A 57671-nucleotide genomic window follows, 5' to 3' on the forward strand; every position below is an offset into this window, starting at 1 on the left:
CCGAGGGCGGGCTCGAGGGGGCGCTCGTCTCCATCGACGCCATCGCCACCAACGCCACCATCGCCAGTGCCATCCGCGCCGAGGGCGCCGATTACCTCTTGGCCGTGAAGGCCAACCAGCCGACGCTGCGGGCCGAGGTCGAAGCCTGCTTCGAAGAAGCGCCCGCCGGCACGATCGACACCGACATCCAATGCGACAAGGGCCATGGCCGCATCGAGGAGCGGACTGTCCACGTGCTCCGCGAGGTCGATTGGCTCGTCGGCCAGCGCCGCTTTCCCGGCGAACTGCGCCTGCCCGACGCGGCCTGCATCGTCAAGGTGCAGAGCCGCACCCAACTGGCCGACCGCAGGCGCTTCGACACCCGCTACTTCATCTCCTCCGCCGCCCTCTCCGCCCCCAAGGCGGCCGAGGCCGTGCGCGGCCACTGGGCCATCGAGAACCGGCTTCACTGGGTGCTCGACGTCACCTTCGCCGACGATCAATCCCGCCTCAGAAAGGGCCACGGCGCCAAGAATATGGCCGTCGTCCGCCACTTCGCCCTCAACCTCATCCGCAACGCAACCGACAAGAACTCCCTGAAAACCCGCCGTAAACTCGCAGGATGGTCGACAGACTACCTCGCCGAACTCCTCACATCAGCCCTTCAGTAATTTGGATTCGGAGCCCTGTCGTTACCACCGGACGACGACAGCGCCCCAGGTAAAGCCGCCGCCCATCGCCTCCAGGAGCACCAGGTCGCCACGCTGGATACGCCCGTCCTTGGCCGCCGCATCGAGCGCCAGCGGAATCGAGGCCGCCGAGGTGTTGCCGTGGACATCGACCGTCACCACGACCTTATCCGGCGCGATGCCGAGCTTCTTGGCCGAGGCGTCGATGATGCGCCGATTGGCCTGGTGCGGCACGAACCAGTCGACGTCCTCCGCCCCGATCTTCAGCGCGGCGAACGACTCCTCAATGACGTCGGTAATCATCCCGACCGCATGCTTGAAGACCTCGCGACCTTCCATGCGCAGCTTGCCGACGCTGCCCGTCGAGGACGGCCCGCCGTCGACGAAAAGCTTCTTTTCGTGGGCGCCGTCCGCACGCAGCCGCGACACCAGAACGCCGCGGTCGGCCTTGGTGCCGAGCCCGTCGCCGGCCTCCAGCACGACCGCACCGGCACCGTCGCCGAAGAGGACGCACGTTGTTCGGTCTTCCCAATCGAGGATGCGCGAGAACGTCTCCGCCCCGATCACCAGGGCGCGACGCGCCATGCCGCCCTTGATGTAGAGGTCGGCGGTCGTCAGCGCGTAGACGAATCCGCTGCACACCGCCTGTACGTCGAAGGCGAAGCCGTGATGGATGCCGAGACGATGCTGAACCTGAACGCTGGAGGCGGGAAAGGTGTTGTCGGGCGTGGCCGTGGCCAGCACGATGAGATCGATGTCGGAGGGCTCCAGACTGGCATCGGCCAGAGCCGCGCGCGCCGCCTTCTCGGCCAGCGAAACGGTGGTCTCGCCCTCTCCCGCTATCCGACGGCTGACGATGCCGGTGCGCTGCTGAATCCACTCGTCCGATGTTTCGACGATCTTCTCGAAATCCAGATTGGTCAGGACGCGCTCCGGCAGAGCCGACCCGGTACCCGCGACAATCGATCGCGTTACGCTCATGCGTTTCTCTCCGCCTCGTCCGTCGCGGTATCGTCGGAAGTCCTCAAATGGAAGCCGTTGAGATCGCGCTCGATCTTGTCGTGCAAGTCGTTCTTGGTCATCGCATAGGCGAGATCGATGGCCGCGGCGATCCCCTCGGCATCGGTGCCGCCATGGCTTTTGATGACCACGCCGTTGAGGCCGAGAAAGACGCCGCCGTTGACCTTGCGCGGATCCATCTTGTCGCTCAGCCGGTCGAAAGCGCTCTTCGCCAGAACATAGCCGAGCTTGGCAAGCCACGTCCGCTCCATGGCGGAGCGCAGATAGCCGGCGATCTGCTTGGCCGTGCCTTCCGCGGTCTTCAGGGCGACATTGCCGGTAAAGCCCTCGGTGACCACGACATCGACGGTGCCCTTGCCGAGATCGTCGCCCTCGACGAAGCCGCGATAGTCCAGATGCGGAGCCTCGGCCACCCGCAACAGGCGGCCGGCCTCCCGGATCTCGTCCTGCCCCTTGACCTCCTCGACGCCGATATTGAGCAGGCCAACGGTCGGCCGTTCGATGCCGAACATGGCGCGCGCCATCGCCGCGCCCATGACCGAAAAGTCGATCAGCTGCTGGGCATCGGCACCGATCGTCGCGCCGACATCGAGGACGATGCTCTCGCCCCGCAACGTCGGCCAGATCGCCGCGATCGCCGGGCGTTCGATGTTGGCCATGGTGCGCAGGCAGAATTTCGCCATCGCCATCAGGGCGCCGGTGTTGCCCGCCGAGACCGCGACGTTGGCCTCGCCTGTCTTCACCGCCTCCAGCGTCTTCCACATGGACGAGCGATAGCGCCCCTGGCGCAGCGCCTGGGAGGGCTTGTCCTCCATGCGCACCGACAGCTCGCAATGATGGAAGGTGGATCGCTCCTTGAGAAGCGGACGCTGGTCCAGCAGCGGAGCCACCGCCGCTTCCTCGCCGAACAGGACGAACTGCAGATCAGGATGGCGCTGGAGTGCGATCTCGGCCCCCGGGATGACGACGGGAGGGCCATGGTCCCCTCCCATCAGGTCCAGGGCAACGGTGATACCGGGGGCTCGATTCAAAACTTGCTCGCTTTCATCACTCTCCGCTGCGGTGGATACCACCGCAGCGCGGCGCAAAATAGCCATTCCGCCGACGCTGACAACAGCAGGTTTGTTCGCTCACCCACGATCGTCCGGCCCGGCGGGCTTCAGCACCTTCAAGGACGCGAACGGCGAATCGTCGGCTTGCTCGTCGGTGTCGACGACCTCCTCGAAGGCCGCTCTGGGCGCACGCGGATAGGGATCGAGGCCAAGCGAAAGCACCTCGGTCAAAAGGTTGCCGAGGTCGATGGTCTCGCCCGAAAAAACCTCCACGCCATCGTCGCCCTCGGGATCGAGTTCGAGATCTTCCTTGTCGCGCTCGATCCGACGCGCCAACCGGGAATCAGCCGGCACGTAGAATGCTTCGATCGGTTCGTCGATCGTCTGATGAACCGGCTCCAGCGTCACGACGCACGTCTGGACCACGTTCGCGGCGAGTCGGCCTTGCACGCGAACGCCGTCCGCCCGCCACGGAGCGGCGATCAGCTCCGCCTCGAGTCGTTCGACAGCCGGGATGCCGAGATGGTTGGCCAGCGCGGCGCGTTCGCTCTCGTCCGGAACGCATCGCACAGTCGTGCCCTGCGAAGGAAGCCGGGCCACGGAAACCGGACAGTGCAACGGCGCGGGACCACCATTGTTCGATGAAGACATGGGATTGACCTAGTCGGACAGCCGCCCGCCACGAAGCGCGTCGCTCGGCACGGCATCATATTCTGATTTTCTGCTCAGCATATAGGCGGCCAGGCGGCGGGCTGCATCCTCACCGGCTTCCGGCGGCAGGGCGCGGGTGGCAAGCGCGGCTTCCAGCGCCTGCGAATCGCCCGCCTCGATCGCCGCGTCATAGGCCCCCACCCGAGCATAGAACATCCCGGCCAGCTTACGCATCCGCTTAGGCACAGAAAGATCGCCCACGCCCAGCTCGCGAATCGAATGGTCGAGATCGAGCATGAAACGATCGACGAGCTCCTGCGACAGAGGCCGCAAACTCGGCTCCCCGCGACACCGTGCCAGGATCAGATAGACATGGATGGCCAGCGCCTCGAAGCGTCCCATCACCGTGTCGGGGATGCCGGCATCACCGAAAAGCTCTGGCGTTCGCGCGTGGCTTACGATCTCGCCGTACAGGTCGTCGATGATCTGCCGGTTCCGCTTCCTCGCCTTCAGACGTTCAAACATCGACCCTGCCATCGCTTTGTCGGCAAGGCCGTGGCACAGCAGGCGGTCGATTGCAACGCTCGCCGAGGTGCTTTATCGAAGCTGCCATTGGCAAGCATCGCCAACCGAGCGTGCTGCACCGTCGAACCGCCACATTTTCGCGGCACGGCCCGAAACTCGGCGGCATGCAGATAAGGAGTTGTCGCGTGATCCCTTCAGCCCGTTTCCTCCGGCCCGCCGCAGTATCCGCCTGCCTCGGGGCCGCGGTGCTTGTCAGCGGCTGCCAGACAGGCGAGGTCTTGAACCAAGGCTATATCATCGACGAGCAGACGCTGGACCTGGTGCCGGTGGGGTCCAGCCGCGAACAGGTGCTCCTGTCGCTCGGGTCCCCATCGACCACGGCGACCTTCGACAACGAGGTGTTCTACTACTTCTCGCAGAAGCGGGTCCGCCCGGTGGCCTTCATGCGGCCGAAGATCGTCGACCAGCGCATCCTGGCGATCTATTTCAACGCCGAGGGACGCGTCGAGCGGATCGCCAATTACGGCATACAGGACGGCAAGATTTTCGACTTCATCTCGCGGACCACGCCGACCGGCGGCAAGGACGTGAGCTTCCTCGGCCAGATCCTGACCGACACCGGCAGTGGCGCCGGCGCCGCGCAAAGCGCTCGCGGCATCTTCGGCGGCTAATCGGGCGGCCCCACCGTCGGATCGAAACCAACAAAAAGGCCTCCGCGACGCAGCCGTCGCGGAGGCCTTTTTCGTTCGGGTATCGCTGTCGGGCGAACTTGACCAACGCCCATCAATGCAAATTTTCAAACGAGCCCCGGATCGCTCCATACGGCCGCCCGGGGCCTTTGTTCCTAGAGGTGTGCGAGCACCGCCAGCAGCAGCAGCGCCACGATGTTGGTGATCTTGATCGCCGGGTTCACGGCCGGGCCGGCGGTGTCCTTGTAGGGGTCACCCACCGTATCGCCGGTCACCGACGCCTTGTGCGCGTCCGAGCCCTTCAGATGCCTGACACCCGCCGCGTCGACGAAGCCGTCCTCGAACGACTTCTTGGCGTTGTCCCACGCGCCGCCGCCCGAAGTCATCGAGATCGCCACGAAGATGCCCGTGACGATCACGCCCAGGAGCATTGCGCCGACAGCCGAGAAGGCCTGGCTCTTGTCGGCGATGGCATAGACCAGGAAGTAGACGACGATCGGCGCCAGCACAGGCAGCAGCGACGGGATGACCATCTCGCGGATGGCCGCACGCGTCAGCATGTCGACGGCCCGGGCATAGTCCGGCCGCTCGGTGCCGGCCATGATGCCGGGCTTCTCCTTGAACTGCCGCCGCACCTCGATGACGACGGCGCTCGCCGCGCGCCCGACGGCGGTCATCGCGATGCCGCCGAAGAGGAACGGAATGAGGCCGCCCAGGAACAGGCCGATCACCACGTAGGGGTTGGTCAGCGAGAAGTCCGGGGCGACGCCCTGGAAGTAGGAGAACTCGCTGCTGCCCTCGACCGAGGCCTGCTGCACGAAATAGGCCAGATCGGAGTTGTAGGCCGCAAACAACACCAGCGCACCGAGACCGGCCGAGCCGATGGCATAGCCCTTGGTCACCGCCTTGGTGGTGTTGCCCACCGCATCAAGCGCATCGGTCGACTTGCGCACGTCGCTCGGCAGCCCCGACATCTCGGCGATGCCGCCGGCGTTGTCGGTCACCGGACCGAAGGCGTCGAGCGCGACGATCATGCCCGCCAGGCCGAGCATCGTGGTGACCGCAATGGCAATGCCGTAAAGGCCGGCCAACTGGTAGGTCGCGATGATGCCGGCGACGATGACGATGGTCGGCAGCGCGGTGGCTTCGAGCGACACGGCCAGACCCTGGATCACGTTGGTGCCGTGGCCGGAGACCGACGCCTGGCTGATCGAGCGCACCGGGCGGTAGTTGATGCCCGTGTAGTATTCGGTGATCCACACGATGAGGCCGGTGACGACGAGACCGACGATGCCACACAGGAACAGGCTGAAGCCGCTGATCGTCAGACCGCCAGTGGTCTCGCCGAGCGAGCCGAAGCCGATCGTGCCCCAGGTGGCGATGGCCAGGCCCACGATCGACAGGAGCGTCGATGCCCACAGGCCCTTGTAGAGGGCGCCCATGATGGTGCCGTTGGCGCCGAGCTTGACGAAGAAGGTACCGGCGATCGAGGTGATGATGCAGGCGCCGCAGATCGCCAGCGGAAACAGCATGACGCTCTCGGTCACGGCCGTTCCGGCGAAGGTGATGGCACCAAGGATCATGGTCGCGACCACGGTTACCGCGTAGGTCTCGAACAGGTCGGCGGCCATGCCGGCGCAGTCGCCGACATTGTCGCCGACATTGTCGGCGATCGTCGCCGGGTTGCGCGGATCGTCCTCCGGGATGCCGGCTTCGACCTTGCCGACCAGGTCGCCGCCGACATCCGCACCCTTGGTGAAGATGCCGCCGCCTAGGCGGGCGAAGATCGAGATCAGCGATGCACCGAAGCCGAGCGCGACCAGCGCGTCGACCACCGTGCGGTCCGAGACCGACATGCCGAGAGGCCCGGTCAGCACGTAGAAATAGACGGAGACGCCGAGGAGCGCCAGGCCGGCCACCAGCAGCCCGGTGATCGCACCGGACTTGAAGGCCACCGAGAGCCCAGCGGCCAGCGAGCGCGACGCCGCTTGGGCGGTGCGCACATTGGCCCGGACCGAAACGTTCATGCCGATGAAGCCCGCGACGCCGGAAAGCACGGCGCCGATGGCGAAGCCGATGGCCGCGTAGAGCGACAGGAGCCACCAGCTCAGGAGGAAGACGACCACGCCCACGATGGCGATGGTCATGTACTGGCGCGCCAGATAGGCCTGCGCGCCTTCACGGATCGCACCGGCGATCTCCTGCATGCGGGCCGTGCCCTGGTCGGATGCGAGCACCGACTGGGTCGCCCAGACCGCATAGGCGATCGACAGAACGCCACACAAAATCACTAAGAGCAGAACTGTGGTCATGCCGTCTCCTCGAATTTTGGCCGTCACGGCGGCCTTATCACACGCACATGAGACGACGCGGCTTGAAGCGCGACCGATCATGGCATCGCGCACGCTCTTTATATCAGGTCAGCGGTCCGTCAAGCGCGCCGATCAAGCCGAGCGGCTTCTATCCACGCAGCAAGCCGCGACCTTTGGTCCGACTCAGCCCGACGAGCGCCAGCAGACCGATGCCGACCACCGGAAAGACGACGTAATTCATCGCTTCCCAGCCGGAGGCCGCCAGTATTCGCCCCGACATGAACGAGCTGAACGCGACGACGGCGAACAGAATCAGATCATGCGCGCCTTGCGCCTTGTTCTTTTCGGCCGGGCGATAGCAGTCGGTGACCATGGCCGTCGAGCCGATGAAGGCGAAGTTCCATCCCATCCCGAGCAGGATGAGGCTGAGCCAGAAGTTCCAGATCTCAAGACCGGAGAGCGCCACGACGGCACTCGCCGCGATCAGCCCAAGGCCGGTGGCGACCATCCGCTCCTTGCCGTAGCGGGCGATCAGATCGCCAGTGAAGAAGCTCGGCGCGAACATCGCCATGACGTGCCACTGGATGCCGAGCGTGCTGATGTCGGTCGAATAACCACAGCCGACAATCGCCAGCGGCGCGCCCGTCATCACGAAGCTCATCATCGAATAGCTGCCCACGCCGCAGATCAGCGCCGCGACGAAGCGGGGCTGGCGCATGACCTGCAGGAGCGGACGGGCCGGCAATTCGTCCACACGGTGCGCCTGCCGCTCCGCCTCGGGGGGGCGCAGCAAAGCCAGCACCAGCACCCCCAGCAGGCCGAGCACGGCCGTTCCGAGAAACGCGCCGACAAACTGAGTCGGCAGGAAGCGGTCGGCGGTCAGGCGAACGACCTGCGGTCCGATGACAGCCGCAAACACCCCGCCCGCCAGTACCCACGAGATCGCCTTGGGCCGGAAGCTCGGCGACGCGCCGTCGATCGCGGCGAAGCGATATTGCTGCACGAAGGCGCCGCCGGCCCCGATGATCACCATGCCCAGAGCGAGCAGCCAGAAATTGTGGGTGAACAGCGCCATGGCCGAGACGAAGCCACCGACGGCGGTGATCAGGGCGCCGCCCATGAAGCCGGCACGACGGCCAATGGCCCGCATCAGGGCGGCGGCCGGAAGCGCCGCCAGCGCCACGCCGACATTGAAGCCGGTCACTGGCAGTGTGGCCAGCGACTTGTCCTCCGACAGCAGCCACGATCCGGCCAATGCCGCCACGGCGAATGCGGCAGGGGCGGCGCTGCCGACGGTGGCTTGCGCCGCAGCGAGCACCAAGGCGTTGTGCCGCGAGGTGCGGGCCGACAACGTCTTTGGCGCGGCCAAGGTCATGCCGGCGGCTGCCCCTGCTCGCGCTGCTGTCTCGCGATGCGATCGAGCACCGCATTGACCAGGCGAGGCTCGTCCTCTTCGTAGAAAGCCCGGGCAATATCGATATATTCGGTGACGACGACGGCGACCGGCACGTCCTTGCGATGCAGCACCTCGTAGGTGCCGGCCCGCAGGATCGCCCGCAGCGTCGCGTCAAGCCGCGACAGCGGCCAGTCCGGGGTCAGCGAACCGTGGATCAGCGGATCGATCTCCTTCTGGCCGCGCACGACCCCCGAGACGATGTCGCGGAACCAGGCGGCATCCGCGTCGCGATAGGTGTCGCCGTCGAGTTCCTTGCCGAGACGGAACTCCTCGTATTCGGCGACCGTCTCCAACAGGCCGGTGCCACCGACATCCATCTGGTACAGGGCCTGAACCGCGGCCAATCGGGCGGCGCCGCGCTTGTTGGCCGTTCGCGGGGGGCGGGCATCGCTCATGATCAGGCTCCGAGCTTGGTCCGCAGTGCGATCATGGTCAGCGCCGCTTCGGCCGCGGCGCCACCTTTGTCCTTGCGGTCCTTGCGCGCGCGATCGAGCGCCTGTTCCTCGTTTTCGACCGTCAGGATGCCGTTGCCGATCGCCAGCCCCTCATGCACCGACAGGTCCATGAGGGCGCGCGCGGATTCATTGGCGACGATCTCGAAATGGTAGGTTTCGCCGCGAACGATGGTGCCCAGCGCGACAAAGCCGTCATACTCGACGCCCTCGCCGTCGCTGCCGGTCAGGGCGAAGCCGATCGCCGCCGGCACTTCCAGGGCGCCGGGGACCGTCACCACGTCGTAGCTGGCGCCGGCTGCTTCCAGGCGCGCCTTGGCACCTTCGAGCAGAAAGTCGGCGAGATGATCGTAGAATCGCGCTTCGACGATCAGAAGATGGGGCGCGGATGCCATAGAGCGACCTTATTTCCTTAAAGCTTCGACAGAAGAAAGCTCTCTAAGGCTTTCATCTTCCGAGAAAGATAGCTCGTCCGCATCCTCGAAATGCAACCGCGGCAGCAGGGATGCGACGCGAACGCCGTCAATCCCCGCGCTCGCGCGAGCCGAACAGGCGTTCCGCATAGCGCGCAATCTGATCCACCTCAAGATTGACCTCGTCGCCGACCTCCCGCTCGCCCCAGGTCGTGACCTCCAGCGTGTGGCGGATCAAGAGCACGTCGAAGACATCGTCATCGACCTCGTTGACAGTGAGCGATGTCCCGTCGAGACCGACCGAGCCTTTTCGCGCGATGTAGCGCTTCAGGTCCTGGGGCACCCGGAAACGCAGGCGAACCGCCTCGCCCTCGTTCTCACGGCCGACGATCACCGCCTTGCCATCCACGTGACCCGAGACCAGATGGCCGCCGATTTCGTCGCCCATCTTGAGAGACCGTTCGAGGTTGACCCGGTCGCCCTCGGCGATCTGGCCCAGCGTGGTCAGCCGCAGCGCCTCCTCCCAGGCCTCGACCTCGAACCAGCGCTGGTTCGAACCGGTATCTGGGAGACCGGTGACGGTCAGGCAGACGCCGGCATGGGCGATCGAGGCGCCGATTTCGATCGTCGCTGGATCGTAGCTCGTTTCGATGCGCAACCGTTTGCCTTCATCCAGCGGCATCACGGCTTCCACGCGGCCCACATCCGTCACGATCCCGCTGAACATCAGCCCGCTCTCCTTTCGAACTCGAACATCGCGTCGGCACCATAGCGCGCCTGGCGAACCAGCCGAAAACGCCGGGTCGCCCCTTCGACGGTGATCGGCGCGGCCAATCCGTCCTCGCCGATCACCCGCTCTCCGACCATCAGAACCACGCGATCAACCAGGTCCTCATCGAGAAATGCCGCACCGGTCTTGGCGCCGCCTTCGACCAGAACACTCGCCATGCCGCACGCACCGAGATCCTCCATGAGTTCGGGCAGCGCGATCCGGCCGTGATCGGCATCGGTCTCGCAGGCGATGAAGTCGCAACCGGCGGTCTGAAAGGGTCCACGCCGCGTCGTATCGATGTCGCCGGCGACCGCCAGCAAAGTCGGGGTTTCCGCCGCGCTGCACACCAGCGCCGCCGTCTGCGGCGTCTTCAGAGCGGGGTCGAGCACGATGCGCACCGGCGAGCGATCGGCGAGCCCCGGCAGCCGGCACGTCAGCTGCGGATCGTCCTCCAGGACGGTGCCGACGCCGACCAGGATCGCATCGGACCGCGCTCGGGCAAGATGAGTCTGCGCATTGGCGACCGCACCGGTGATCGCGACCTGCCCCTTCCCTCGGATGCCGATGTAGCCATCTGCCGACAGAGCCATCTTGAGCGTGACCTCCGGCCGGCTCCGGCGGTGGCGCGACAGGTATCCCGAAAGAGCGCGTGCGGCCTCGCCGGCCATCAGCCCCGCCGACACCGCGATGCCGGCCTCGGCGAGGATGGCATGGCCTTTTCCGTTGACGCGCGGATCGGGATCGGCGGCGGCGAAGACCACCCGCGCCACACCGGCCTGCACCAAGGCTTCTGCGCAAGGCGGCGTCCGGCCATGATGGGCGCAAGGCTCCAGCGTGACATAGGCGGTAGCGCCACGTGCACGCTCACCAGCTTCGGCAAGAGCGGCCGTTTCGGCATGCGGCCGGCCCCCCAGCGCGGTGATCCCGCGCCCCACGACGACCGGCCCACCCGGATCGTCGGCGACGATGAGAGTGGCGACCGACGGATTGGTCCCCGTCAGTCCGGCATGACGCTCGCCCAGCCGTATGGCGGCAGCCATCATGCGGCGGTCCAGCGCCCCGTCCTCACGCAGCTTGCTCATGGCTCCATCGGTCCTGACGGCGGTGCGCCTCAGCGTGCCTTTCCCTGATCGACCCGGTCTGCCGTTACTCCGGTCAATTCACCGACCACGGTGGTGAAATCCTTGGCCTCGCGAAAATCGCGGTAGACCGAGGCGAAACGCACATAGGCCACGTCATCGACGCCGCGCAGGGCTTCCATCACCAGCAGCCCGATCTGGTCGGACGGAATTTCCGCCTCGCCCCCAGATTCGAGCTGCCGCACGATACCTGAGATCATGCGCTCGATCCGCTCCGGCTCGACCGGACGTTTGCGCAAGGCAACCTGGACGGACCGGGCCAGCTTGTCGCGATCGAACGGCACGCGGCGCCCGGATTTCTTGACGACCACGAGTTCGCGCAGCTGAACCCGCTCGAACGTCGTGAAACGCCCCCCACAATCCGGACAGACACGACGACGCCGGATCGCCCCGCCTTCCTCGGCGGGGCGAGAGTCCTTCACCTGCGTATCCTGCGAACCGCAATACGGGCAGCGCATGCCTGTGCTCACCCGAGGTCCGGATAGATCGGGAACCGGCTCGTCAGATCGATCACCTTCTGCCGGACCGCCTGCTCCACGGCGGCATTGCCCTCGTCGGAATTGGCCGCCTTGAGCCCGTCGAGCACCTCGGAAATCAGATTGCCGATCTCGCGGAACTCAGCCTCGCCGAAGCCGCGCGTGGTGCCGGCCGGGGTGCCGAGACGCACGCCGGAGGTGACGAACGGCTTTTCCGGATCGAAGGGAATGCCGTTCTTGTTGCAGGTGATGTTGGCGCGGCCGAGCGCGGCTTCCGCACGCTTACCGGTGGCATTCTTCGGCCTGAGATCCACCAGCATCAGATGGTTGTCGGTCCCGCCGGACACGATGTCGAGACCATCGTCCTTGAGCGCCTGGGCCAGAGCCTTGGCGTTGGCCGCGACGTTGGCCGCGTAGGTCTTGAACGAGGGCTGCAGCGCCTCGCCGAGCGCCACCGCCTTGGCGGCGATGACGTGCATCAGCGGTCCGCCCTGCAAGCCTGGGAAGACGGCCGAATTGATCTTCTTGGCGATCGCTTCGTCGTTGGTGAGCACCATGCCGCCGCGCGGTCCGCGCAGCGACTTGTGCGTCGTGGTCGTCACGACATGCGCATGCGGCACCGGCGACGGGTGGACGCCGCCCGCGACCAAGCCCGCGATATGGGCCATGTCGACCATCAGATAGGCGCCGACCGAATCGGCGATTTCGCGGAATCGCTTCCAGTCCCAGAAGCGCGAATAGGCGGTGCCGCCGGCAATGATGAGCTTCGGCTTGTGCTCTTCCGCCCGGCGGGCGACCTCGTCCATGTCGAGCAGATGGTCGTCCTCGCGCACGCCGTACGAGACGACGTTGAACCACTTTCCCGACATGTTGACGGGCGAGCCGTGGGTCAGATGACCGCCGGAATTGAGGTCGAGGCCCATGAAGGTGTCGCCCGGCTGCAGCAGGGCCAGAAACACGGCCTGGTTCATCTGCGAGCCGGAATTCGGCTGGACGTTGGCGAACTCGCAGCCGAACAGCGTCTTGGCGCGCTCGATGGCGAGCGTCTCGGCCACGTCGACGAACTGGCAGCCGCCATAGTAGCGCTTGCCCGGATAGCCCTCGGCATACTTGTTCGTCATGATCGAGCCTTGCGCCTCGAGCACGGCGCGCGAGACAATGTTCTCCGACGCGATCAGCTCGATCTCATGGCGCTGGCGGCCGAGTTCGTCGGAGATGGCACCGAAGATTTCCGGATCGATCTGCTCGAGGCTCGCCGTAAAGAAGCTTTCGGTCGAAATTCCCCGTTCGGAACGGATGGCCTGCGACATGGCGTTCACTCCAATCGTTCGGACGACGGCGGCTGTCGCCCGCTCAAAATGGGCCGATAGCACAGCCCGAACCCTCCCGTCATCAGTCGCGATACCCTTCCGATCCTCCGCCAAAAAGAAAAGGCCGGAAGCGCGAACTTCCGGCCTGAGGTTTCCAGCGGATGCCGTTCGGTCAGAACGGCAGGTCGGATTGTTCCACGGGACTGCCGGTATAGGCGGTCGTGGTCAGTTCGCTCATGGCCAACTGCTCTGCCCCGTCGCGGTGGTAGATATCGTCGCGGAACTGGATCACCTCGGGATCGGTCGCCCACGCGGTGATGTATGTGAAATAGACCGGCACCGGATTGGTGATGTCGATGTCCAGGCGCTTGCGCGACGCGATGACTCCCTCGATGGCCTGGCGATCCCAGCCCGGCTCGTCACGCGCCAGCCAGACGACCAAGTCACGCACGTTCTGGACGCGCACGCATCCCGACGACTCGAATCGCAACAGCTCGGAGAACAGGCTCTGCTGCGGCGTGTCGTGCATGTAGACGGAATACGGGTTCGGGAAGTTGATCTTCACCGACGCCATCGCGTTGTTCTTGCCCGGTTCCTGGCGGAAGAGATACTTCACCGCCTCGTCGGTGTTCCAGTTGATCGTCTCCGGCGGTATCTCGTTTCCGGCCGAATCGAAGATGTGAATGTCACTCTTCTCCAGATAGGTCGGATCCTTCTGCATCAGAGGGATGATATCTTTTCGAACGATCGACGCCGGCGCGTGCCAGTACGGATTGAGATTGAGGTTGGTGATCTTCGAATTGAGGATCGGCGTCTGGCGGTCGATCTTGCCGACGATCGCGGTGTGGCGCTGAACCACGCGGCCATTCTCGACCGCCTCGATCGACGCGGCCGGAATGTTCACCATCACGAAGCGGTCGCCGAGGAAACCCGACATCTCCTGCAAACGGCCCAGATTGGTCTGCAACTGCCCGAGCCGGATGTTGGCCGGAACGTTGAGCGCCTTGTAGGTGTAGGTCGCGACCACGCCGTCGGCCGGCAGGCCGTGGCGGGCCTGGAAGCGCTTGACGGCGGCGGCGACGAAGCTGTCGAACGACTGCGAGACACCGGCCGCTCGCGGCAGATCACCGGACACGATCAGCCGCTGGCGGAGCGCCGAAACGTCCGGGTGCTGCATTCCGAGCTTGAGCGCTACGTTCTCGGGGACCATGGGCCAACCGCCGGCGGCGGCGATCTGCTGATAGGTGTAGATCGCCTGCTGCGTGGCCGAGAGCGTGCCAGGAGAAAAGACCGGCTGGTTCGTGGTGACGGTCCGGGCTCCCGTGGAACGCGTATCGAACTGGTCGTCCCAGTTTCCGCGCGTCGGTGCGCTCAACAGATCGTTCAGCGCGGTTTGCGCAAAGGACGCCCCCGGCAAAAGCGTAGCACCCAGGGCCGCCGCACCCATCAAGATGGCGCGTCGCGACATCAAACCGTCCCCGGTTCGCCGACTGGCGTCTTTCATGATCACCTCTTTAGACATGTGCGCCGGCAGGTCCCCCGGGCGTTGATGGAGCAGGAATATAGGTTGGTCACGATGTTCGCCCAACGGAAGCCTGATCCACGATATTCGTCATACTTGCCAATATGGCTAAAGCATGAAGGTTGTCAGGAGCTTGCGATCACGTTGCCGTCACGAGGAGGATTCTGCGCGTCCTTCGAAAGCGCCCTCTCCTGCTTCTCTACCGGTTCATGGCCGCTTTACGACAGCGGCAATCGCCCGGAGCGCGGCTGAGACGCTCCGGGCGACGATGGCTTAATCGGGGCGCTGGAGGTCGCCGTGATCAAAGCCGATAGAGGATCTGGTCGTTCCAGAAGCGGTCGAGCCGCTGCAGCGCCTTGTTCATCTTCTGAAATTCCTGCTCGTCGAGACCGCCGACCTTGTCGATCGAGCCGATGTGGCGCTCGTAGAGCTCGCCGACGATCGTCGCCACTTCCTTGCCGGCGCCCGTGAGCTGCACCCGCACCGCGCGCCGGTCGACACGCGAGCGCTGATGGTCGATGAAGCCGAGGTCGACGAGCTTCTTCAGATTGTAGGAGACGTTCGAGCCGAGATAGAAGCCGCGGGAACGCAGCTCGCCGGCGGTGAGCACCGCATCACCGATGTTGAACAGCAGCAGGGCCTGGACGGCGTTGATGTCGGTGCGGCCGTTGCGGTCGAACTCGTCCTTGATGACGTCGAGCAGGCGACGGTGGAGGCGTTCGACCAGCTGCAGGGTCTCAAGATAAAGCGACTTGAGCTCGGTCTTTTCTTCTTCCGGTTGCGCAAATTCGGTCTTCGCCTGCACGTACTTCATAGTATTGGCTCCGCTGTTGAGGTGACGGGATTATTTTTTCGTTCCCATCTTGCCAACAACCCTACGCGGCGCGTCTAAAATTCGACTTAAACTCCAAGCTTAACAGGCTATTACGCTCAAGCCATCATCGCTTTTGCTTAATGCGCGGTATACTGGACCGGAGGCGTTTTAGGCGAGTGGCCGCCTCGATCCGGTCCACCAGCCTGAGCACCACCAGCATCGCCAGGCCGAAGCAGTGAAGCCCGAGCCAGAGAAGGTCGGGGCCGAACAGCTTCGGAAAGCCGACATGCATGACGGCTTCGGCGAGGGCGACGCCGAACCAGACCACCGGCCCCCAGGACATCATCGTCCACAATCCGATTCCAGCGACCGGATAAAATACGGCGAGCGCCGGCGCCGCGACCTTCCACCAGAACGGCATCAGATCGAATCGCCACAGGTCGCCATCGTAGATCCCGACGAGCCGGGTCCAGTAATGAACCCCACCGGCAAACAGCAGCAACCCGAAGATCCTCTTCAGGCCGCTGATCAGAGAGCGATTGAGGGCGTCAGCCTTGTCGCGGGTTCGCAGGTCGATCGTCATCGGGCCACCTCTAGCGCCTTTTGCGACGTCGCGGGAGACAAATCGCGACCTCGAAAAAGCGTTGTCCCCATCGGCCGGGGACGTTGTCGATGCCGATCACGAGGCTTATACCGGAGCCGCGAGACCAGACCCGTCCGTCAAAACCGGAGCCGGCGCCCCCGAGCTTAGGCACCCTGGCCTCTTGCGTGCCACGCAAGCCAACAGGACCTCAACAGACCATGAACCGCAGCGATACCCATTCCGCCGTCACGTCCCAGATTGATGCGGCCACCGGCGGTCGCCGTATGCGCCGGTTGCGGCAGGCGGACTGGACACGGCGCCTGGTCCGCGAGACGACGCTCGCGGCCAGCGACCTCATCTGGCCGATCTTCCTGCGCGACGGCGACGACATCGCCGAGCCGGTCGCATCCATGCCGGGGGTGTTCCGCTACACGGTGGATCGCGCCGTCGTCGCCGCGCGCGAAGCGGCAGACCTTGCGATTCCCGTGATCGCCCTGTTTCCCAACACCGACGCACGACTGCGGGACGAAACCGGCAGCGAAGCGCTCAATCCCGACAATCTGGTGTGTCGCGCCACGCGCGCGATCAAGGACGCGGTGCCGGAGATCGGCATTCTGTGCGACGTGGCGCTCGATCCCTACACCAGTCATGGTCACGACGGGCTGATGACCGGCGAGACGATCATCAATGACCGCTCGGTCGAGGTCCTGTGCGGGCAGGCGCTGGTTCAGGCCCAGGCCGGCTGCGACATCATCGGACCGTCCGATATGATGGACGGCCGCGTCGCCTGCATTCGCCGGACGCTCGATCAGAACGGGTTCCAGGACACGCTGATCATGTCCTATGCGGCGAAATATGCCTCGGCCTTCTACGCGCCCTTCCGCGACGCCGTCGGGTCGGGCGGCATGCTGAAGGGCGACAAGCGCACCTACCAGATGGACTATGGCAACACCGACGAGGCGTTGCGCGAGGCCGCGCAGGACATCGCGGAAGGCGCCGATATGATCATGGTCAAGCCCGGCCTGCCATATCTCGACGTGCTCGGCCGACTGTCGCGCGAATTCGGCGTTCCCACCTTCGCCTATCAGACATCCGGCGAGTACGCGATGATGATGGCGGCGGTCCAGAACGGCTGGCTCGACGAGGAGCGTGGCATGATGGAAGTGCTGACCGCCTATAAGCGCGCCGGCGCGGCGGGCATCCTGAGCTACTTTTCGCCCAAGGTCGCCGCATTGCTGCGCGCGGGATAGGTCCGCGACTTTCGATTGAAAGGCCGCCCCGGACTTACCATCTTTCCGACATGGCCCTTGACGGGCGCCGAGGAGAGACGACGATGAGCCAGCAGGCAGCCGCAACCTTCACGCAGGGCGACCTCGACCGGCCACGCCTCTATGATGGTGTGCGCACCCGGCGGATCATGGCCTTCGTCTTCGACTACGTCCTCATCGCGCTTCTGACGATCCCGGCGGCTCTGGTCGTCTTTCTTCTCGGGATCGTGACGCTCGGCCTGGGCTGGCTGCTGTTTGCCGTCCTGATCCCGGTGCTGGCGGCTCTCTATGTCGGCTTCACCATGGGCGGCCCGCGTCATGCGACGCCCGGCATGCGCCTCGCCGGCATCCGGCTGGAGCGTCTCGACGGCGGCACCGTCGATCCGGTCTTCGCCGTGCTTCACGGCGTGCTGTTCTGGGCGGGCAACGCCGTGCTTTCGCCGGCGATCATCCTGGTGGGGCTTTTCACCAGCCGCAAACAGCTCGTGCACGACCTTCTGCTCAACACCGTGATGATCCGCGACGACCGGTGGGACGCTCGTTGAGCCAAGCTCAAGCCGTACGACGGCTCCCCTTTGCTCCATGACGCCCGCAAGAGAATGGGGATGAGCGGTTTCGATGGCGCGTAATGCGCTCGAAAGACTTGCGCCTGTTACCCTCTTCGGGAGATGAAGGCAGGGACCAGCAGGAGCATCCGCCCCGATTGATGGACAGCATTCACCTTTGGCTCACCTATGTGATCCTGGCCGTCAGCGTGGTCGGCTACAGCATCGAGCGCTGGCCGATCGAGGCGGTCGCCGCGGGTTCTCTCGCCGCCTTCCTGCTCTTGTTCGGCGTCTTCCCCATGGCCGACCAGCACGGCCAGATCATCGAAACGTCCGACCTTCTGGCGGGGTTCGCCAATCCTGCCCTGATCACCGTCATGGCGCTGCTGGTTATCGGCCAGGGCCTGTTCGCCACCGATGCGATGGCGATGCCGGCGCAGTCGCTGGCGAGGATCGGCGGCGTCATCGGCACCGGCGCCATCGCCTTCGTATTGCTGGGCGCGGCGACCTTGAGCGCGGTGCTCAACAACACGCCCGTGGTGGTGATCTTCATCCCGATCCTGACCATGCTGGCCGCACAACGAAGCATATCGCCCACTCACGTCTTCATGCCGCTGTCGTTTCTGTCCATCCTCGGCGGCCTCACCACCATCATCGGCTCGTCGACCAACCTGCTGGTGGCCGGCGTGGCGGCGCGCTCGGGCATCGCCGTCGGCTTTTTCGACATCACCGGCCCCGGAATTTGCATCGCGGTTGTCGGCGGGTTCTATGTCATCAAGGTGATGCCGCGCATTCTGCGGCCCCGGGCCGATGCCGAGTCGCAGCCGGTTTCGCTGTCCGGCAAGCAGTTCATGGGAGAGATCGCGCTCGGTGAGGACCATCCCTTTCTCGGGCTGTCGTCGCGCGCCGGCTTGTTTCCGGGCCTTGGTGATCTCACGCCGCGCATGATCATCCGCGGCGAGCAGCCGATCCTGCCGCCCTTCGACGAAGTGACGCTGCGGATCGGCGATCGCATGATCGTCACGGCGACCCGCAAGGCCCTGTCTCGCGCGCTGTCTCGCGGCAACCTGACGATCCGCACCATCGGCCCGTCGGGAGACGTGGAGAATGGCGGGGCGAGCGACAAGATCGGCCCCGATACGGTCATGGCCGAGGCCATCGTCGCGCCCGGTTCGCGCTACGCCGGCCGCACCATGCAGTTTTCCGGCCTCCGAACGCAGTTCGGTATCACTCTGTTCGGCCTGCAGCGCAAGAGCCGGATGGCACGGGCGGCTTTCTCCGAGATCCGGCTGGAGCCCGGCGATACGCTGCTGCTCTATGGCAAGAAGGACAACATCGCGCGGCTGCGCGGCAACCACGACCTGCTGCTGCTGGAGTGGTCGACTCAGGCCGTGCCGCAGACGACCAAGGCGAAGCTCGCCGTCGCCATCTTCTTGTCGGTGGTGCTGCTGTCGGCGCTGCGCGTGATGCCGATCGAGGTCGCGGCCGTCGCCGGCGCCGTGGCCATGCTGGCGACCAGTTGCCTGACGATCGGCGAGGCGGCGCGCGCCGTCGACCGGCAGATCCTGATGCTGGTCGGCGCCTCGATCGCCGCGGCAACCGCGCTGGAACGCACCGGTGGAGCGGCGCTGATCGCCGAAGGCGCAGTCCAGGCGCTGAGCGGGCTGCCGCTGATCTTCCTGCTGTCGGGACTGTTCCTGGTCATCGCCGTCCTGACCAATTTTCTGTCCAACAACGCCACCGCCGTCCTGTTCACGCCGATCGCTCTCGACATCGCGGCACGAGTCGGCGCGCCGCCGCAAGCTTTCATCGCCTGCGTGATCTTCGCCGCCAACGCCTCCTTCGCCACGCCGATCGGCTACCAGACCAATCTGCTGGTGATGGGACCGGGCCGCTACCGGTTTTCCGACTTCGTGAAAGCAGGTGTTCCCTTGGTGATATTGGTGTGGTTAACTTTCTCGCTGATCAGTCCATGGTTCTACGATCTCTGAAGGGGGCCGCGCGACGATGACCGCGCACACTCAGACGCCTCAATTCTTTCTGACTGCCCCTTCGCCCTGTCCCTACCTGAGGGATCGGTACGAGCGAAAAGTGTTCACTCATCTGATCGGCGAGCGCGCGCCCGAATTGCTCGACCTTCTGACGCAGGGCGGCTTCCGCCGGAGCCAGAACATCGCCTATCGTCCCGCCTGCGAGCGGTGCCAGGCCTGTGTATCGGTTCGCATCCTGGTCGACGAGTTCCAGCCGACCCGTTCGATGCGCCGGGTGATGTCGCGCAATCATGCGATCACCGGAAACTCTCTGCCCGCAAGCCCGACCACCGAGCAATATTCGCTGTTTCGGCACTATCTCGACGCGCGCCACGCCAGCGGCGGCATGTCCGATATGACCGTGCTCGACTATGCGATGATGGTGGAGGACAGCCAAGTCGATTCCCGGATGATCGAATACCGGATCGGCGAAGCCGACCCGGATGCCGGGCTGTCGGCCGGAGACCTCGTCGCCGCCGCCCTGACCGACGTGATGGGCGACGGCCTGTCGATGGTGTATTCCTTCTATGAGCCGGACGTCGAGGAACGCAGCCTCGGCAGCTTCATGATCCTCGACCACATCATGCGCGCCAAAGCCATGGGCCTGCCCTACCTCTATCTCGGCTATTGGGTGAAGGGCTCGCGCAAGATGGACTACAAGATCCGCTTCCAGCCCCAGGAGCACCTAAGGGCGCGGGGGTGGGAGCTGTTCGAGCCGGGCAGCGAGGACTGAGGCCGAACCGCCTCGTCACGGCCCAATCCAACCGTCGAGTCGAACATTGTTCGCGCCATGGCTCCTCGGGGTGCGCCGAACGAATGAGTCGGCGCGGATCTATCGCGCCCCCGCCAACGGAACGATCGGGCGATTTTGGCAACGCGCAGCATCGCACGGAGCGGGCTACCCGCCTCCACGCCGAACGGTCGGCGACGTGTGTCGGGCTGAATACCGGCCACGCGGCGGAACATGATCTGCCCGCGTCCCGATCATGGAGCACCTCAGCACCGACAGTACAGGATTGAAGTGTCTTCGAGAGGCCGTTCTGTCGCTGCGGCAAGCCGAAGCATCGCAATAATTGTCGCCATTTCGTCACAATGGCCAAGAACCTGCCGACATTCCGGGCTATTTCAGGGCTTAAGCGTGTTGCAGTAAGGCGATCCGGTGGCATAGCCTGTGCTATCCATACAGATTGCAGATATTGCTATGATTATTTTATCGAACAAGTCGCCCCTGACCTCGGGCGGACGCCATGAAATCTTTGTCGACCCGCGCGATCCGGCACGGCTCATCAAGGTGTCGCGGGAAGATTTTATAGCGCGCAAGAGCGTCAAGACGGCTTTCTGGTACGGGTCCGAACGACGTTATGGACACCTGAAGGATCTTTTGCGCTCCCTCCGCGAACAGCTGACCGTGTTCGTGACATGCGACTCCTATGTTCCCTGGCTGGAACAGGTGGTCGGATTCACCGAGACGGATCGCGGCATCGGCTTGGTGGTGGTTGCGGAACGATGGGAGGGCGGTCTGGCACCGACCTTGGCTCAGGTGATTGCCGCCGGCGAGTTCGATGCCCAGGCAAAGATCGACTTCGACGTCTTCTGTCGGGAGTTGGTCGACAGCCCGATCGTGGTCAACGACTCCAATCTGCGCAACATCGTCTACAGCGGCGATGCGTCGGGCCGACGCCGCTTCGTTCTGATCGACGGGTATGGCGAAACCTCATTCATGCCCCTGAAGAGCTGGCTTCCCTGGCTCAATCGTCGTGCCAAGCTTAAAATGGTGGCGAGCCTTCGCCGCCGGGTCGCACGCCGGATCGAACGAGCCAAGGCCGATCAGCCCATGGCGCCCATCGTGGCGTCTCCTGCGCAAGTCAAACATGATAGAACGGCGGCTCTCTAGCGCGCCGCACTGCGCGTTGGCGCGGCCACCCCGGCCGCCAAGCTGGTCCGGCAGCCTTCGCGTCCTACGATGACGATTCGTTGGACGCCATGGGCGCTCGCTTAACCTTTGATAGCTAGAATACTCTCCTCGTGCCGTTGGCGACGCTGAGGGGCCATGATCCGAAAAGCAGGTATTTCACGGCTCCGTTTTGGACAGGATAGGCGTGGCAACTTCGCCCTCATCGGCGCGCTCGTCATGATACCGCTGACCATGGCCGTCGGCGCCATGATCGATCTCGGCCGGGCGGCCAACTACGATGCCAAGTTGCGCGATGCAGCCGACAGCGCCGTTCTGGCCGCGCTGGCACCGAATTCGCTGACCGCGACGGCCGCCCACACGATGACGGGGATCGGTGAAATCGAATCCGGCGAGGCCGTCGCCAGAGCTTTCTTCGCCGCCAATTTCGAGGCAAGCGACGACGTCACCATTACCAAGCTCGAGATGACGGTCCTGAAGGAGGACCAGCGGCTCTACGCCAAAGTGGATTATACGGCAGAAGTCGACCTCATGTTCGCGGCGTTTCTGCCCAAGCAAACGATCACCCTGTCGGGCAGCGTGGATGCGCAGATGCCGCTCGACCAAGCCGTCGATTTCTACATGCTGCTCGACAATTCGCCTTCCATGGGTGTGGCGGCGACCTCCGACGATATCGACACGATGGTCCAAAACACGTCCAACGATTGCGCTTTTGCCTGCCACGACCTCAGCAACAACAACAACTATTACAAGCTGGCCAAGCAGCTCGGCGTGAGCATGCGGATCGACGTGGTGCGCGAAGCGACCCAGAACCTCACGGCCACGGCACTATCGACGCGCACCTGGGACGACCAATTCCGGATGGCGGTATTCTCGTTCGGAGCCAAGGCGGAAGAGATGGGCCTGACCAAGGTCGCGGATCTGTCGTCCAACATGCAGCAGGTGAAAGCGGCGACCCAGAGCGTCGACCTGATGACGACGCCGAAACAGAACTACAACAGCGACCAGCAGACCGACTTCGACAGCACACTTGCCGCGCTGAACGCCGTCATTGCCGACCCCGGAAGCGGCTTCGGCGACGACGAGCCGCAGAAGATCATCTTTCTGGTGACCGACGGCGTGGCCGACGCCAAAAAGCCGAGCACCTGCACGAAGAAGACGACCGGCTCTCGCTGCCAGGAGCCGATCGACGTCAAGACCTGCACCGCGATCAAGCAGCGCGGCATCAAGATCGCCGCCCTTTATACGACCTATCTGCCGCTCCCCACGAACAGCTGGTACAGCACCTGGATCGCGCCGTTCCAAAGCGAGATCGGCCCGCGGCTCGAAGAATGCGCCTCGCCGGGGCTCTATTTCGAAGTCGGCATGAACGACGGCATCTCCGACGCCATGGAAGCGCTGTTCCAGCGAACGATCTCGCGACTCAGGCTGCTGCAATAGCGCGGGATCACCACACCGCGGCTTGTGCGAAGCGCCGAGCGCTCGTTCACCGACAGCCTCTCATCAACCGAACTTGCCGTTCTTCGGAAATCCCTTCGGCACCATCCGACCCGCCTGGGCCCGGTCGCCGCGCCACTCCAGCAGATCGGCCTCGAAGCGGCGGAACTCGCGCCCGCCCGCGTCATGCCAAACCAGCCCCTCGGCAATGGCGAACACCTTGGCGTCGGACACACCGCCATCCTTGTAGCGCTGCAGGCGCACGCCGCGTCCACGCGCCATCTCGGGCACCTGGATCAGCGGGAACACCAGCAGCTTACGGTTTTCGCCGACGATGGCCACCGTGTCGCCGACGGCGGGGACGGCGAGCACAAGCCGAGAATCGGCGCCGACATTGACCACCTGCTTGCCCTTGCGGGTCGACGACAGCATCTCGCGCTCCGACGCGATGAAGCCCGTGCCCTCGGAAGAGACGAGTAGTCGCCTGGCTTCCGGATCGGCGACGAAGCCCGCCGCGATGTCGTGCTCGTCCTCCAGGTCGAAGGCCAGCCGGATCGGTTCACCCTGCCCTCGCCCGCCCGGCAGCTTGTCGGCCCCGAGCGTAAAGGCCCGGCCGCCGGTCGACAGAAACACCAGCTTGTCGGTGGTCATGGCCGGGAAAGCCAGCTTCAGCCGGTCGCCCTCACGGAAGCTGAGATTCGAGGTGTCAGCAAGATGCCCGCGCAACCCGCGCAAAAAGCCCTTTTCCGACAGGACGATGGTGACCGGCTCGCGCTCGATCAGCGCCTCGGCGATATCCTCGGCATCGTGCGTCGGCGCTTCGGCGAAGAGGGTGCGGCGGCGGCCGAGCTTGGTCTTCTTGGAGAAGGTCTCGCGGACCTCGCGAATTTCGCCGGCAACCGCTGCCCACTGCCGCTCGTCGGAGGCGAGCAGCGCCTCCTTCTCGGCCTTTTCCTCGGTCAGCGTCTCGAATTCGCGCCTGAGCTCCATTTCCTCCAGGCGGCGCAAGGACCGCAGCCGCATGTTGAGGATCGACTCAGCCTGCAGGTCGGTGAGATCGAAGGCGCGGCGCAATTCGGCCTTCGGCTCGTCCTCCTCGCGAATGATCCGGATCACCTCGTCGAGATTGAGGAAGGCGATCAGGTAGCCGGCGACGATCTCCAATCGCCGTTCGATCTGGTCGAGGCGATAGCGCGCGCGGCGCACCAGCACCTCGCGCTGGTGCGCCAGCCATTCCTGAAGCACCTCCTTGAGCGACAGGACCTTGGGGACCTTGCCTCCGGAGAGCACGTTCATGTTGAGCGAGATCCGCGTTTCCAGATCGGTCATCCGGAAAAGCGATTCCATCAGGATCTGCGGATCGACGGTGCGGCTCTTGGGCTCCAGAACGACGCGGACATCCTCCGCCGATTCGTCACGGATGTCGGCGAGCAGCGGCAGCTTGCGTGCCATCAGAAGCTCGGCGATCTTCTCGATCAGCCGCGACTTCTGCACCTGATAGGGGATCTCGGTGACGACGATGACATAGCCGCCGCGGCCGACCTCCTCCTTCTCCCAGCGGGCCCGAACGCGAAAGGCGCCCTTGCCCGTGGCATAGGCCTCGCGCATCGTCGCCGGACTTTCGACGATCACGCCACCGGTCGGAAAGTCGGGGCCCTGGATCGATCGCAGCAGCACGTCGATATCGGCATCGGGCCGCTCGATCAGCTTCAACGCCGCCTCGCAGACCTCCGCCGCGTTGTGCGGCGGAATGGCGGTCGCCATGCCGACCGCAATACCCGACGCGCCGTTGGCGAGAAGGTTCGGGAAGGCGCCGGGCAGAACCACCGGCTCCTTGTCCTCCTCGTTGTAGGTGGGCCGAAAATCGACTGCGTTCTCGTCGATGCCGCGCAGCATTAGGACCGCGACCTCGGTCATCCGCGCCTCGGTGTAGCGCATGGCCGCCGCGCTATCGCCGTCGATATTGCCGAAATTGCCCTGCCCGTCGACCAGCGGATAGCGGACGGAAAAATCCTGGGAGAGGCGCACCAGCGCGTCGTAGATCGAGGCGTCGCCGTGCGGATGGAACTTTCCCATCACGTCGCCGACGATGCGTGCGCACTTCTTGTAAGCCTCGCCCGGGTCCAGGCGCAGCACGCGCATGGCGTGGACGATGCGCCGATGCACCGGTTTGAGGCCGTCGCGCACGTCCGGCAGCGCCCGCCCCATGATGGTGGACAGCGCATAGGCAAGGTAGCGCTCCTCGAGCGCCGCCTTCAGATCGATCGCCTCGATATCCCCGCCGCCGGCGGGCGGATCCACTGTCTTGGCCATGGCGTCTGATTAGAACAGCCGCTCGGGGAGAACAAGGCCGGAACAGGAGTTGTCCCATGCCTTATTCATCGCCTTTTCGTCGGTTAGGCGGGCAACCTCAGGCCACGCGTCCGGAGAGGACCGGGCCGTCTGTAACGAGGAAATCTCGCGCCCGACCTTGCCCTTGTTTGGCTGACTGCCAAATGGCGTGCAGGGCTCGGTACCGCCGGGCCGAATGCTGAAGACGATGCACCGCGAACACTGTCGGCTGCGAGTAGCCAAGGAGATTGGTATGACCCACCTCACCCGCGTTTCAAGCTGGCTTGCCGGTTCGGCGCTCCTGCTGTCGTCGGGCTCTGCCTGGGCCGTGGATGCGCAGCCCTTCGCGGATCATTTGAAATCGGTTCTGGCCAAGCAGAATCTGACGCTGACCTATGACGGCGCGTCGGAGCGCGGCGACGACGTCGTCCTGTCGGGCGTCGAAATCGCCGCAGAGGGCGAGGACACCGATATCGGAGAACTCGTATTCTCAAACGTCGCCGGATCGCCGGACGAAGGCTACACGGTGGGCAGCCTTGAGAAGGATTTCGGTGAGGACGATTGGGCAGTCAAAGGGTTGCAGCTTACCAATCTCAAGATCGCCGGCACCCAGGAGAAGCCGGACGACGCCCCGATGGCCGACATCTATTTCGATCGGCTGCAGGTTGCCGAAATCAACACGAGCGGCGACGAGGACGAGCCATCGGTGCTGCTGAAGGACTTGGACCTGCAGAATACGTCCAGCGACGCCGGTCTGATCGACGCCGACCTCAACCTCGCCAGCTTCGACATCGCCATCCCGGAGAAGAAGGACGAGAGCGGCCGTCCGACCTTGAGAGACCTCGGATACGAGCATTTTACCGGCTCGGTTTCCGGCAAGGCGAAGTGGGTCAAGGATAGCGGTGAGATCACCTTGCAGCCGTTGACGGTCACCGCCGACGACGCGGGAAAGCTCGATTTCTCGTTCAGGATGCTCGGCTATACGCCGAGCTTCATCGAGTCGGCCTCAAAAATTCAGCAGCAGATGATGAGCAAGCCCGAGGGCGCCCAGGCGGCCGGCATGGCCCTGATGGGACTGCTCGCCCAGTTGCAGCTCGGCCAGGTGGATCTGTCCTATGTCGACGATTCACTGGCCGACAAGATGCTCGACTTCTATGCCGAGAAGTCGGGCCAGCCGCGCGACGCCTATGTTACGACCCTGGTCGGCTCGCTGTCGCAGATGCTCGCCGGATTGCAGAATCCCCAATTCCAGCAGCAGGTCGAGACGGCGGTGAAGACGTTCCTGGAAGACCCGCAGTCGATCCGGATCGCCATTGAGCCGGACCAGCCGATCGTGGCGACGCAGATCATGGGTGCCGCCATGGCCGCGCCCCAAACGCTTCCCGACGTGCTGGCGGTCAAGGTCACGGCGAACCAGTAGATTCGACGCCTTTCGTCGAACCGTTATCGCGGGCGCCTCCAACGAGGCGCCCTTTTTCATACCGAGGCCGAGCGCGGCACGAAAAAGCCGCGGCCCTTCGCAGGACCGCGGCCGATTTGAATGTTCGAGCCGCCGGGGCGCCGGGACGCCCGCCCTATTTGGCGGTCGGCACGACCCGGATGCCGAGCTCCCGCAGCTGCGTCGGCGAGGCCTCGTTGGGCGCGCCCATCAACAGGTCGTAGGCCTGCTGGTTCATCGGGAACATGGTGATCTCGCGCAGGTTCTTCACACCGCAGAGCAGCATGACGATTCGGTCGATGCCGGGCGCCATGCCGCCATGCGGCGGCGCGCCATACTGGAAGGCGCGATAGAGGCCGCCGAACCGTTCCTCCACCGTCTCGCGCGAATAGCCGGCGATCTCGAACGCCTTGACCATCGTTTCCGGAAGATGGTTGCGGATACCGCCCGAGGCGATCTCGAAGCCGTTGCAGACCAGATCGTACTGATAGGCCTTGATCGACAGCGGCTCCTCGTTCTCCAGCGCTTCGATGCCCCCCTGCGGCATCGAAAAGGGGTTGTGCGAGAAGTCGATCTTCTTCTCGTCTTCGTTCCACTCGTAGAAGGGGAAATCGACGATCCAGGCGAGCTCGAAGCGGTCGCGGTCGACGAGATTCAGCTCCTCGCCGGCACGGGTGCGCGCCGCCCCGGCAAAGTCCACGAACTTCTTCGGCACGCCGGCGACGAAGAAGCAGGCGTCGCCGGCTTCCAGCCCGAGCTGCGTGCGGATCGCTTCGGTGCGTTCCTCACCGATGTTCTTGGCGAGCGGCCCGGCGCCGGTCACGGCCCCGCCTTCGTCGCGCCAGAAGATGTAGCCGAGGCCCGGCTGGCCCTCGCCCTGCGCCCACGAGTTCATGCGGTCGCAGAAGGCGCGGCTGCCGCCGGTCTTGGCCGGAATGGCCCAAACCTCGACCTCGGGATCGCCGGCGATCATGTTGGCGAACACCTTGAAGCCGGAGCCGGCGAAGTGCTCCGTCACGGCCTGCATCTCGATCGGGTTGCGCAGGTCGGGCTTGTCGGAACCGTACTTGCGCATAGCCTCCGCATAAGGGATGCGGGGAAACACCTCTGTCACCGGCTTGCCGTCGGCGAATTCCTCGAACACGCCGCGCATGACGCCCTCGACCGTGGTCAGAACGTCGTCCTGGGTGACGAAGCTCATCTCCAGGTCGAGCTGGTAGAACTCGCCCGGCAGCCGGTCGGCGCGGGGATCCTCGTCGCGGAAACAGGGCGCGATCTGGAAATAGCGGTCGAAGCCCGCCATCATGATGAGCTGCTTGTACTGCTGCGGGGCCTGCGGCAGCGCGTAGAACTTGCCTTGATGGATGCGCGACGGCACCAGGAAGTCGCGCGCGCCCTCCGGCGAGGAGGCGGTCAGGATCGGTGTCGAGAATTCCGTGAAGCCCTCTTCGCCCATGCGCCGGCGCAGCGCCGCGATGATCTGGGTTCGGCGCATGATGTTCTTGTGCAGCGTCTCGCGCCTCAGATCGAGGAAGCGGTACTTGAGGCGAATGTCCTCCGGATAGTCCGGCTCGCCGAACACTGGCAAAGGGAGCTCGCTGGCCGGCGACAGCACCTCGATCTCGCGTGCGAAAACTTCGATCTCGCCGGTCGGAAGCTTCGGGTTCACGGCCTCGGGCGCTCGCGCCTTCACCTCGCCGTCGATTCGCACGACCCATTCGCCGCGGATCGTCTCGGCCGTGGCGAACGCCGGCGAGTCCGGATCGACGACGACCTGGGTCAAGCCGTAATGATCGCGCAGATCGAGGAACAGCAGGCCACCATGATCGCGGATGCGATGAGCCCATCCGGACAGGCGGACCGTCGCTCCGACGTCCCCCTGGCGTAGCTCGGCGCAGGTGTGGCTGCGATAGCGGTGCATAGCGAGGTCTTCCTGAGTCTTTGATCGACGCGCGCAACAAATTGCGCCCGCGCCGGATGCAGAGTGTCGATGAAAAACGCGGCGCGACAAGCGCACGAGCCGCCGGATATGTCAAGCGCCGGGACCATGCGCCATCGCATCGGCGGCCGCCCGAAATACGTCCGACGTCCATAGGAAGGCAGGCGGTCGGCCTTTTGTGGGCCACGCGGTTCCACTCTCGACGCTCACTCTCCTCGCCCCCAGGCAACGAAGCATTATCGCTGGCCTGAGGAACCTTCAGCAGCACCAAACGATTATCGGCGCCAAAGGGACATTTCGTCTGAGGAGACAATTTCATGAAAATTCACGCTCTGTTGGCGGGCGCTGCCATTCTGGCGGCCACCGCGACGCCTTCGCTTGCCCAGACCGCGGTTTCCGCCACCACCGATCTCAACGTCCGCGCCGGGCCCGGCCCGACCTTTCCGGTGATCGGCGTAATTCCGGCGGGCGGCAGCGCTGCGCTGGGCGGATGCACGGAGACCGGCAACTGGTGCCAGGTTTCGGCCAGCGGCCAACAGGGCTGGGTCTATAGCCAGTACCTGACGGCTGACATGAGCGGCCAGCAGGTGGTCATCGTCGATCATCGCGCCGATCTCCAGGTCCCGGTCACCACCTATGAGAACGACCCTGGCGGCGAGATGGCCGGCGCCACGACCGGCGCGATCGCCGGCGCGATCATCGGTGGCCCGGTCGGAGCCGCAGTCGGTGGAGCGGCAGGCTTGGCGACCGGCGCTTTGATGGATCCGCCGGAACAGCGCGTCCAGTACGTCCAGTCCAACCCGGTCGATCCGGTCTATCTTGAGGGCGAAGCCGTCGTCGGCTCCCGCCTTCCTGACACCGTCGTGCTGCATCAGATCCCAGACTACAATTACGAGTATGTCTACGTGAACGGGCAGCCGGTGCTGGTCGATCCGGGCAACCGGCAAATCGTCTACGTCGTTCGCTGAGCGACGCGATCCGTTTCAACCTCCATCAAGGCGGGCCGAACGCCCGGCTTTGGAGGGCCATGTCGAGGGCGCTGCGGCAATGTCGCAGCGCCCTTTCGTTATGGGTGTTTTGCCGGGACCCAACATCGGTTAAAGCGGATGCATGGATCCGATCACTTCCACCGAGGCCTTGGACGAGGCCTGCCACATCCTCTCGCAAGCCGAATTCGTAACCGTCGACACGGAATTCATCCGCGAAACCACCTTCTGGCCGGAGCTGTGCCTGATCCAGATCGCCTCGGACGACTTGGCGGTACTCGTTGATCCGCTTGCCGAAGACCTTGATCTTGAACCGTTCTTTCGCCTGATGCGCGACGAGAAGGTGACCAAGGTCTTCCATGCCGCCCGTCAGGACATCGAGATCATCTACAAGCTGGGCGGCATCGTTCCGCACCCGCTGTTCGACACCCAGATCGCGGCGATGGTGTGCGGTTTCGGCGAATCGATCGCCTATGACCAGCTCGTCGCCCGCACGACTTCGGGACGCATCGACAAGACGTCGCGCTTTACCGATTGGCGGCACCGGCCCTTGTCGGAGCAGCAGCTCCAGTACGCTCTCGCCGATGTCACCCATCTGCGCGACGTCTATCGCGTGCTCCGGGCAAAACTGGAGAGCGAGGACCGCGGCCACTGGCTGAACGAAGAGATGGCGATCCTGATGGCGCCGGAAACCTACGACCTCGATCCGCAGGACGCCTGGCAACGGCTGAAGCTGCGCGTGCGCAAGCCGATCGAACTGGCGGTGCTGAAAGAGGTCGCGGCCTGGCGCGAGCGGGCCGCGCGCGAGCGCAACCAGCCCCGGCGTCGGGTGCTGAAGGACGAAGCGATCTTCGAAATCGCCCAGCAGCAGCCTAAGGACGAGCAGGCTATGGCACGGCTGCGCACGATTTCGAAAGGCATGGAGCGCTCGGCCATGGGGCGGGAAATTCTTGCGGCCGTGGCCAGGGCGCAGGCGATTCCCAAGGCCGATCTACCGCCGATTCCGCGACCGCAGGCGTTACCCGAAGGCAGCGCGGCTGCGGTCGAACTGCTCAAGGTGCTTCTGAAGATTATCGTCGAAGAGGAATCTGTCGCCGCCAAGGTCATCGCCTCGTCCGACGATCTGGAGCAGATCGCGGCCAAGGGCGACCAGGCCGAGGTGCCAGCCATGAGCGGCTGGCGGCGCACCATTTTCGGCGACCGGGCGCTGGAGTTGCTCGACGGCAAGGTCGCGCTCTGCTTTCGAAATCGTCGTGTAGCGGCCGTCCCCTTCGACAGTTGAGGATCCGCATGGGCGTTTCGGCGATCATAAAGCGGTCGCCGAAAGCCCCCTCAGGGACGAAAATCTTGCCCCCGGCGAAGACTGGCAAGCGCGAGGATCTCCGCGACAAGCTCCTCGGGCAAAGGTCGAAGTCGCCGGAACCCTCGGCGGCGGCAACTACGCACGCGGCAAGTCCGTGCCTATCGACCACCGCGCGGACGTCGGCGAGTCCGAGGTTTTCGGCGGTCGATCGGACTTCAGAGCGGCAAGTCAGCCGACCGCCATTGCATTGGGTCTCGGCCCGTTATCGCGCTTCCATGCGAAGCGTCCGCTCGACGAGCTTGGCAAGCTGCTGCAGCCGGTTTTCCGGACGGTCTCCCATAAGCCCCGCCAAGCCCTTCGGCAGGACCAGGGTAAAGCCGCCGCGCGGGTCCTGGACCCAGCGCAGCTGATCGAGGACCCCCGGCATCGAGGCGGTCAGAAGATAGGTGAAGCGGAAGAGCGACGAGAGGACGCGGGCGCGATAGATCAGCCGGTCGTTCGCCAGCTTCTCCAGATCGGGCACCGCCGTCTGCTCCAGGCTGCCCTCGTGCCGATAGTAGTTGGCCAAGCCCAGATAGGCGCGTCCCGGATGATCGACCCCGGGGAAAGCGGCATGGGCCACCACCGACAGGCTCTGCCTGCCGCGATAGTCGGGATGGGCGCGCCAGCCGATGTCGTCGAGCAGGCACGCGGCATGGCGCAGTCGCTCCTCGTAGGCCGTCTCGTCGATGCCCAGGGCGACGAAGGTGCGGGTGCTCCAGTCCCGCAACTCCTCCGCATGACGCGGCGAGCGGGTGCGCAGCACCGAATATTCCTGGGCGGCGATGATCAGAGGATCCTTGGCCTGCTCCTCTTCCGGCAGCATGGCGTGCAGGAAACCTTCACGGACGCCGAAGGCGGACAGCTTGATCGAAGCCGGCTGCAAATGCTCGATGACGCTTTGCAAGGCCACCGCGCCGAAAGCCAGCAGCGTGCGCCGGTTCTTCGACACCGCGGCGATGCCCGGCAGCTTGTCCGGATCGTTGGACGTCACCGCCTGAAGGAAGGCGGACCATTCGTTGACGCCCACCTCGTAGCCATGCATCACGTGAAGCGGATAGTTCGACTGCTCCATCAACAGCTTGGCGAGGTTTCGCCAAGTGCCGCCGACGGCGTAGAACGTTCGTCCCTTGCCCTGCCCCGCCACGGCCGCTCCAGCGACGTGGCTGTCGGCGATGGCGCGCGCCGTGGCGATGTTGCCGCCCGACAGGTCCTGCAGGCGCAGGCCGCCGAGCGGCAGGGTCAGGCCCTCGCCGATCTTGTGGCCGTCGATGCGGACGAGCTCGAGGCTGCCTCCGCCGAGATCGCCGACGATGCCGTCCGGCGCAAAGAACGTTCCCGCGACGCCTTCGGCGGCATAGCGGGCCTCTTCCGGCCCGGAAAGAATGATGATCGGGCGGCCGATGGCCGCCTCGGCCGCAGCGACGAATTCGGGTCCGTTCTCGGCCTCGCGAGCCGCCGCCGTGGCGATCGGATAAACCTCCTCGACGCCGGCCTGCACCACCAGGCTCCGGAACCGCGTCAGAGCCGCAATGGCGCTCTCCACCGCCTTGTCGTCCAGCCGCCGGGTCTGGCTCAGCCCCTTGCCGAGGCCGCACAGCACCTTCTCGTTGAAGAGCATGGTGAGGACCCGGGTCTGGCCCTCGTAGATGACCAGTCGAACCGAGTTGGACCCGATGTCGATAACGGCGACGGGGCGCCGTCCCGGCAGGCGGCCGCGGGCGGTTTGATCAATCGAAGCGGCCGTGCTCGGCGCGCTGTCTGGCAATGAGTTTGGGGGCATCCGATTTGAGCGCTTTTCCTCGTCCCGAAAGGCTGGGATTGGTCATGAAATATCGCTGAGCGTTGAACGGCTGCTCGCCTTCGGAAGGAACGATCCGGCGGGAGGTTCCATCGGCGAGCACCGACCAGCTCTGCTGGTTGTCGAGAATGTTGCCGAGCATGATCTGCGAAAGGATCTGGCTGTGCACGGTTGCATTGGTGATCGGCACCAGCGCCTCGACCCGGCGGTCGAGGTTGCGCGGCATCAGGTCGGCCGAGCCCATATAGACGACGGCCTGTTCGGACGGCAGCCCTTGGCCGTTGCCGAAGCAGAAGATGCGGCTGTGCTCCAGGAAGCGGCCGACGATCGACTTGACGCGAATGTTGTCTGAAAGGCCGGGAACCCGCGGCTTGAGGCAGCAGATGCCGCGCACCACCAGATCGATCTCCACGCCCGCCTGGCTGGCGCGATAGAGCGCGTCGATGATGCTGGCGTCGACCAGCGAATTCATCTTCATCCAGATCTGACCGGGCCGACCGGCTCGCGTATGAGCGATCTCGCCTTCGATGTGCTGCAGGATGCGGTCGCGCAAGTTGAGCGGCGAGACCGCGAGGCACTTCAGATCCGCCGGCTCGGCATACCCGGTGATGTAGTTGAAGATCAGTGAGACGTCGTGGGCGACCTTCGGATCGGCCGTGAAATAAGAGAGGTCCGTGTAGATCTTTGCAGTGATCGGATGGTAGTTGCCGGTGCCGATATGGACGAAGTTGGTGAGCCGACCGTCCTCACGCCGCACCACCAGCGACAGCTTCGCATGCGTCTTCTTCTCAATGAAGCCGAAGACCACCTGCACGCCGGCGCGCTCCATGTCGCGCGCCCATCGGATGTTCGCCTCCTCGTCGAAACGAGCCTTCAGCTCGATCAGCGCCGTCACCGACTTGCCGGCTTCGGCCGCGTCGATCAGCGCGCGGACGATCGGCGAGTCGTTGGACGTGCGATAGAGGGTCTGCTTGATGGCGATGACGTTCGGATCGAACGCCGCCTGGCGCAGGAACTGCACCACCACGTCGAAGGATTCGTACGGGTGGTGGACGACGATGTCCTTCTCGCGAATGGCCGCGAAGCAGTCGCCGTTGTGCTCGCGAATACGCTCGGGAAAGCGCGGAATGTAGGGGGCGAACTTCAGATCGTCGCGCGGCAGCTTGACGATCTGCGACAGCGAATCGAGCGCCAGCATGCCGTCCATGACGGCTATCCGGCTGTCGGGAACCTCCAGTTCGCTGGCGACGAAATTTCTCAGCCCCTCCGGCATCGCGGCATCGAACTCGATCCGGATCACCGAACCGCGCCGACGCCGCTTCAGCGCCGATTCGAACAGCCGCACCAGATCTTCGGCCTCTTCCTCCACCTCGATATCGGAGTCGCGGATGATGCGGAACGTTCCGGCGCCGCGCACGCGATAGCCCGGAAACAGCCGGCTGATGAACAGCGCCACGACGCTCTCGAGCGGCACGAACCGTACCTGCCCCTTATCGCCGACCGGTAGCTCGATGAAACGTTGCAGCGCCACCGGCAGGCGCAGCAGGGCGTTCATGCTCTGGCCGTCGCGCTCGCGCGCCAAGGACAGCGCGATGGAAAAGCCGAGATTGGGAATGAACGGGAACGGATGTGCCGGGTCGATGGACAGCGGCGTCAGGACCGGGAAGATCGTCTCGGTGAAATGCTCGTCCAGCCAAGCCCGATCCGCGCCCTTCAATTCGCCGGCGGCGACGATGTGGATGCGCTCGGTCCGCAGGTCCTTCATCAGCGCGGCGAGCGTGGCCTGCTGGGCCTGCTCCAGCGAGGAGACCTCCTCAAGAACGCGGTCGAGCTGTTCCTGCGGCAACATTCCGTCGATCGAACGCACCGCGATCTTTTCGCGCACCTGACCCGCGAGCCCGGCGACGCGCACCATGAAGAACTCGTCGAGATTGTTCGCCGAGATCGACAGAAACCGCAGCCTTTCCAGCAGCGGATGATTGAGGTTGTTCGCTTCCTCGAGGACGCGGCGATTGAAATGAAGCCAGGAAATCTCGCGATTGACGAACCGGTCCGGAGCGAGCTCGGTGACGGGCTCCTTCGCCGGAGGCGGCGGTGCGACGTCCGGCAGGCATTCCGTCTTGGTCGCGTCAACGACGATAGCGGCGGCGGACTTTCCCTCAGCGGCGGTGCGGCTTGCGGCCCGGGTTCCGGAGGACGGCGTACGGCGCGGCGCTCGGCGACGCTTGGGCTCGGTGGGCGCGGGGGTCGGCACCTTTTCGTCCAAGGGTCAGTCCTCCGGTCTCGACGGGTCCATATGCTCAGAGGGCCGGTCATAACCGGCCGCATCCGACGAGTCGAATGAAGAAGGCGTGTCGGCCAGAATTCGTTGCAGCAACGGCCGAGAAATCGTCCGCTTGGCTGCCAGCGCCTCGTGATCGACGGCGGCGACCACGCGACGCGCGGCGTCCAGCGATCGCTCGATCCTGGTCACCAGATAGGAGATGAGCGGCGGCGCGATGGTGATCTGGCGGTCCGCGAAAAGCTTGGCCAGCACGGCGGTGAGCAGCGTGTCATCCGGCGCGCCCAATTGGGTGATCGTCGCGGCCTGAAGGCGCGAGCGCAGGTCGGGCAAGCGCAACGGCAGATCGGCCGGGCGAGCCCGCGCCGTGGCAAGCACGGCCCCCTGCCCCAGACGCGCGGCGTTGACGACGCGAAAGATCGCCTCCTCCTGGTCGAGCCTGGTTTCCAGATCGTCGATCACCACGGCAAACGGACGCGACAGGTCGGCCGCCACCGGACGATCGGGAGCGAACGGGACGGCATCGGCGGCTTCCTGCCAGACCGAGGCGAGATGCGTCTTGCCGGACCCCGGCGGGCCGACGATCAGGAGGATCGGATGCGGCCAGGCCGGCCAGCTGTCCACGGCGGCGACCGCGAGCGCGTTCGACTGCGTCACGATCAGGTCGTCGCGGGTCAGCGACGGCCGATGCGGCAGGTCCAGCGGCAGCTGTGACGGACGGGCAATCATGTTCCGGCCCCGTTGCCGGGCTCGAACGTCTTGGCGATGGCCATCCGCAACCGATCATCCTCGGTCAGGGTCTCGATCTCCGCCGGCTGGGGACTGGAATGCGAGCCGTAATACATCTCGCTGCTCAGGTACTGTTGGATCGCAAAGCGCACCAGCACGCCGATGGCGGCAGAAGCCGGAACCGCGATCAGCAGGCCGACGAAGCCGAACAGCGCGCCGAACGCGAACAGCGCGAACATCAGCCAGACCGGATGCAGCCCGACCGAAGCGCCGACCAGTTTCGGCTGCAAAATGTTGCCCTCGATGAACTGGCCGGCGAAGAACACCGCCGCCGTTGCGACAACCCAGATCCAGTCCGGCCAGAACTGCACGAGCGCAACACCGACGGCCAGCACCAGCCCGACGATCGAGCCGATATACGGCACGAACGAGATGAAGCCGGCGAAGAGGCCGATGAGAAGTCCGAAATTCAGGCCGACCAGAGTGAGGCCGACGCCGTAGAAGGTGCCGAGCAACAGGCAGACCGTGCTCTGTCCGCGCACGAAGCCGGCGACGGCGAGATCGATCTCGCGTGCCAGGCGGCGCACGGTCGTCACGTGTTGGCGCGGCACCCAGGCATCGATCTTGGCGATCATCGGGTCCCAATCGACGAGAAGATAGAACGCCACGACTGGCGTGACGACGAAGAGCGAGACGAAGTTCACCACCGCCAGGCTGGACGTCCAAAGCTGGCCCAGAAACGCGGTGGCGAGGCTCGCCCCCTGTTTGGCGAACTGCGCGAAATCCTGCTTCAAGGTGCTTTCGTCGCCACCCAACAGCCAGGCGAGCGGACCCGAGCGTGCCGAGGCCGCCAGCACCTGCAGCCGGTCGAGATAATCCGGCACCCGTCCGAGGAACCCGCCGATCTGGCTGCCGATGACCGGCACCACGACGAGGATCACCGCAATGAAGAGGATGGTGAACAGCACCAGGATGGTGATTGTCGCGGTCAGACGCGAAAAGCCGTGGCGCTCCAGCCAATCCGCCACGGGATCGAGAAAATAGGCGATCACCATGCCGAGCACGAACGGCAGCAGGATGCCGCTGAACAGCCACAGGAGCGCGACGAGCGCCGCCGCGCCCAGGCTCCAGAACAGGATCTGGCGTCGAATCAGCTGTCCGCGATCCGTTGTCATTCGCCGTGATCCTCGGTTCCCGATGTTTCCTCAGACCCCATGTGACGAAGCCATTGCACGAGATAGGCCGCCGCCGAAATGACCGTCAAGAGCGCGGTCAGACCGACCAGCAGATCGAAAGCCGCGCCCAGTGAGACCGCGAAGGCCGGCTGCCCCAACGCCGCCGCTGCGAGCGCGATCTGGCTGACCGTGGTGGCCTTCGAGACCATCAGCGGCCGCACCGTCATCGGCATACCCATGACATAGGACAGCAGCACCGCCGCGACGATGAGCAGGTCGCGGGTGACGACCGCGATCACCAGCCAGGACGGCAGGCCACCGAGAGCGCCGAGCACGACGAACACCGCCACCAGCAGCGCCTTGTCGGCCATCGGGTCGAGATAGGCGCCGAGCTGCGAGCGCTGGTTGAAGCGCCGCGCGATGAATCCGTCGATGCCGTCGGACAGTCCCGAAAGCACGAAGAGGACGAAGGCGAGCAGCCAGTCGCCGTCGAGCAGCGCCCAGATGATGGCCGGAACGCAGATCAAACGAGCAATCGATATGAAATTCGGTATGGTCAATGTGGTCTACGCACTCGAATACGGCTCGGCAGTCCGCTATGCGTGGCCGACAAGCGGCGAGCTTCGCGAGACCTGGGCGATCATGTCTACTCGCTGTAGAAGGTGCGATCCATGAGCAGTGAAAACAAGATATCTCTGAGCTATCGCGACGCCGGGGTCGACATCGATGCCGGCAACGAGCTGGTGCGCCGAATCAAGCCGTTGGTGCGAGCCACCGCTCGGCCCGGCGCCGACAGCGAGATCGGCGGCTTCGGCGGACTGTTCGATCTCAAGGCGGCCGGCTTTTCCGATCCGCTGCTGGTGGCGGCCAACGACGGCGTCGGCACCAAGCTGAAGATCGCCATCGACGCCGGCCTGCACGATACGATCGGCATCGATCTTGTCGCCATGTGCGTCAACGATCTCGTGGTCCAGGGTGCCGAGCCGCTGTTCTTCCTCGACTATTTCGCCACCGGGAAGCTCGACGTCGCGCAAGGCGAAGCCATCGTCAAAGGTATCGCCGAGGGCTGCAGACAGGCCGGCTGCGCGCTGATCGGCGGAGAAACGGCCGAAATGCCGGGCCTTTATGACGAAGGCGACTACGATCTCGCGGGCTTCGCCGTCGGCGCCGTCGAGCGCGATCGCCTGCTGCCCAAGAAGGACATCCATTCGGGCGACGTGATCCTCGGGCTCACCTCGTCGGGGGTCCACTCGAACGGCTATTCGCTGGTGCGCCGCATCGTCAAAAGGGCCGGCGCTCGTTATGGCGAGGCCGCGCCGTTCGCCCCGGACAAGACGCTGGCCGAAGCGCTGCTCGCCCCCACTCGCATCTACGTCAAGCCGCTCATCTCGGCGCTGCGACAGTCCGATGGGATCAAGGCGATGGCACACATCACCGGCGGCGGCATCGTGGAAAATTTCCCGCGGGTGCTGCCGGAGACCATGCGCGCCGACATCGACCTTTTCGCCGTCAGGCTGCCCGAGGTCTTCTGCTGGTTCATCCACGAGGGCGGCGTCGAGGAAGCCGAGATGCTCAGAACCTTCAACTGCGGCATCGGCATGGTCGTGATCGTTTCGGAGGCTGAGGCGGCCACTGTCGGCGCCATCCTGCAGAGCGAGGGCGAGCATGTGGTTCCGCTCGGCAGAGTGCGGCCACGACGCGACGCAGCCGTCACGTTCAACGGCGAGTTCAGCGTGCGATGAGCCGCTCCGCGAAACATCGCAAGCGCGTCGCCATTCTGATCTCCGGTCGCGGATCCAACATGAACGCGCTGATCGCCGCGGCCATGGATCCGGCCTATCCGGGCCAGATCGTCGCCGCGATCTCCAACCGGCCGCAGGCGCCGGGTCTTGCCACGGCGGAGCGCTATGCCGTTACCGCCGTCGCCGTCGACCAGCGCGACTTCACTGACCGCCTCGACCACGAACAGGCGCTTGTTCAGGAACTCGACCGCTTTGCGCCGGACATCGTCTGCCTTGCCGGCTATATGCGCCTGCTGTCGGAATCTTTCGTGCGGCGCTATCGCGGCCGCCTGATCAACATCCATCCGTCGCTGTTGCCGCTGTTTCCCGGCCTCGATACGCACGAGCGGGTGCTTGCCGCCGGCATGCGGGTGCACGGCTGCACCGTCCACTTCGTCACCGAGCGGATGGACGAGGGTCCGATCATCGCGCAGGCCGCCATCGGCATCGAAACCGGTGACACGGCAGAAAGCCTCGCGGAGCGCCTGCTGCGCGCCGAGCACCGTCTTTACCCGCATGCCCTGAAGATGGTCCTCGACGGCGATGTACGCCTGTCCGGCGACCGCGCCATCTTCCGGCAGGGGCCCGAGGGAACCAACCAACAGAACGCGGCCACCCTGCCGCTGCCGGACGGCGGCAAGATGCTGATCTCGCCGGACCCGCGCCGCGACTGAGTTCAGGCTGCGGCGGCCCGGACCCTGCGCAGCCACACACGGCTGTCGTGGAAGGCCGCGCCGCCATAAGGCGCCGCCGGATCGGCGCCGGTCAGCGTGTTGATCCCCTCCCCGCCCTCGAAGGCGGAGTTCGGCCACAGCCCTTCATGGATGAGCACGCCCGGCTTGACGGCCGCCGAGATTCTTGCCGGCAGCCGCACCTCGCCGCGCTCGTTGCCGATCTCGACGACATCGCCCTCTCCGACACCCGCTACGGCGGCATCCTGCGGATGGATCAGAAGCTCCGGCCGCTTTTCGCGCGAGCGCGAGCCCGACGTTTCCGAAAAACTGGAATTCAGAAAATGGCGCGCCGGCGAGGTCGCCAGCTTGAACGGATGCTCGGCATCCGGCGCTTCGGTCAGCTCGACATGATCCGGCAGGTCCGGCAGGCGATGATACGGGCCTTGCGGTCCCATCGAATCCGGCGGCCGGTTCGGCGCCGGACTGCCCAGCCAGTCCGGCCGGAACCGGTACTTCCCGTCGGGCCAGCCGAAGCCGTTCAGGAAATGCGCCGCCTCGAAATCTGGCTGGCAATCGAGCCAGCGCCCGGCCTGGAGTTCCTCGAAGCTGCCGAGCCCGCTGGCGCGAAGCATGCGATCGATCAGCTGGCGCTCGGTCATGCCGAAGCCCGGCTGATGCGACACCCCCAGCCGCTTGGCCAGTTCTTCGACAACGAAATGGTTCGAGCGCACCGTGTCCGGCGGCTCGATCAGCTTGGGTCCGAGCCCGATATGGTTCTGCGCCCCGCCCCGGTAGATATCGTCGTGCTCCAGGAACATCGTCGCGGGCAGCACGAGGTCGGCCATCTGCGCGGTGTCGGTCATGAACTGCTCGTGGACGCAGACGAAGAGATCGTCGCGCGCAAAGCCGCGGCGAACCCGACGCTGGTCCGGGACGACGTTCATCGGGTTGGTGTTCTGGATCAGCATCGCCGTCACTGGCGGCCCGCCATAGAGCGCATCCGCATCGCCGCAGAGAACGGCCCCGAGGCGGCATTGGTCGAGGCTGCGGACCGACGGGTCCTTCAGCGCCTTGCCGGTGATTTCGCTCTTGTCGAGCGTGAAGATGTCGGAATTCGTATGGATCGCGCCGCCGCCGCGATGCTGCCAATGGCCATAGACGGCCGGCACGGACAGCACCGCATGCATCGCTGCCGCGCCGTTGCGTTGGCGCGTGAACCCGTAGCCGATGCGGAAGAAGCTCGCCGGCGTGCGGCCGAGCAACGTCGCGAACGCTTCGATCTGGTCGGTCGTCAGGCCGGTGATGGCAGCCGCCCATTCCGGCGTGCGGGTCGCCAGGTGGCTCTCCAGCGCACCCGGCGCATCGGTATAGCGCTCCAGATAGGCCCGATCCGCCGTGCCGTCCCTGAAGGCGATGTGCATCAGCGCGCAGGCCAGCGCCGCATCGGTTCCGGGCAGCAATTTCAGAGCGAGGTCCGCCTGCTGCATGGTCGCGTTGTCGTAGATGTCGATGGCGACGATCTTGGCGCCGCGCTCCTTGCGGGCGCGCACCGCATGGGTCATCACATTGACCTGGGTCGCGACCGCATTGGTGCCCCAGATGACGACGCAGTCGGATTCGTCGATCTCACGCGGATCGACGCCGGCCATCCGTCCGGCTCCGGCGAACCAGCCGGTCCAGGCCATGTTCGTACAGATGGAATCGAACTGGTTGGAATAGCGCTTGGCATGACGCAGGCGATGAATGCCGTCGCGCTGCACCTGCCCCATCGTGCCGGCATACTGGAACGGCCAGACCGCTTCCGGTCCATGCTCCATTTCAGCCTGGAGGAACTTTTCGGCCACGAGGTCCAGCGCGTCGTCCCAGCCGATCTCGCGCCAGGCCCCGCCGCCCTTTTCGCCGGTCCGCTGCAGCGGCCGAAGCAGCCGGTCGGGATGATGGATACGCTCGGCATAACGGGCCACCTTGGCGCAGACGACACCCGCCGTATAGGTGTTGGCCTCGGCGCCTCGCACCCGCCCGATGGTGCGCCCGTCGACCACTTCGACGTCGAGCGCGCAGGCCGATGGACAGTCGTGCGGACAGGTGCTGTGACCGATGGCGTGAGAAAGCGGCTTGTTCATGCCGGAAAGGCATACAGCAATCGCGCCGTTCCGTCCCGGTCCATTTCCGCCGCTCGGCGAAGCTGCTTCGGATGGCGTCAGGCAGCCTGGCCGTGCTTTATCCGAAGCAGCGTCAAAGCCGCCTCGATATCCATTGGCCTGCCCAGCCCATACCCTTGGCCATAGGGCACGCCGAGCAAGCGAAGCGTCGCCAGTTCGGCTTCCGTTTCAATACCTTCCGCCACGATCTTGCAGCCCGTTTCTTCGGCGAAGAACACCAGCGCGGAGGCCAGTGCGCGGCGGGCGGCATCGGTATCGATGGACCGGGTGAGGCTGATATCCAGCTTGATCTTGTCGGGCTTCAGCTGAAGGATGTGCTGCAGGCTCGAAAATCCGGCGCCGGCGTCGTCGATCGCGAGCCGCATTCCGGCCTTGCGCAGCGGCCGCAACATCTCGTCGAACGCCTGGTAATCGCTCACTGATGCATGCTCGGTGATCTCCAGCATGACACGTCGGAAATCGAGCGAAAGCGACTGAAACAGCTTTGTCAATTCGCCGCAGACCACCGTGTCCGGCGACGCGTTCACCGATACATAGACGGTCTCCGGCAAGCGGCGCAGGCTGGCCAGCGCCTTTTCGATCGCCGCAAGCTCCAGATCAGGGCCAAGACCCACGGTGAAGGCTTCGGCAAACCATTTGTCGGGCGTTCGATAGGTTTCGGTCGCAAACCGCGACAACGCCTCGAACCCTCGAACCGTCCGCTCGTGCAGGTTCCAGATCGGCTGATAGACGATGTCGAGGCCCTGCCCGGCCAACACTGCGCGAACGCGCTGCTCCGCATCGGCCTGCTGTTGCTGGACGGCGATGCCGTTGGCGATCTGCGTTCCCGCCAGATCGGCGAACACTCGCATGACCTGCAGATCGCGCAGGTTGAGGGAATGATTGGGCTGGCGGCTCAAGCAGCAAAACATGCCGATCGAACTGCCGTCGGGCGCGCGCACGGGAACGCTGATATGCGCCCCGATGGGAACGGCGGCGGTGATCGGCAGGGATCGCGCGAGCGCGTAGTCGCCTGTGGCCGTCATCAGTTCGGGCAGACGCCCTTCCAGGATGTGACGGCAATAGACATCGTCAAGGGAATGGACATCGCCAGGCTTGATGAGATCGGAAAGGCCCGGGGCGTCGACCACGCGAAAAGTCGTCTGATTGCCGCGGAATTCGGAGAGGTAGGCGACTTCCATCCCGAGATGACCGCGGATCGCCTTCAGGGCACGCTGCACTTCTTCGGGGGCTTCCAGCTTCTCGTGGATGAAGTGAAGCATTATCCGCCTCTGGACTGGGATCGAAATATTGAAGATAGCCTTCCTAGTTTACCTATTGGTTTACTCGTCATATCAAAATATCGGCGCAACTAGAGCGGTTTCCGATATCCAAGGATGCCGATCGACAATTCTTGCCATTTCCGGGAATATTTTAGTCCCTTCGCCGATCCACCGCAGCGGAAGCCGCCTATTGGTGGCTTGAGCCGACCCTTCTGCCCTTTCCGCGCCGGCACCGAAAAAATTCGATAGCTTTCCGATATATCGATCTTGAAAAAGCTCGCCGAGTTTGCGATATGTCGATCATTCCGATATATCGAAGAAAGGACTAAAACATGTTTGGTAATCGGCAAAGACACTTTTCCCGACGCGATCGCGCGGCTTGGTCCGGCGGATGCAAGGAGGGGCGCGGCTCCTTCGGAGGCTCCGAAAACGAGCGCTGGCTGGAGGGTTTCGATGAAGAATCCGGCTCGCGTCGCGATGATTTCGAGCGTATGCGGGACCGGAATGAAGGGATGCAGCGGATGTTCGACGATGAACGGGGCCCGCGGGGCCGGCGCGCTCGCGCCATGCGGGACAAGTTCGAGCGGGGCTTCGGCCGAGACATCGGCGGACGGGGCCGCGCGCTCGCCCAGGGCGATCTGCGCTGGCTGACGCTCGACCTGATCGCCGAACAGCCGCGCCATGGCTACGAGATCATCAAGGCCATCGAAGAGGCTTTCGGCGGCCACTACAGCCCTAGCCCGGGCGTGATCTACCCCACTCTGACGCTGCTCGAGGAAACCGGCCTGATCGCCGGCGAAACGCAGGGCGCCAAGAAGCTCTACAGTCTCACCGACGAGGGCCGCGCCGAACTCGACGCGCATGCCGAGGAGGTCAAGGCCGTCCGCGAGCGTCTGGACCAAGCCCGCTCCCGTTTCGGGCGGGCGCCGGCACCGGAGGTCATGCGCGCTATGCAAAACCTGCGCGCCGCCCTGCAGGTCCGACTGTCGAAGGGCAACCTGTCGCCAGAAGCGGTGCAGGCCGTCACCGCGGCGCTCGACCGGGCGGCGGGAGAGATCGAGCGAAGCTGACGAGACAATTGACCACAACCTGCCGGCTATTGGTAAGGGAAGCTTCTCGTCGCTATATGTGGCCTTCGGCGCGTTGTCGCCGGAGGCCAATTTTATATTTTATATGAAGAGTTGCGACGCCGCCTCTCCTTTTCGCTGGGGTATGACGGAGCAGTTCGAATTTTTGCCAAAGGATTCGATCCATGGGTGCTCAGTCGGACGCGGGGTCCTCCTCGGAGATTCGACCGGCAGAGGCCGCGCCCCGTCGCGAGAGCGGTGCTGAGCCCCCCCGCGCAGCCGAAACCGCCGATGCCAAGGCGCCTCGCAAGGGACGGCGTTGGGTTCTGATGTTCGGGCTGCCGCTGCTGCTGGTGATCGTCGGTGGCTATTTCTATGTAACCGGCGGCCGCTTCATCAACACCGAGGACGCCTACGTCCAGCAGGACCGTGTAACGGTGATGCCGCAGATCAGTGGCCAGATCGTCAAAGTCGGCGTGCGCGAGAACGAATTCGCCGAACAAGGCAGCCTGCTGTTCGCGATCGATCGATCGACCTTTCAGAACGCCGTGGAGCAGGACGAGGCCGCCGTCGCGTCGGCTCGCCTGGACGTCGAAAAGATGAAGTCGGCCTATCGGCAGGCCGAGGCGCAGCGCGAGACTGCCCAGCAGGCGCTGGATATCGCGCTGGCTCAGCAGAAGCGGCAGGCGGACCTCGCCAAGCGCGGCATCGTCAGCCAGTCGGCGCTCGACCAGGCCAATCTGACGCAGCAGCAGGATCAAGGCGCCTTGAGTTCCGCCGAACAGGCGCTGGCCAGCGCCAAGGCGGCGCTCGCCGGCAATCCCGATATTCCCACTGATCAGCACCCCGAAGTGATGGCGGCGCTCGCGGAACTGCACGCGGCCCAGATCGATCTCGATCGCACCAGGGTGTATGCGCCCGCCGACGGCATCGTCAGTCAGACCGACCGGCTCCAGGTCGGGCAGTATGTGACGCCCTCGACTTCCGTCCTCAGTCTCGTCGAAACGGAGACCAGTTGGGTGGAAGCCAACTACAAGGAGACCGACCTGACCCACATGCGGCCGGGCCAGTCCGTCGACGTCTCCTTCGACGCCTACCCGGATTCCGACCTGAAAGGCGTCGTCGACAGTATCGGCGCCGGCACCGGATCGGAGTTTTCGCTGATTCCGGCGCAGAACGCGACCGGCAACTGGGTCAAGGTCGTGCAGCGTGTTCCCGTACGGATTCGGCTGGAGGACGAGGCCGGAGATACGCCGCCGCTGCGCATCGGCATGAGCGCCAGCGTGACGGTCGACACCGGCCACGCCCGCGGGCTGCCGAATGTGGTGACCGGTGCGCTGGCCGCCCTCGGAATCGGCGAACCCGAAAGCTACGCTGCGGTCGGCCCAGGCGACGCAACCGTCGGAGCCGCCGCTCGATGAGCGCCATCGCCGGCAGCGCCGAGACGGTGCCTGACGACACCATGGTCCCGCACAAGGCCCTCATCACGATCTGCATCATGCTGGCGACCGTGATGCAGGTTCTCGATACAACCATCGCCAACGTCGCCCTGCCTTCCATGCAGGGCTCGCTGGGCGCCGCGCAGGACCAGATCAACTGGGTTCTGACGTCCTATATCGTCGCGGCGGCCATCATGACGCCTGTCACCGGCTGGCTGTCGGCGCGAATTGGATTGCGCCAGCTGTTCATTCTCTCGGTGGTCGGTTTCGTGGTGACGTCCATGCTGTGCGGCATCGCCACCAGCCTGGACGAGATGATCCTCTTCCGCATTTTCCAGGGTCTGTTCGGCGCCGCGCTGGCGCCCCTGTCGCAGACGGTGCTGCTCGACATCAACCCCAAGGAGAAGCACGGACAGGCCATGGCCATATGGGGCGCCGGCATCATGGTCGGGCCGATCATCGGTCCGACGCTCGGCGGCTGGCTGACGGAGACCTTCAACTGGCGCTACGTCTTCTTCGTCAATCTGCCGGTGGGCGTGCTGGCCTTTGCCGGCATGGTGCTGTTCCTGCCGAAAACTCCGGCCAAGCCGCGCGGCTTCGACTTCTTCGGCTTTGCCATGCTGTCGCTTGCCATCGGCGCGCTGCAAATGATGCTCGACCGGGGACAGGAGCAGGACTGGTTCCAGTCCACCGAGATCTGGATCGAGCTCGGCTTGGCGATCAGCGGCTTCTGGGTATTCGCCATCCATATCTTCACGGCCAAGGCGCCGTTCATCGACCCGCACATCTTCCGCGACACCAACTTCGTCACGGCCCTGGTGCTGATCTTCATGCTCGGTGCGATCCTGCTGGCGGGACTCGCTCTTTTGCCGCCGCTGCTGCAGAACATCCTCGGCTATCCGGTGATCACCACAGGCGTCGTGCTGGCGCCGCGCGGCGTCGGCACGATGGCTTCGATGGTTCTCGTGGGCCGGCTTGTCGGCAAGGTCGACGTCCGGCTTTTGATCTTCACCGGGCTCGGTCTGACCGCCTATTCGCTCTACATGATGACCGGCTTCACCATCATGATGAGCGACATGCCCATCATCCTGAGCGGCGTCGTCCAGGGCCTCGGCCTCGGGCTGGTATTCGTGCCGCTGTCGACGCTCGCCTTCGCCACCCTGGCGCCGGAGGAACGCACCGAGGCCGCCGCACTCTTCAGCCTGCTGCGCAACATCGGCTCCAGCGTCGGCATCTCGATCGTTTCCACGGAACTCCTGTGGAACGTGGCGATCAACCGGACCGAGATGGTGTCCAAGCTCACGGCCGCCAATCCCAACCTCGACATCATGGCGCAGATCGGCCTCGATCAGACGACGGCGCTTTCGACGCTGGTGTCGCAGGTCGTCAGCCAGGCGACGATGATCGCCTATGTGGACGACTTCAAGCTGATGATGCTGGTGACGCTGGCCATCATCCCGTTGCTGCTCTTCATGCGTAAGCCGAAGAAGGCGGGGGGCCAGGGCCCCAGCGTAGCGATGGACTGAGACCGGCGGAAGCGAGCCGGCCGGCAAACGACTTCGGGACTCGCTGTCGCCCGCCGGCCTTGTTGTCGCGGTCGTGCTACCGATGGATCGGACCTTCCGGGCGGTACGTGTCCATCACGTCATCGAGCCGGTCGTTGGTAATCGTCGGATTGACCGCTTGCAGGCAAGGAAGCAGCATCGCCTTGTTGGAGCGCTGTCGCAGACCCGACGGATTCTTGCCCGGGTCGGGCTGCACCGGCATGAAGCAGTCGATGAAAACGGATTCCGGAACACCCAGATCGGCGGCGATCTTGTCGGTCGGCCGGTTGGGGTCTTGATCGGCACGCGCTGGCAGCGCGCCGGCCCAGAAGATCAGCACGATCGCGAGAACGCTCCTCAGGGCTCTGTCGGAACCGAATTGGTTGTATGACGCTACCATCTCGCGCGTTTATCACAATGTTATCCAAGGTGCATCGATTTTCGCTTCGCCCGACCGTTAAACGAATGCCTATCCGTTAACACCTGCAACCAGGCGCAATCTCGGTCAGCCTCGTCACCCCGCAGCCACCTTGTGGTCAGGGCCGGACCAGCAGCGGTCCGACCCTTCACGAGCATGCCGGGCCGAGCGCCGGCTACACCGCGGCCGTGTATCTCGCGAGTTCCTCCGTGGTCAGCGCCGGATAGTCGGTATAGCCCTTCTCGGCTCCGCCATAGAACGTTGCCTCGTCCCAAGCGGCGAACGGCGCGCCGAGTTCAAGGCGGGTGGGCAGATCGGGGTTTGAAATGAAGGGCCGGCCGAAGCAGACGAGGTCCGTCAGATCCTTGTCGACCCGTTCGATGGCGAGATCCCGCGTATAGTTGTTGTTGCCCATATAGAGGCCCGAGAACCGGCTCTTCAGAGTCCACGGCTTGAACTTGGCCGGATCGCGTTCGCCGCGCGTCGCGCCTTCTATGACGTGGAGATAGACAAGGCCGCGCTTCGACAGTTCATCCGTATAGGCGGTGAAGACGGCGGCGGGATTGCTGTCGGCGATATCGTTGGCGGGGCTTACGGGCGAGATCCGGATGCCTGTCCGCTCCGCTCCCCAGACGCCGGTGACGGCATCGACCACCTGTAAAGGAAAGCGCATTCGGTTCTCGATCGAACCGCCGAACTCGTCGTCGCGCTTGTTGGTCTTGTCGCAGAGAAACTGGTTGAGCAGATAGCCGTTGGCCGAATGGACCTCGACGCCGTCGAAGCCGGCCGCCTTGGCGTTCTCCGACGCCTTGACGTAGTCCTCGATCACCCGCGGCAACTCGCTCGCGTCAAGCGCGCGCGGCGTCGGAATGTCCTTCATGCCCTCGTTGGTGAAGGCCTGGGCGTTCGGCTTGATCGCCGACGGTGCCACCGGCAGGATGCCGCCGGGCTGCAGGTCGGGATGGGAAATGCGCCCGACATGCCAGAGCTGCAGGAAGATCTTGCCGCCTTCCTCGTGCACCGCGTCGGTGACCGGCTTCCAGCCCTCGACCTGGGCCTGTGAATAGATGCCCGGGGTCCACGCATACCCCCGCGCCTCGGGCGAGATGTTCGTCGCTTCGGCGATGATCAGGCCGGCGCCGGCACGCTGGCGGTAATATTCGACATGCATCGCCTTCGTCACGCCGTCGTCGGTGGCGCGGCTGCGGGTCAGCGGCGCCATGGCGATCCGGTTCGACAGACGGTTCGGCCCAAGGTCGATCGGCTCGAAAAGCTTCGAGGAGGTCATCGCAGCGTCCTTTCAAACGGTCGGAAGATGCGCGGGACCATGCCCGCGCTGGAAGACTGTCGCCAGACAGATAGAAATCGTTCGCGCGCCCGACAACGGTCTGAGACGATCCGCAGCATTCGACCGAGTGCCCGGCCGCTTGCATTTCGCGCCGAGCCGGGCCAATCGGTCGCCTTTCCAAGGGCATCGCGCCCATGGCGAACCTCTCGGACCATCGGAACGCCGCCTTGAACTATCGCCACGCCTTCCACGCCGGCAGCTTCGCCGATGTCGTCAAGCACGCGCTGCTGGTCCGTCTGGCGCTCTATCTGCAGCGCAAGGACAAGCCCTTCCGGGTTTTCGACACGCATGCCGGGATCGGCCTCTACGACCTCGCCGGCGACGAGGCGGTGCGGGGCGGCGAACACCGGGAGGGGATCGAGCGGCTGCTCGCTTCGCCGGCCGCCGATACGCCACTGCTCGCCGACTATGTCGGGCTGGTGCGGCAGATTCGTTCGGACCATGGCGCGTCCGCCTATCCCGGTTCCCCGCTGCTCCTGCGCAGGCTTCTGCGTCGCCAGGACCGGCTTTCGGCCTACGAACTGCATCCTCGGGATGCCGAGACCCTCGCCTCGCTGTTTCGTGGCGACATTCAGGTCAAAACGTTCCATCTCGACGGCTGGCTGGCGCTCGGGGCGCATCTGCCTCCCAAGGAGCGCCGCGGCCTGGTGCTCATCGATCCACCCTTCGAGCAGGCCGACGAGATCGAGCGCGCCGTGGCCGGGCTTGCCAAGGCCTACCGGCGGTGGCCGGGCGGCACCTATGCGCTGTGGTATCCGATCAAGCGGCGCACCGAGCGCGAACGCCTGCATGCGCTGCTGAGGGAGACCGGCATCGCGAACATCCTGGCGGCAGAATTTCAGCGGGAGCCCTTCGGCGACGAGATCCGGATGACCGGCAGCGGCCTCGTCGTCGTTAACCCGCCCTACACGTTCTCGCAGGAGGCTGGCGAAATCATACAGGTCCTGGGCTCCGTCCTCGGTCGGACGTCGGCGGCAGACGGTCGGATTGTTGCGATCGCCGCCGAGCAGCCCTAGGTTTCCTGCCGACAATCGATTCGCGGCCGGCCGGCTGCAGGTTCGGGAAGGATCTTCAAAAATGCGCAAGGTGCTCGCCGCTCTCGCCGTCGCTGCCGCGATGACGGCACCGGTTTCAACGGTCCAGGCCGCAGACATGATGGCAGCCCCCCCGCCGATGATCGCCGACAGCGTCTGTTTCGACACCGACGTCCTGGGCGATGTCGAAAGCCAGTTCGAATACGGTGCGCCGCGGATGCTGCGGGCGGATCTCTCGATCGTCGAGTTCAGCAATCTGCAGGAGCGCGGCTTTTTGCCGCGAAACGAGGAGCGGCTGGTCGAGCGGCACTATTGCCAGGGCACGGTGCTGATCTCCGACGGGCAATATCGCACCGTCTACTACGTGGTCGAGGATCCGATGGGTTTCGCCTCGATGGGCCGCCGGGCCGAGGGCTGCGTCCTCGGGCTCGATGCTTGGCACGTCTACGGCGCCGGCTGCCAATCGCTGCGCCGGTTCTGACCCGCTCGACCGAAAAGGGGCGCCCGATGCGGCTCTATTATTCAACGCCGTCGCCTTTCTCCTCGAAAGTGCGCATGGTCGCGCGCCAATGCGGCGTCGAACTCGATTGCGTTGTCGTCGACACCAGCCAGAACCCCGAGGAGCTGCTCGAGGCCAATCCGTTGGGCAAGATCCCGGCCCTGCGCCTGGACGACGGCCGCACGGTCTACGACAGCCGCGTCATCTGCGAATATCTCGACCGCACGAGCGGTACCGGACTGTATCCGCAGGAGCCCGACGCCTGGCTCTGGACGAAGACCTTCGAGGCGACGGTCGACGGCATTCTCGATGCCATGATCCTCTGCGGCTACGAGGCGCGCTATCGGCCGGAAGAAAAATGGCACCAGCCATGGGTCGACCGGCAATGGGGCAAGGCGATGCGGGGTCTCGCGACGATCGAGGCTTCGATCGACCGTCTGCCACCGGAACTCGGCATCTGCCAGTTCGCGGTGGCATCCATGCTGGGATCGCTGCGTCTGCGCTTTGCCGGACGGTGGGAGGACGCCTGCCCCAAGCTTGCCGCATGGGGCGAGGACTTCTGCCGGCGCTATCCCGATTTTGCCGAGATGATGCCGCGCGTCTGAGCCGCGCGTGGCAGGACCGAACCGCCGATCGACGACGCGGCGGCAAGGCATGCGGCACGGCCAGCCCACGCTCGTGGGACGGATCGCTCGACAGGATCGCGCGGAATTGCCTGCCGGGCCGGCGGCGTCAGAACTTCAGCGCGACGCCGGCGCGGATCGAGTGCTCGTCGAAGCCGCTGGAAACCGTAGTTCCGCCGAGGGTGTAGTCCTGATCGTCGAAATCGGAGTACCGATATTCCAGGCGAGACGTGACCTTGTCCGTCAGGTTGGCCTCGACGCCGCCGCCGACCGTGTAGCCGACATGCGTCTGGTCGTCTTCGTCGCCGCCGAGCGACATCTCCTTGTTGGCCACGGCAACACCGCCCGTGGCGAACACCATGAACGGATCGAAGGCGTAGCCGGCGCGCGCCCGCAGCGAGCCGAAGACGTTCGACCCCATTTCGATCGCGCTGTCCGCAGCGCTATTGAAGCCGCCGGCATCGAAGCCGGCATAGCCGATATCGCCTTCGACGCCGTAGACCAGCGACCCAGCCTGCCAATTATAGCCGGTATAGACGCCGCCGACGAAACCCTCGCCGTCGAAGTCTGCGCCGCCCGACTGGTCGACATCGGAGAAATTATAGCCGACGAAAGCTCCGGCGTACGGCCCGGTCCAAACCTGGATCGGCGCAGCCCCGATCATCGGAGCCGGCGCGGGGGCCTCATCCAGCACGACGTCAGCCGCAAACGCCGTCGAGCCCGAGAGGGTGAAGAAGGCGGCTGCAGTCGATAAAGCGCGCAACGCTCTCATCATCAATCTCCTGCTCGGCCCCGTGTCGGCTTGGCGAACCTAGACCGAGCACCCTTTCTTCAGCCCTAAATATATACCTCGAATGCTCGCTCGGAACCCCCGGCAACAGTCGATCGCGCGCAAGACGAGCGGAGTCTTGGACTTTTCGAGCCGTCTGTTGCGAGCCAGGCACAAGCACTGCCGACGGCCCCGAACTGCGGACGACAACGCCATCGACCTTCCGCCTCGGGCACCAAAGCTCCTATATGAGGCGATGAATCGCGGCGAAAGCGACATGACGATAGATAGAGACAGCAGCATCGATCCCGAGATGAACCAGGACGAGGCCTCGGCCGTGGACGAGGCGACGTCGGACGCCGATACGTCCGCGTTGGCGGCTGTCGAATGGAGCGATGCCGGCACCGACGCGACCGAGACCTTGACCGGCGCCGACCTGATCGCCGTCCTAGTCAAGCGCCTGCCCAACGCGCCAGGCGTCTATCGCATGTTCGGCAAGGACCAGGCGGTCCTCTACGTCGGCAAGGCCAAGTCGCTGAAGAAGCGCGTCACCAGCTATGCCCGGATCGGCGGCCAGACCAACCGCATCGCGCGAATGATCCGCGAGACGCGGCAGATGGAGTTCGTGACCACCCGCACCGAGATCGAGGCGCTGCTGCTCGAGGCCAATCTGATCAAGCGCCTGCGGCCTCGCTTCAACGTGTTGCTCAGGGACGACAAGTCGTTTCCCTACATCGCCGTCAGCGACGATCACGAGGCGCCCGCCATCATGAAGCACCGGGGCGCCCGCTCCTCGGGTGGCAGCTATTTCGGCCCGTTCGCTTCGGCCGGCGCGGTGGAGCGGACGATCAGCGCGCTGCAGCGCGCCTTTCTGATCCGCACCTGCACCGATTCCGTCTACGCCACGCGCACCCGTCCCTGCCTGCTGCATCAGATCAAGCGCTGCGCGGCGCCCTGCACCGGGGAGATTTCTCTGGAGGACTACGGGCGGCTCGTCGACGAGGCAAAGAGCTTCCTGTCCGGCCGCAGCGGCCAGGTGAAGCAGGCGATGGCCTCGGCGATGGACGAGGCCTCCCAGACGCTCGATTTCGAGCGGGCCGCGGTCTTTCGCGATCGCCTGGCCGCCCTCTCGCTCATCCAGAGCCATCAGGGCATCAATCCTCAAGGCGTCGAGGAGGCGGACGTCGTGGCCATCCATCAGGAGGGTGGCCTGACCTGCATCCAGGTGTTCTTCTTCCGCACCGGGCAGAACTGGGGCAACCGAGCCTATTTCCCCAAGGCCGACGCGTCGCTGGAGGGGGCGGAAGTGCTGGGGGCGTTCCTGTCCCAGTTCTACGACGGCAAGCCGGTGCCGCGGCTGATTCTCGCCTCGACCGAGATGGAGGATCAGGCCCTTCTGGCCGATGCGCTGTCGATCAAGGCGCAGCGCCGGGTACAGATCGCCGTTCCCGCGCGTGGCGAGAAGAAGGATCTGGTCGACCACGCACTCGCCAACGCCCGCGAGGCGCTCGGCAGGCGGCTCGCCGAGACGTCGTCGCAGAAACGGCTTCTGGAAGGCTTGGCCACCACCTTCTCGCTGCCCGCGACGCCGCGCCGAATCGAGGTCTACGACAACTCGCACATCATGGGCACCAATGCCGTCGGCGCGATGATCGTCGCCGGTGGCGAAGGCTTCGCCAAGGCGCACTATCGCAAGTTCAACATCCGCTCGACCGACATCACGCCCGGCGACGATTTCGGCATGATGCGCGAGGTGCTCACCCGGCGTTTCTCGCGACTGATCAAGGAAAAAGGCGAAGCGCCCCTGCCCGTCGCCGACGACCAGAGCGATGCCGAGACGGAGATGCCGGACTGGCCCGACCTGTTGTTGATCGACGGCGGCAAGGGCCAGGTCGCGGCGGTGCGCGCGGTGATCGAGGACCTCGGCGTCGTCGACCGCGTCGTCATCATCGGCGTGGCCAAGGGGCCGGACCGCGATGCGGGACGCGAGCGCTTCGTGATGGCCGAGCGCGAGCCCTTCTCGCTGCCCCCGCGCGATCCCGTGCTCTATTTCGTCCAGCGCCTGCGCGACGAGGCCCATCGCTTCGCCATCGGCTCGCACCGAGCCCGGCGGAAAAAGGAGATGCTGAAGAATCCGCTCGACGAAATCGCCGGGATCGGCCCGGCGCGCAAACGCGCGCTCTTGCGCCATTTCGGTACGGCCAAGGCCGTGGCACGCGCGGGCGTCTCGGATCTTCGAAAGGTCGATGGGATCTCCGAGGCGACGGCGAAAATCGTTTACGAACATTTCAATTCGGCCGGCGCGCGCTGACCTCTTGTCACGTCGGCATGAGGAGCCCCGGGATCGAGCCCGTGTCTGCGGCCGCGCTGCCTCGCGAAGCGCCTCGTATCAGGCGGGAGGGCGGCTCCGTCGGAGATCCAATGGATTTTAGCGAAGGTGAAAATGCTTCACTCGACACATTCTCCTCCAGACGGGATGATATACACTTCGACACGGTTCGGCGGTTGACGCCGAGGTGTCGGCGCGGTTCAACAGGCGTCGCCGATCGCGTATCGAAGCGGACAGTTGCATGAGCTCCCGGGCCTATAGCCTCCCCAACATCCTGACCTATGCACGCATCCTCGCCGTGCCGCTGGTCGTCCTGTGCTTCTTCATCGAAGGCACGCTCAAGGGCACCGACACGGCGCGCTGGTGGGCATTGTCGTTTTTCATCCTGGCCAGCATCACCGATTTCTTCGACGGCTATCTCGCGCGCGCCTGGCAGCAGACCTCGACCATCGGCCGCATGCTCGACCCGATCGCCGACAAGCTGCTGGTCGCCGCGGCGCTGCTGGTGCTGGCGGCCGACCGAACGATCGCGGGCTGGACGATCTGGGCGGCCATCATCATCCTGTGCCGCGAGATTCTCGTCTCCGGCCTGCGCGAGTATCTGGCCGAGCTCAAGGTCAGCGTTCCGGTGACCCGGCTGGCGAAGTGGAAGACCACGATCCAGATGATCGCCATCGGCTTTCTGCTGGCCGGCCCGGCAGCCGACAAGATCGTCGCCCACACCACGGAAGCCGGCATCGCGCTGCTGTGGATTTCGGCATTGGTGACGCTCTACACCGGCTACGATTATTTCCGTGCGGGACTACGCCACATCGACGGATGAGGCCTTCCCTCCCATGTTAGTAACGGCAGATTTCAATGTCTGCCCCCGCGGCGGCAGTTGACTGATCGCGAGGATAACGAGATGGGAGGACTATGATGAAGCTCGTCTATTTCGCCTGGGTGAAGGACCGGATCGGCATTGCCGAGGAACAGGTCGAGTTGCCCGCCGGCATCATTACCGTCAAGGATCTGCTGCGCTGGCTGCGCGGACGCGGAACCAACTACGAAGCCGCCTTGCAGGCGCCCGAAGTCATCCGCGTGGCGCTCGACCAGGAGCACGCCGACCATTCCGACCCGATCTCCGGAGCGCGTGAGATCGCGCTGTTTCCCCCGATGACCGGCGGCTGAGTCCGATGCTGCAAACGAAGGTCGTCCGGGTCCAGGCGGACCGTATCGACGTCGCCGCCGAGTTGGCCGCCTTGTCGGGCCAGGGTGATGTCGGCGGGCTCGCCAGCTTCACGGGCTACTGCCGTGACGAAGGAGGACGTCTGGCGGCGCTGGAACTGGAGCATTATCCGGGGATGGCCGAGCGGGAGATCGGCCGCATCGTCGCCCAGGCCCTGGAGCGCTGGCCGCTGTTCTCCGTGACGGTGATCCACCGCTACGGCTTGATCCGCCCCGGCGAGGAGATCGTCTTCGTCGCCTGCGGCTCGGAACACCGGCATCCAGCGTTCGAAGCGGCGGCCTTTCTCATGGACTTCATGAAGACCCGCGCTCCCTTCTGGAAGCGCGAGCATCTCAAGGACGGGTCCGTCGGAGGTTGGGTCGAGGCGAAAGACACCGACGACGCCGCAACCGACCGCTGGCACAGGCTCTAACCGCACTCCTGGCGTGCCGAGCCCTCAAGGCCGACGGCCCCGCGCTCCATCAGAGCGCGCGACCGCCTTTGGATATCGATCATCCCATCCTGCCTGGACGACGATGGGGACGATCGGCCGGTTTCTAGAATTCCGCCTTCACGGTCACCATGGCGCTGCGCGGCTCGCCATAGAAGTTGAACACCGAGGTGCTGCCGACGCGCGTGTAGTACTTCTCGTCGAAGAGATTGTTGACGTTGAGCTGCGCCGACAGATGCTCGTTGATCTGGTATCCGAGCCGCAAATCGACCACGGTATAGCCCGGAGCCTCGATCGTTATGCCCTGGGCAACCGACGAGAACTCGGAAAACACCTTGACCCCGCCGCCGACGGACAGGCCGTCCCACCACTCGTCGGGTTGGCGGAACGTATAGTTGGTCCAGAGCTGGAACATATGCTCGGGCGTGTAGGTGCTGAAGATCTCGCCCTGGTCGTCGCCGTTGAGGTATTCAGATTCGGTGTAGGTGTAGCCGGCCTGGATCTGCCAGTTCGGCAGTACTTCGCCGCTCACCTCCAGCTCCACGCCCTGCGCCTCGACTTCGCCCGATGCGTGGTAGTTGCCGTCGTCGTCGGCCAATGCCCGGTTCTTATCCCGAAGATTGAAGAGCGCTGCCGACGTGTTCAGCGTCCCGCCGAAAAACGCCCCCTTGAGACCGACCTCGTATTGGCGGCCTTCGCGGGGATCGAGAATGTTCCCGTCCTCGTCGACATTGGTCTGCGGCTGGAAGATCTCGGTATAGCTGGCATAAGCGGAAATCTGATCGGTCAGATCGAAAACCGTTCCGGCATAAGGCGTGATGTGGCCGTTGATGTCGACTTCGTCCGACTCGGTATCGGTCAGCAGATTGGTGCTGCTGGAATCGTACCAGCTCACGCGTCCGCCGCCGATCAGCGTCCAGCGGTCGATCGGCTTGACGCGAAGCTGGCCGTAGATGCCGAGCTGTTCGAGATCGGTCTCGGTCTGGCTTGTATAGTCGTAATCGGGCCGGTCGACGGACGACGAGTCCCAATCATAGATGTTGTAGGAGCCGGAGATCACGCCGCTCGCCGACTTCACAGTCGTCTCGACCTTCTGATAGTCGGTACCGACGAGGATGTTGTGTTCCTGTCCGAACAGAGTGAATGGCCTGGAGACAAAGGCGTCGAGAGCCAGCGACGTCTCGTGGAAATCGCGCGCCAGATACCGCACGTTGGAAAAATTACCGTCCTCGTCGACCGCGCTGCCCGCCCATCCATAGAGGAAATCGGCATCGCGCTCCGAATAGCGGGCGGCGACGCGGGCGTGGCCGCCATCGGCGAACTGATGTTCGATCTCGGCGAGATAGTCGGTGACGGAATTGTCGAAGTCGTTCCAGTCGGGGCTTGCCGACGTCGAGCGGTCGACGTCGAGAAGCGAGCCGTCGGAATAGGCGGGCAGACCGTTGAAAGGCGAGATGTCGCGTTCCATGTGGTTGACGGTGAAACGCGCCGTGGTGCTTTCGGTCAGGTCCACCTCCAGCGTCCCGTAGCCGTCCCACACACCGTTCTCGACCCCGTCGACCCAGCCATCGCCGTCCTGCCAGACGCCGATCATCCGTCCGCGGATGGTTCCGGCCTCGTTCAGCGGTCCGGTGACGTCGGCGGTCGTCCGCTTGGTCGCCCACGAACCGTAGCTCGCCTCGAGCGATGCGTGGAACTCGTCCATCGGCTCCTTGAGATGCATGTTGATGGCACCCGCCGGCTCGCCGGTGGCGGTGAACAGACCCGACGGCCCGCGCAGGATCTCGATGTGATCCACGATCGCGAGGTCGGGCTGCGTCCCGTAGATGCTGGAAACCGGAGCCAGCAGCCCGTCGAAATAGAGCCAGTCGAACTCGAAGCCGCGCGAATAGAGGCTCGATCGGCCGTTGTCGTTGTCGAGAACCACGACGCCCGGCGTTTCCCGCAATGCGGTATCGAGCGAGGTGTAGTCCGAATCCTCGATGCGTTCGTTGGT

51 protein-coding genes (1 of these 51 running past the window's edge) are annotated in these 57671 nt (G+C 64.7%); 23 read left to right on the forward strand and 28 right to left on the reverse strand.

What is annotated here, in order from left to right:
• A partial coding sequence (locus SMD10_RS04505) for an ISAs1 family transposase (protein WP_331684466.1) occupies window positions 1-650 on the forward strand: 650 nt, incomplete at its 5' end.
• 21 nt (window positions 651-671) lie between these two features.
• On the opposite strand, the gene SMD10_RS04510 is transcribed toward SMD10_RS04505, so the two are convergent.
• The 4 genes from SMD10_RS04510 to SMD10_RS04525 form a co-directional block, all read right to left on the reverse strand.
• Entirely contained in the window at window positions 672-1649 is a 978-nt protein-coding gene (locus SMD10_RS04510) for a beta-ketoacyl-ACP synthase III (protein WP_331684467.1), read from the reverse strand.
• Entirely contained in the window at window positions 1646-2719 is a 1074-nt protein-coding gene (gene plsX / locus SMD10_RS04515) for a phosphate acyltransferase PlsX (protein ID WP_432757185.1), read from the reverse strand. The genes SMD10_RS04510 and plsX overlap by 4 nt, the downstream gene beginning before the upstream one ends.
• A 99-nt stretch (window positions 2720-2818) precedes the next feature.
• Window positions 2819-3391: a YceD family protein gene (locus SMD10_RS04520; protein ID WP_331684468.1), complete on the reverse strand. Its 573-nt coding sequence runs from the start codon at window positions 3389-3391 to the stop codon at window positions 2819-2821.
• A 9-nt stretch (window positions 3392-3400) separates the two neighbouring features.
• Window positions 3401-3916, reverse strand: coding sequence for a ubiquinol-cytochrome C chaperone family protein (locus SMD10_RS04525; protein WP_331684469.1), 516 nt, complete (start codon window positions 3914-3916; stop codon window positions 3401-3403).
• A 164-nt stretch (window positions 3917-4080) separates the two neighbouring features.
• Here SMD10_RS04525 and SMD10_RS04530 point away from each other — a divergent pair, with 164 nt between their 5' ends.
• Window positions 4081-4587 carry an outer membrane protein assembly factor BamE gene (locus tag SMD10_RS04530; RefSeq protein ID WP_331684470.1) on the forward strand — a complete coding sequence of 169 codons (507 nt, stop codon included), beginning with the start codon at window positions 4081-4083 and terminating at the stop codon, window positions 4585-4587.
• Window positions 4588-4760: 173 nt separating this feature from the next.
• Here SMD10_RS04530 and SMD10_RS04535 read toward each other — a convergent pair whose 3' ends face one another.
• The 11 genes from SMD10_RS04535 to SMD10_RS04585 all read right to left on the reverse strand — a co-directional run bounded on the left by SMD10_RS04535 (window position 4761) and on the right by SMD10_RS04585 (window position 15854).
• Entirely contained in the window at window positions 4761-6917 is a 2157-nt protein-coding gene (locus SMD10_RS04535) for a sodium-translocating pyrophosphatase (protein ID WP_331684471.1), read from the reverse strand.
• A gap of 148 nt (window positions 6918-7065) precedes the next feature.
• Window positions 7066-8292 (reverse strand): MFS transporter, encoded by a 1227-nt coding sequence (locus SMD10_RS04540; protein WP_331684472.1) that lies wholly within the window; start codon window positions 8290-8292, stop codon window positions 7066-7068.
• On the reverse strand, window positions 8289-8768 hold the full coding sequence (nusB, locus tag SMD10_RS04545; RefSeq protein ID WP_331684473.1) for a transcription antitermination factor NusB: 480 nt from the start codon (window positions 8766-8768) through the stop codon (window positions 8289-8291). The genes SMD10_RS04540 and nusB overlap by 4 nt, the downstream gene beginning before the upstream one ends.
• Window positions 8769-8770: 2 nt before the next feature.
• Window positions 8771-9220 (reverse strand): 6,7-dimethyl-8-ribityllumazine synthase, encoded by a 450-nt coding sequence (gene ribH / locus SMD10_RS04550; RefSeq protein WP_331684474.1) that lies wholly within the window; start codon window positions 9218-9220, stop codon window positions 8771-8773.
• Window positions 9221-9347: 127 nt separating this feature from the next.
• Window positions 9348-9965, reverse strand: coding sequence for a riboflavin synthase (locus tag SMD10_RS04555; protein WP_331684475.1), 618 nt, complete (start codon window positions 9963-9965; stop codon window positions 9348-9350).
• Entirely contained in the window at window positions 9965-11092 is a 1128-nt protein-coding gene (gene ribD, locus SMD10_RS04560) for a bifunctional diaminohydroxyphosphoribosylaminopyrimidine deaminase/5-amino-6-(5-phosphoribosylamino)uracil reductase RibD (RefSeq protein ID WP_331684476.1), read from the reverse strand. The genes SMD10_RS04555 and ribD overlap by 1 nt, the downstream gene beginning before the upstream one ends.
• A gap of 29 nt (window positions 11093-11121) precedes the next feature.
• Window positions 11122-11607, reverse strand: coding sequence for a transcriptional regulator NrdR (gene nrdR / locus SMD10_RS04565; RefSeq protein ID WP_331684626.1), 486 nt, complete (start codon window positions 11605-11607; stop codon window positions 11122-11124).
• An 8-nt stretch (window positions 11608-11615) separates the two neighbouring features.
• Window positions 11616-12935 carry a serine hydroxymethyltransferase gene (glyA, locus tag SMD10_RS04570; protein WP_331684477.1) on the reverse strand — a complete coding sequence of 440 codons (1320 nt, stop codon included), beginning with the start codon at window positions 12933-12935 and terminating at the stop codon, window positions 11616-11618.
• A 172-nt stretch (window positions 12936-13107) separates the two neighbouring features.
• Window positions 13108-14439 (reverse strand): L,D-transpeptidase family protein, encoded by a 1332-nt coding sequence (locus tag SMD10_RS04575; RefSeq protein WP_331684478.1) that lies wholly within the window; start codon window positions 14437-14439, stop codon window positions 13108-13110.
• Between the two features lie 319 nt (window positions 14440-14758).
• Entirely contained in the window at window positions 14759-15271 is a 513-nt protein-coding gene (gene ldtR, locus SMD10_RS04580; RefSeq protein ID WP_331684479.1) for a transcriptional regulator LdtR, read from the reverse strand.
• Between the two features lie 124 nt (window positions 15272-15395).
• The gene (locus tag SMD10_RS04585; protein ID WP_331684480.1) at window positions 15396-15854 is read right to left on the reverse strand and encodes a DUF6163 family protein; all 459 of its coding nucleotides are present in this window, start codon (window positions 15852-15854) and stop codon (window positions 15396-15398) included.
• Window positions 15855-16072: 218 nt separating this feature from the next.
• Here SMD10_RS04585 and hemB point away from each other — a divergent pair, with 218 nt between their 5' ends.
• The 6 genes from hemB to SMD10_RS04615 all read left to right on the forward strand — a co-directional run bounded on the left by hemB (window position 16073) and on the right by SMD10_RS04615 (window position 23049).
• Complete coding sequence (gene hemB / locus SMD10_RS04590; protein ID WP_331684481.1) at window positions 16073-17104, forward strand: porphobilinogen synthase; 1032 nt, start codon at window positions 16073-16075, stop codon at window positions 17102-17104.
• A gap of 83 nt (window positions 17105-17187) precedes the next feature.
• Window positions 17188-17667: an RDD family protein gene (locus SMD10_RS04595; protein ID WP_331684482.1), complete on the forward strand. Its 480-nt coding sequence runs from the start codon at window positions 17188-17190 to the stop codon at window positions 17665-17667.
• A gap of 161 nt (window positions 17668-17828) precedes the next feature.
• On the forward strand, window positions 17829-19658 hold the full coding sequence (locus tag SMD10_RS04600) for an SLC13 family permease (RefSeq protein WP_331684627.1): 1830 nt from the start codon (window positions 17829-17831) through the stop codon (window positions 19656-19658).
• Between the two features lie 16 nt (window positions 19659-19674).
• Entirely contained in the window at window positions 19675-20430 is a 756-nt protein-coding gene (locus SMD10_RS04605) for an arginyltransferase (RefSeq protein ID WP_331684483.1), read from the forward strand.
• 438 nt (window positions 20431-20868) lie between these two features.
• Window positions 20869-21591, forward strand: coding sequence for a YrbL family protein (locus SMD10_RS04610; protein WP_331684484.1), 723 nt, complete (start codon window positions 20869-20871; stop codon window positions 21589-21591).
• Window positions 21592-21747: 156 nt separating this feature from the next.
• A complete protein-coding gene (locus tag SMD10_RS04615; RefSeq protein WP_331684485.1) occupies window positions 21748-23049 on the forward strand; it encodes a TadE/TadG family type IV pilus assembly protein in 1302 nt (433 codons plus the stop codon).
• 63 nt (window positions 23050-23112) lie between these two features.
• Here the strand turns inward: SMD10_RS04615 and parC are convergent, their stop codons facing one another.
• Complete coding sequence (parC, locus tag SMD10_RS04620; protein ID WP_331684486.1) at window positions 23113-25359, reverse strand: DNA topoisomerase IV subunit A; 2247 nt, start codon at window positions 25357-25359, stop codon at window positions 23113-23115.
• Between the two features lie 271 nt (window positions 25360-25630).
• Between parC and SMD10_RS04625 the strand changes: the two genes are divergently transcribed.
• A complete protein-coding gene (locus SMD10_RS04625; RefSeq protein ID WP_331684487.1) occupies window positions 25631-26797 on the forward strand; it encodes an aq_1923 C-terminal domain in 1167 nt (388 codons plus the stop codon).
• A 154-nt stretch (window positions 26798-26951) separates the two neighbouring features.
• Here SMD10_RS04625 and aspS read toward each other — a convergent pair whose 3' ends face one another.
• Window positions 26952-28736 carry an aspartate--tRNA ligase gene (gene aspS, locus SMD10_RS04630; protein ID WP_331684488.1) on the reverse strand — a complete coding sequence of 595 codons (1785 nt, stop codon included), beginning with the start codon at window positions 28734-28736 and terminating at the stop codon, window positions 26952-26954.
• A 335-nt stretch (window positions 28737-29071) separates the two neighbouring features.
• Between aspS and SMD10_RS04635 the strand changes: the two genes are divergently transcribed.
• Entirely contained in the window at window positions 29072-29722 is a 651-nt protein-coding gene (locus SMD10_RS04635; protein ID WP_331684489.1) for a DUF1236 domain-containing protein, read from the forward strand.
• A 142-nt stretch (window positions 29723-29864) separates the two neighbouring features.
• Window positions 29865-31022, forward strand: a complete 1158-nt coding sequence (rnd, locus tag SMD10_RS04640) for a ribonuclease D (RefSeq protein ID WP_331684490.1) — start codon at window positions 29865-29867, stop codon at window positions 31020-31022.
• Window positions 31023-31305: 283 nt separating this feature from the next.
• On the opposite strand, the gene SMD10_RS04645 is transcribed toward rnd, so the two are convergent.
• The 5 genes from SMD10_RS04645 to SMD10_RS04665 all read right to left on the reverse strand — a co-directional run bounded on the left by SMD10_RS04645 (window position 31306) and on the right by SMD10_RS04665 (window position 37628).
• Window positions 31306-32817: a Ppx/GppA family phosphatase gene (locus tag SMD10_RS04645; protein ID WP_331684628.1), complete on the reverse strand. Its 1512-nt coding sequence runs from the start codon at window positions 32815-32817 to the stop codon at window positions 31306-31308.
• Window positions 32813-34993 carry an RNA degradosome polyphosphate kinase gene (locus SMD10_RS04650; protein ID WP_331684629.1) on the reverse strand — a complete coding sequence of 727 codons (2181 nt, stop codon included), beginning with the start codon at window positions 34991-34993 and terminating at the stop codon, window positions 32813-32815. Before SMD10_RS04650 ends, SMD10_RS04645 begins: the two co-directional genes overlap by 5 nt.
• 159 nt (window positions 34994-35152) lie before the next feature.
• The gene (locus SMD10_RS04655; RefSeq protein ID WP_331684491.1) at window positions 35153-35893 is read right to left on the reverse strand and encodes a P-loop NTPase family protein; all 741 of its coding nucleotides are present in this window, start codon (window positions 35891-35893) and stop codon (window positions 35153-35155) included.
• Window positions 35890-37068, reverse strand: a complete 1179-nt coding sequence (locus SMD10_RS04660; protein WP_331684492.1) for an AI-2E family transporter — start codon at window positions 37066-37068, stop codon at window positions 35890-35892. The genes SMD10_RS04655 and SMD10_RS04660 overlap by 4 nt, the downstream gene beginning before the upstream one ends.
• Window positions 37065-37628, reverse strand: coding sequence for a CDP-alcohol phosphatidyltransferase family protein (locus SMD10_RS04665; RefSeq protein WP_331684493.1), 564 nt, complete (start codon window positions 37626-37628; stop codon window positions 37065-37067). The genes SMD10_RS04660 and SMD10_RS04665 overlap by 4 nt, the downstream gene beginning before the upstream one ends.
• A 111-nt stretch (window positions 37629-37739) precedes the next feature.
• On the opposite strand from SMD10_RS04665, the gene purM reads away from it, so the two are divergent.
• Window positions 37740-38810: a phosphoribosylformylglycinamidine cyclo-ligase gene (purM, locus tag SMD10_RS04670; RefSeq protein WP_331684494.1), complete on the forward strand. Its 1071-nt coding sequence runs from the start codon at window positions 37740-37742 to the stop codon at window positions 38808-38810.
• Complete coding sequence (purN, locus tag SMD10_RS04675) at window positions 38807-39523, forward strand: phosphoribosylglycinamide formyltransferase (RefSeq protein WP_331684495.1); 717 nt, start codon at window positions 38807-38809, stop codon at window positions 39521-39523. The genes purM and purN overlap by 4 nt, the downstream gene beginning before the upstream one ends.
• Before the next feature lie 2 nt (window positions 39524-39525).
• On the opposite strand, the gene SMD10_RS04680 is transcribed toward purN, so the two are convergent.
• Both SMD10_RS04680 and SMD10_RS04685 read right to left on the reverse strand, forming a co-directional pair.
• The gene (locus SMD10_RS04680; RefSeq protein WP_331684496.1) at window positions 39526-41646 is read right to left on the reverse strand and encodes a molybdopterin-containing oxidoreductase family protein; all 2121 of its coding nucleotides are present in this window, start codon (window positions 41644-41646) and stop codon (window positions 39526-39528) included.
• Between the two features lie 77 nt (window positions 41647-41723).
• The gene (locus tag SMD10_RS04685; protein WP_331684497.1) at window positions 41724-42947 is read right to left on the reverse strand and encodes a sensor domain-containing phosphodiesterase; all 1224 of its coding nucleotides are present in this window, start codon (window positions 42945-42947) and stop codon (window positions 41724-41726) included.
• Between the two features lie 521 nt (window positions 42948-43468).
• Between SMD10_RS04685 and SMD10_RS04690 the strand changes: the two genes are divergently transcribed.
• The 3 genes from SMD10_RS04690 (at window position 43469) to SMD10_RS04700 (ending at window position 46979) form a co-directional block, all read left to right on the forward strand.
• A complete protein-coding gene (locus SMD10_RS04690; RefSeq protein WP_331684498.1) occupies window positions 43469-44017 on the forward strand; it encodes a PadR family transcriptional regulator in 549 nt (182 codons plus the stop codon).
• Between the two features lie 182 nt (window positions 44018-44199).
• Entirely contained in the window at window positions 44200-45435 is a 1236-nt protein-coding gene (locus tag SMD10_RS04695; RefSeq protein WP_331684499.1) for an HlyD family secretion protein, read from the forward strand.
• Window positions 45432-46979, forward strand: a complete 1548-nt coding sequence (locus SMD10_RS04700; RefSeq protein ID WP_331684500.1) for a DHA2 family efflux MFS transporter permease subunit — start codon at window positions 45432-45434, stop codon at window positions 46977-46979. Before SMD10_RS04695 ends, SMD10_RS04700 begins: the two co-directional genes overlap by 4 nt.
• Before the next feature lie 76 nt (window positions 46980-47055).
• On the opposite strand, the gene SMD10_RS04705 is transcribed toward SMD10_RS04700, so the two are convergent.
• Entirely contained in the window at window positions 47056-47337 is a 282-nt protein-coding gene (locus tag SMD10_RS04705) for a hypothetical protein (protein WP_331684501.1), read from the reverse strand.
• Between the two features lie 253 nt (window positions 47338-47590).
• Window positions 47591-48703: an alkene reductase gene (locus SMD10_RS04710; protein ID WP_331684502.1), complete on the reverse strand. Its 1113-nt coding sequence runs from the start codon at window positions 48701-48703 to the stop codon at window positions 47591-47593.
• 194 nt (window positions 48704-48897) lie between these two features.
• On the opposite strand from SMD10_RS04710, the gene SMD10_RS04715 reads away from it, so the two are divergent.
• From SMD10_RS04715 to SMD10_RS04725, 3 genes are all read left to right on the forward strand, one after another.
• Window positions 48898-49779 carry a 23S rRNA (adenine(2030)-N(6))-methyltransferase RlmJ gene (locus tag SMD10_RS04715; RefSeq protein ID WP_331684503.1) on the forward strand — a complete coding sequence of 294 codons (882 nt, stop codon included), beginning with the start codon at window positions 48898-48900 and terminating at the stop codon, window positions 49777-49779.
• Between the two features lie 61 nt (window positions 49780-49840).
• Complete coding sequence (locus tag SMD10_RS04720; RefSeq protein ID WP_331684504.1) at window positions 49841-50278, forward strand: hypothetical protein; 438 nt, start codon at window positions 49841-49843, stop codon at window positions 50276-50278.
• A 26-nt stretch (window positions 50279-50304) separates the two neighbouring features.
• The gene (locus SMD10_RS04725; protein WP_331684505.1) at window positions 50305-50901 is read left to right on the forward strand and encodes a glutathione S-transferase family protein; all 597 of its coding nucleotides are present in this window, start codon (window positions 50305-50307) and stop codon (window positions 50899-50901) included.
• Window positions 50902-51028: 127 nt separating this feature from the next.
• Here the strand turns inward: SMD10_RS04725 and SMD10_RS04730 are convergent, their stop codons facing one another.
• Window positions 51029-51691, reverse strand: coding sequence for an outer membrane protein (locus SMD10_RS04730; protein ID WP_331684506.1), 663 nt, complete (start codon window positions 51689-51691; stop codon window positions 51029-51031).
• Window positions 51692-51965: 274 nt separating this feature from the next.
• On the opposite strand from SMD10_RS04730, the gene uvrC reads away from it, so the two are divergent.
• From uvrC to SMD10_RS04750, 4 genes are all read left to right on the forward strand, one after another.
• The gene (uvrC, locus tag SMD10_RS04735; RefSeq protein WP_432757186.1) at window positions 51966-53999 is read left to right on the forward strand and encodes an excinuclease ABC subunit UvrC; all 2034 of its coding nucleotides are present in this window, start codon (window positions 51966-51968) and stop codon (window positions 53997-53999) included.
• A gap of 259 nt (window positions 54000-54258) precedes the next feature.
• Complete coding sequence (pgsA, locus tag SMD10_RS04740) at window positions 54259-54840, forward strand: CDP-diacylglycerol--glycerol-3-phosphate 3-phosphatidyltransferase (RefSeq protein WP_331684507.1); 582 nt, start codon at window positions 54259-54261, stop codon at window positions 54838-54840.
• Between the two features lie 95 nt (window positions 54841-54935).
• Window positions 54936-55187 (forward strand): molybdopterin converting factor subunit 1, encoded by a 252-nt coding sequence (gene moaD / locus SMD10_RS04745; RefSeq protein ID WP_331684508.1) that lies wholly within the window; start codon window positions 54936-54938, stop codon window positions 55185-55187.
• A 5-nt stretch (window positions 55188-55192) separates the two neighbouring features.
• Window positions 55193-55657, forward strand: a complete 465-nt coding sequence (locus tag SMD10_RS04750) for a molybdenum cofactor biosynthesis protein MoaE (RefSeq protein WP_331684509.1) — start codon at window positions 55193-55195, stop codon at window positions 55655-55657.
• Between the two features lie 124 nt (window positions 55658-55781).
• On the opposite strand, the gene SMD10_RS04755 is transcribed toward SMD10_RS04750, so the two are convergent.
• On the reverse strand, window positions 55782-57671 hold the 3' portion of the coding sequence (locus SMD10_RS04755; protein ID WP_331684510.1) for a TonB-dependent siderophore receptor. It continues 318 nt past the right edge of the window; only the last 1890 of its 2208 coding nucleotides appear in the window; its start codon lies beyond the right edge, outside the window; its stop codon occupies window positions 55782-55784.

The sequence above is a fragment of the Consotaella aegiceratis genome (assembly GCF_036541425.1).
In the GTDB taxonomy this organism is placed as follows: domain Bacteria; phylum Pseudomonadota; class Alphaproteobacteria; order Rhizobiales; family Rhizobiaceae; genus Consotaella; species Consotaella aegiceratis.

Excerpts from the sequence above, each read along its gene's own strand:
- parC (WP_331684486.1), bottom strand. The coding sequence starts at position 25,359 with ATGGCCAAGACAGTGGATCCGCCCGCCGGCGGCGGGGATATCGAGGCG.
- SMD10_RS04615 (WP_331684485.1), top strand. The coding sequence starts at position 21,748 with ATGATCCGAAAAGCAGGTATTTCACGGCTCCGTTTTGGACAGGATAGG.
- SMD10_RS04555 (WP_331684475.1), bottom strand. The coding sequence starts at position 9,965 with ATGTTCAGCGGGATCGTGACGGATGTGGGCCGCGTGGAAGCCGTGATG.
- SMD10_RS04605 (WP_331684483.1), top strand. The coding sequence starts at position 19,675 with ATGACCGCGCACACTCAGACGCCTCAATTCTTTCTGACTGCCCCTTCG.
- SMD10_RS04690 (WP_331684498.1), top strand. The coding sequence starts at position 43,469 with ATGTTCGACGATGAACGGGGCCCGCGGGGCCGGCGCGCTCGCGCCATG.
- pgsA (WP_331684507.1), top strand. The coding sequence starts at position 54,259 with ATGAGCTCCCGGGCCTATAGCCTCCCCAACATCCTGACCTATGCACGC.
- SMD10_RS04710 (WP_331684502.1), bottom strand. The coding sequence starts at position 48,703 with ATGACCTCCTCGAAGCTTTTCGAGCCGATCGACCTTGGGCCGAACCGT.
- SMD10_RS04660 (WP_331684492.1), bottom strand. The coding sequence starts at position 37,068 with ATGACAACGGATCGCGGACAGCTGATTCGACGCCAGATCCTGTTCTGG.
- SMD10_RS04725 (WP_331684505.1), top strand. The coding sequence starts at position 50,305 with ATGCGGCTCTATTATTCAACGCCGTCGCCTTTCTCCTCGAAAGTGCGC.
- ribD (WP_331684476.1), bottom strand. The coding sequence starts at position 11,092 with ATGAGCAAGCTGCGTGAGGACGGGGCGCTGGACCGCCGCATGATGGCT.
- ribH (WP_331684474.1), bottom strand. The coding sequence starts at position 9,220 with ATGGCATCCGCGCCCCATCTTCTGATCGTCGAAGCGCGATTCTACGAT.
- SMD10_RS04680 (WP_331684496.1), bottom strand. The coding sequence starts at position 41,646 with ATGAACAAGCCGCTTTCTCACGCCATCGGTCACAGCACCTGTCCGCAC.
- uvrC (WP_432757186.1), top strand. The coding sequence starts at position 51,966 with ATGACGATAGATAGAGACAGCAGCATCGATCCCGAGATGAACCAGGAC.
- rnd (WP_331684490.1), top strand. The coding sequence starts at position 29,865 with ATGGATCCGATCACTTCCACCGAGGCCTTGGACGAGGCCTGCCACATC.
- SMD10_RS04635 (WP_331684489.1), top strand. The coding sequence starts at position 29,072 with ATGAAAATTCACGCTCTGTTGGCGGGCGCTGCCATTCTGGCGGCCACC.
- SMD10_RS04750 (WP_331684509.1), top strand. The coding sequence starts at position 55,193 with ATGCTGCAAACGAAGGTCGTCCGGGTCCAGGCGGACCGTATCGACGTC.
- SMD10_RS04730 (WP_331684506.1), bottom strand. The coding sequence starts at position 51,691 with ATGAGAGCGTTGCGCGCTTTATCGACTGCAGCCGCCTTCTTCACCCTC.
- SMD10_RS04715 (WP_331684503.1), top strand. The coding sequence starts at position 48,898 with ATGGCGAACCTCTCGGACCATCGGAACGCCGCCTTGAACTATCGCCAC.
- SMD10_RS04685 (WP_331684497.1), bottom strand. The coding sequence starts at position 42,947 with ATGCTTCACTTCATCCACGAGAAGCTGGAAGCCCCCGAAGAAGTGCAG.
- SMD10_RS04600 (WP_331684627.1), top strand. The coding sequence starts at position 17,829 with ATGGACAGCATTCACCTTTGGCTCACCTATGTGATCCTGGCCGTCAGC.
- hemB (WP_331684481.1), top strand. The coding sequence starts at position 16,073 with ATGAACCGCAGCGATACCCATTCCGCCGTCACGTCCCAGATTGATGCG.
- SMD10_RS04720 (WP_331684504.1), top strand. The coding sequence starts at position 49,841 with ATGCGCAAGGTGCTCGCCGCTCTCGCCGTCGCTGCCGCGATGACGGCA.
- purN (WP_331684495.1), top strand. The coding sequence starts at position 38,807 with ATGAGCCGCTCCGCGAAACATCGCAAGCGCGTCGCCATTCTGATCTCC.
- SMD10_RS04655 (WP_331684491.1), bottom strand. The coding sequence starts at position 35,893 with ATGATTGCCCGTCCGTCACAGCTGCCGCTGGACCTGCCGCATCGGCCG.
- SMD10_RS04700 (WP_331684500.1), top strand. The coding sequence starts at position 45,432 with ATGAGCGCCATCGCCGGCAGCGCCGAGACGGTGCCTGACGACACCATG.
- SMD10_RS04625 (WP_331684487.1), top strand. The coding sequence starts at position 25,631 with ATGACCCACCTCACCCGCGTTTCAAGCTGGCTTGCCGGTTCGGCGCTC.
- purM (WP_331684494.1), top strand. The coding sequence starts at position 37,740 with ATGAGCAGTGAAAACAAGATATCTCTGAGCTATCGCGACGCCGGGGTC.
- SMD10_RS04695 (WP_331684499.1), top strand. The coding sequence starts at position 44,200 with ATGGGTGCTCAGTCGGACGCGGGGTCCTCCTCGGAGATTCGACCGGCA.
- ldtR (WP_331684479.1), bottom strand. The coding sequence starts at position 15,271 with ATGAAGTACGTGCAGGCGAAGACCGAATTTGCGCAACCGGAAGAAGAA.
- SMD10_RS04595 (WP_331684482.1), top strand. The coding sequence starts at position 17,188 with ATGAGCCAGCAGGCAGCCGCAACCTTCACGCAGGGCGACCTCGACCGG.
- nusB (WP_331684473.1), bottom strand. The coding sequence starts at position 8,768 with ATGAGCGATGCCCGCCCCCCGCGAACGGCCAACAAGCGCGGCGCCGCC.
- moaD (WP_331684508.1), top strand. The coding sequence starts at position 54,936 with ATGAAGCTCGTCTATTTCGCCTGGGTGAAGGACCGGATCGGCATTGCC.
- SMD10_RS04535 (WP_331684471.1), bottom strand. The coding sequence starts at position 6,917 with ATGACCACAGTTCTGCTCTTAGTGATTTTGTGTGGCGTTCTGTCGATC.
- SMD10_RS04530 (WP_331684470.1), top strand. The coding sequence starts at position 4,081 with ATGCAGATAAGGAGTTGTCGCGTGATCCCTTCAGCCCGTTTCCTCCGG.
- SMD10_RS04585 (WP_331684480.1), bottom strand. The coding sequence starts at position 15,854 with ATGACGATCGACCTGCGAACCCGCGACAAGGCTGACGCCCTCAATCGC.
- SMD10_RS04510 (WP_331684467.1), bottom strand. The coding sequence starts at position 1,649 with ATGAGCGTAACGCGATCGATTGTCGCGGGTACCGGGTCGGCTCTGCCG.
- aspS (WP_331684488.1), bottom strand. The coding sequence starts at position 28,736 with ATGCACCGCTATCGCAGCCACACCTGCGCCGAGCTACGCCAGGGGGAC.
- SMD10_RS04525 (WP_331684469.1), bottom strand. The coding sequence starts at position 3,916 with ATGTTTGAACGTCTGAAGGCGAGGAAGCGGAACCGGCAGATCATCGAC.
- glyA (WP_331684477.1), bottom strand. The coding sequence starts at position 12,935 with ATGTCGCAGGCCATCCGTTCCGAACGGGGAATTTCGACCGAAAGCTTC.
- SMD10_RS04575 (WP_331684478.1), bottom strand. The coding sequence starts at position 14,439 with ATGAAAGACGCCAGTCGGCGAACCGGGGACGGTTTGATGTCGCGACGC.
- SMD10_RS04520 (WP_331684468.1), bottom strand. The coding sequence starts at position 3,391 with ATGTCTTCATCGAACAATGGTGGTCCCGCGCCGTTGCACTGTCCGGTT.
- nrdR (WP_331684626.1), bottom strand. The coding sequence starts at position 11,607 with ATGCGCTGCCCGTATTGCGGTTCGCAGGATACGCAGGTGAAGGACTCT.
- SMD10_RS04540 (WP_331684472.1), bottom strand. The coding sequence starts at position 8,292 with ATGACCTTGGCCGCGCCAAAGACGTTGTCGGCCCGCACCTCGCGGCAC.